This window comes from Streptomyces sp. AC555_RSS877, assembly GCF_019049245.1.
Taxonomy (GTDB): domain Bacteria; phylum Actinomycetota; class Actinomycetes; order Streptomycetales; family Streptomycetaceae; genus Streptomyces.
Genome location: NZ_JAGMUK010000183.1, coordinates 226,793 through 281,793, shown reverse-complemented (window position 1 = coordinate 281,793; position 55,001 = coordinate 226,793). Strand labels below are relative to the sequence as shown.

At 71.8% G+C, this 55,001-nt stretch carries 57 protein-coding genes, 2 pseudogenes and 1 riboswitch (1 of these 60 cut by a window edge); of the genes and pseudogenes, 36 read left to right on the top strand and 23 right to left on the bottom strand.

Annotated features, from left to right (window positions below; translation table 11 throughout):
• Positions 1–31: 31 nt before the first annotated feature.
• Both KUM49_RS41580 and KUM49_RS41575 read left to right on the top strand, forming a co-directional pair.
• On the top strand, positions 32–1,036 hold the full coding sequence (locus tag KUM49_RS41580; RefSeq protein WP_217242161.1) for a DMT family transporter: 1,005 nt from the start codon (positions 32–34) through the stop codon (positions 1,034–1,036).
• 221 nt (positions 1,037–1,257) lie between these two features.
• Positions 1,258–2,205, top strand: a complete 948-nt coding sequence (locus KUM49_RS41575; RefSeq protein ID WP_217242128.1) for a DMT family transporter — start codon at positions 1,258–1,260, stop codon at positions 2,203–2,205.
• Between the two features lie 40 nt (positions 2,206–2,245).
• Here KUM49_RS41575 and KUM49_RS41570 read toward each other — a convergent pair whose 3' ends face one another.
• Positions 2,246–2,878, bottom strand: coding sequence for an FMN-binding negative transcriptional regulator (locus KUM49_RS41570; RefSeq protein ID WP_217242127.1), 633 nt, complete (start codon positions 2,876–2,878; stop codon positions 2,246–2,248).
• Positions 2,878–3,561, bottom strand: coding sequence for a pyridoxamine 5'-phosphate oxidase family protein (locus KUM49_RS41565; RefSeq protein ID WP_217242126.1), 684 nt, complete (start codon positions 3,559–3,561; stop codon positions 2,878–2,880). Before KUM49_RS41565 ends, KUM49_RS41570 begins: the two co-directional genes overlap by 1 nt.
• 35 nt (positions 3,562–3,596) lie before the next feature.
• Between KUM49_RS41565 and KUM49_RS41560 the strand changes: the two genes are divergently transcribed.
• Positions 3,597–4,928 carry an aminotransferase class I/II-fold pyridoxal phosphate-dependent enzyme gene (locus tag KUM49_RS41560; RefSeq protein ID WP_217242125.1) on the top strand — a complete coding sequence of 444 codons (1,332 nt, stop codon included), beginning with the start codon at positions 3,597–3,599 and terminating at the stop codon, positions 4,926–4,928.
• A 595-nt stretch (positions 4,929–5,523) separates the two neighbouring features.
• Here KUM49_RS41560 and KUM49_RS41555 read toward each other — a convergent pair.
• Positions 5,524–6,445: pseudogene (locus KUM49_RS41555) on the bottom strand (DMT family transporter); the annotation flags it as partial.
• Between the two features lie 74 nt (positions 6,446–6,519).
• Between KUM49_RS41555 and KUM49_RS41550 the strand changes: the two are divergent.
• Positions 6,520–7,422, top strand: coding sequence for a LysR family transcriptional regulator (locus KUM49_RS41550; protein WP_217242124.1), 903 nt, complete (start codon positions 6,520–6,522; stop codon positions 7,420–7,422).
• 1 nt (position 7,423) lies between these two features.
• Here KUM49_RS41550 and KUM49_RS41545 read toward each other — a convergent pair whose 3' ends face one another.
• The gene (locus KUM49_RS41545; protein WP_217242123.1) at positions 7,424–7,891 is read right to left on the bottom strand and encodes a pyridoxamine 5'-phosphate oxidase family protein; all 468 of its coding nucleotides are present in this window, start codon (positions 7,889–7,891) and stop codon (positions 7,424–7,426) included.
• A 140-nt stretch (positions 7,892–8,031) separates the two neighbouring features.
• Here KUM49_RS41545 and KUM49_RS41540 point away from each other — a divergent pair, with 140 nt between their 5' ends.
• Positions 8,032–8,682 (top strand): cysteine hydrolase, encoded by a 651-nt coding sequence (locus tag KUM49_RS41540; RefSeq protein WP_217242122.1) that lies wholly within the window; start codon positions 8,032–8,034, stop codon positions 8,680–8,682.
• Between the two features lie 3 nt (positions 8,683–8,685).
• Here KUM49_RS41540 and KUM49_RS41535 read toward each other — a convergent pair whose 3' ends face one another.
• Positions 8,686–9,168, bottom strand: coding sequence for a Rieske (2Fe-2S) protein (locus KUM49_RS41535; protein WP_217242121.1), 483 nt, complete (start codon positions 9,166–9,168; stop codon positions 8,686–8,688).
• Between the two features lie 296 nt (positions 9,169–9,464).
• Between KUM49_RS41535 and KUM49_RS41530 the strand changes: the two genes are divergently transcribed.
• The 3 genes from KUM49_RS41530 to KUM49_RS41520 all read left to right on the top strand — a co-directional run bounded on the left by KUM49_RS41530 (position 9,465) and on the right by KUM49_RS41520 (position 12,110).
• On the top strand, positions 9,465–10,736 hold the full coding sequence (locus KUM49_RS41530; protein WP_217242120.1) for a hypothetical protein: 1,272 nt from the start codon (positions 9,465–9,467) through the stop codon (positions 10,734–10,736).
• 196 nt (positions 10,737–10,932) lie between these two features.
• Entirely contained in the window at positions 10,933–11,697 is a 765-nt protein-coding gene (locus KUM49_RS41525) for a HipA family kinase (RefSeq protein ID WP_217242119.1), read from the top strand.
• Positions 11,694–12,110, top strand: coding sequence for a DUF3037 domain-containing protein (locus tag KUM49_RS41520; RefSeq protein ID WP_217242118.1), 417 nt, complete (start codon positions 11,694–11,696; stop codon positions 12,108–12,110). The genes KUM49_RS41525 and KUM49_RS41520 overlap by 4 nt, the downstream gene beginning before the upstream one ends.
• 28 nt (positions 12,111–12,138) lie before the next feature.
• On the opposite strand, the gene KUM49_RS41515 is transcribed toward KUM49_RS41520, so the two are convergent.
• Positions 12,139–12,594, bottom strand: a complete 456-nt coding sequence (locus KUM49_RS41515) for an excalibur calcium-binding protein (RefSeq protein ID WP_217242117.1) — start codon at positions 12,592–12,594, stop codon at positions 12,139–12,141.
• 284 nt (positions 12,595–12,878) lie between these two features.
• On the opposite strand from KUM49_RS41515, the gene fabG reads away from it, so the two are divergent.
• The 5 genes from fabG to KUM49_RS41490 all read left to right on the top strand — a co-directional run bounded on the left by fabG (position 12,879) and on the right by KUM49_RS41490 (position 17,578).
• A complete protein-coding gene (gene fabG / locus KUM49_RS41510) occupies positions 12,879–13,640 on the top strand; it encodes a 3-oxoacyl-ACP reductase FabG (protein WP_217242116.1) in 762 nt (253 codons plus the stop codon).
• Between the two features lie 17 nt (positions 13,641–13,657).
• Entirely contained in the window at positions 13,658–14,416 is a 759-nt protein-coding gene (locus KUM49_RS41505; RefSeq protein WP_217242115.1) for an SDR family oxidoreductase, read from the top strand.
• Between the two features lie 188 nt (positions 14,417–14,604).
• The gene (locus tag KUM49_RS41500; RefSeq protein ID WP_217242114.1) at positions 14,605–16,185 is read left to right on the top strand and encodes an ABC transporter substrate-binding protein; all 1,581 of its coding nucleotides are present in this window, start codon (positions 14,605–14,607) and stop codon (positions 16,183–16,185) included.
• Between the two features lie 107 nt (positions 16,186–16,292).
• Positions 16,293–16,976: a uracil-DNA glycosylase gene (gene ung / locus KUM49_RS41495; protein WP_217242113.1), complete on the top strand. Its 684-nt coding sequence runs from the start codon at positions 16,293–16,295 to the stop codon at positions 16,974–16,976.
• Between the two features lie 110 nt (positions 16,977–17,086).
• Positions 17,087–17,578 (top strand): tetratricopeptide repeat protein, encoded by a 492-nt coding sequence (locus KUM49_RS41490; RefSeq protein WP_217242112.1) that lies wholly within the window; start codon positions 17,087–17,089, stop codon positions 17,576–17,578.
• Positions 17,579–17,657: 79 nt separating this feature from the next.
• On the opposite strand, the gene KUM49_RS50500 is transcribed toward KUM49_RS41490, so the two are convergent.
• Both KUM49_RS50500 and KUM49_RS41480 read right to left on the bottom strand, forming a co-directional pair.
• Positions 17,658–17,855, bottom strand: coding sequence for a hypothetical protein (locus KUM49_RS50500; protein WP_308406986.1), 198 nt, complete (start codon positions 17,853–17,855; stop codon positions 17,658–17,660).
• Between the two features lie 400 nt (positions 17,856–18,255).
• The gene (locus tag KUM49_RS41480; protein ID WP_217242110.1) at positions 18,256–18,768 is read right to left on the bottom strand and encodes a DinB family protein; all 513 of its coding nucleotides are present in this window, start codon (positions 18,766–18,768) and stop codon (positions 18,256–18,258) included.
• 129 nt (positions 18,769–18,897) lie between these two features.
• Here KUM49_RS41480 and KUM49_RS41475 point away from each other — a divergent pair, with 129 nt between their 5' ends.
• Positions 18,898–19,803, top strand: a complete 906-nt coding sequence (locus tag KUM49_RS41475) for a Gfo/Idh/MocA family protein (RefSeq protein WP_217242109.1) — start codon at positions 18,898–18,900, stop codon at positions 19,801–19,803.
• On the opposite strand, the gene lnt is transcribed toward KUM49_RS41475, so the two are convergent.
• A complete protein-coding gene (lnt, locus tag KUM49_RS41470) occupies positions 19,727–21,292 on the bottom strand; it encodes an apolipoprotein N-acyltransferase (protein WP_217242108.1) in 1,566 nt (521 codons plus the stop codon). The two genes, KUM49_RS41475 and lnt, sit on opposite strands and share 77 nt — an antisense overlap.
• A gap of 74 nt (positions 21,293–21,366) precedes the next feature.
• Positions 21,367–21,852 (bottom strand): nuclear transport factor 2 family protein, encoded by a 486-nt coding sequence (locus KUM49_RS41465; protein ID WP_217242107.1) that lies wholly within the window; start codon positions 21,850–21,852, stop codon positions 21,367–21,369.
• Positions 21,853–21,939: 87 nt separating this feature from the next.
• On the opposite strand from KUM49_RS41465, the gene KUM49_RS41460 reads away from it, so the two are divergent.
• Positions 21,940–23,055, top strand: coding sequence for an AI-2E family transporter (locus tag KUM49_RS41460; protein ID WP_217242106.1), 1,116 nt, complete (start codon positions 21,940–21,942; stop codon positions 23,053–23,055).
• Between the two features lie 72 nt (positions 23,056–23,127).
• Here the strand turns inward: KUM49_RS41460 and KUM49_RS41455 are convergent, their stop codons facing one another.
• The 3 genes from KUM49_RS41455 to KUM49_RS41445 form a co-directional block, all read right to left on the bottom strand.
• On the bottom strand, positions 23,128–23,307 hold the full coding sequence (locus tag KUM49_RS41455; protein ID WP_217242105.1) for a hypothetical protein: 180 nt from the start codon (positions 23,305–23,307) through the stop codon (positions 23,128–23,130).
• An 84-nt stretch (positions 23,308–23,391) separates the two neighbouring features.
• Positions 23,392–24,267, bottom strand: a complete 876-nt coding sequence (locus KUM49_RS41450; protein WP_217242104.1) for an undecaprenyl-diphosphate phosphatase — start codon at positions 24,265–24,267, stop codon at positions 23,392–23,394.
• A 370-nt stretch (positions 24,268–24,637) separates the two neighbouring features.
• The gene (locus KUM49_RS41445; protein WP_217242103.1) at positions 24,638–25,108 is read right to left on the bottom strand and encodes a helix-turn-helix domain-containing protein; all 471 of its coding nucleotides are present in this window, start codon (positions 25,106–25,108) and stop codon (positions 24,638–24,640) included.
• Positions 25,109–25,223: 115 nt separating this feature from the next.
• On the opposite strand from KUM49_RS41445, the gene KUM49_RS41440 reads away from it, so the two are divergent.
• Positions 25,224–26,393, top strand: coding sequence for a thiolase family protein (locus KUM49_RS41440; protein WP_217242102.1), 1,170 nt, complete (start codon positions 25,224–25,226; stop codon positions 26,391–26,393).
• 156 nt (positions 26,394–26,549) lie between these two features.
• Here the strand turns inward: KUM49_RS41440 and KUM49_RS41435 are convergent, their stop codons facing one another.
• Entirely contained in the window at positions 26,550–27,341 is a 792-nt protein-coding gene (locus tag KUM49_RS41435) for a TVP38/TMEM64 family protein (RefSeq protein WP_217242101.1), read from the bottom strand.
• Between the two features lie 41 nt (positions 27,342–27,382).
• On the opposite strand from KUM49_RS41435, the gene KUM49_RS41430 reads away from it, so the two are divergent.
• The 3 genes from KUM49_RS41430 (at position 27,383) to KUM49_RS41420 (ending at position 29,770) form a co-directional block, all read left to right on the top strand.
• Positions 27,383–27,559 (top strand): hypothetical protein, encoded by a 177-nt coding sequence (locus KUM49_RS41430; RefSeq protein ID WP_217242164.1) that lies wholly within the window; start codon positions 27,383–27,385, stop codon positions 27,557–27,559.
• Positions 27,560–27,654: 95 nt separating this feature from the next.
• Positions 27,655–28,824 carry an elongation factor Tu gene (gene tuf / locus KUM49_RS41425; protein WP_217242100.1) on the top strand — a complete coding sequence of 390 codons (1,170 nt, stop codon included), beginning with the start codon at positions 27,655–27,657 and terminating at the stop codon, positions 28,822–28,824.
• Positions 28,825–28,924: 100 nt separating this feature from the next.
• On the top strand, positions 28,925–29,770 hold the full coding sequence (locus KUM49_RS41420) for a spermidine synthase (protein WP_217242099.1): 846 nt from the start codon (positions 28,925–28,927) through the stop codon (positions 29,768–29,770).
• A gap of 78 nt (positions 29,771–29,848) precedes the next feature.
• Here KUM49_RS41420 and KUM49_RS41415 read toward each other — a convergent pair whose 3' ends face one another.
• Together KUM49_RS41415 and KUM49_RS41410 are read right to left on the bottom strand one after the other, a co-directional pair.
• Complete coding sequence (locus KUM49_RS41415; RefSeq protein ID WP_217242098.1) at positions 29,849–30,847, bottom strand: hypothetical protein; 999 nt, start codon at positions 30,845–30,847, stop codon at positions 29,849–29,851.
• Between the two features lie 65 nt (positions 30,848–30,912).
• Positions 30,913–31,878 carry a hypothetical protein gene (locus tag KUM49_RS41410; protein WP_217242097.1) on the bottom strand — a complete coding sequence of 322 codons (966 nt, stop codon included), beginning with the start codon at positions 31,876–31,878 and terminating at the stop codon, positions 30,913–30,915.
• Positions 31,879–31,963: 85 nt separating this feature from the next.
• Between KUM49_RS41410 and KUM49_RS41405 the strand changes: the two genes are divergently transcribed.
• Positions 31,964–32,401, top strand: a complete 438-nt coding sequence (locus KUM49_RS41405; protein ID WP_217242160.1) for a DUF4442 domain-containing protein — start codon at positions 31,964–31,966, stop codon at positions 32,399–32,401.
• Positions 32,402–32,461: 60 nt separating this feature from the next.
• Here KUM49_RS41405 and KUM49_RS50955 read toward each other — a convergent pair.
• Positions 32,462–33,197 (bottom strand): annotated as a pseudogene (locus tag KUM49_RS50955) (UTP--glucose-1-phosphate uridylyltransferase); the annotation flags it as partial.
• A gap of 206 nt (positions 33,198–33,403) precedes the next feature.
• Between KUM49_RS50955 and KUM49_RS41395 the strand changes: the two are divergent.
• Both KUM49_RS41395 and KUM49_RS41390 read left to right on the top strand, forming a co-directional pair.
• Positions 33,404–35,170 carry an RICIN domain-containing protein gene (locus tag KUM49_RS41395; protein WP_217242096.1) on the top strand — a complete coding sequence of 589 codons (1,767 nt, stop codon included), beginning with the start codon at positions 33,404–33,406 and terminating at the stop codon, positions 35,168–35,170.
• A gap of 402 nt (positions 35,171–35,572) precedes the next feature.
• Entirely contained in the window at positions 35,573–36,229 is a 657-nt protein-coding gene (locus KUM49_RS41390; protein WP_217242095.1) for a DedA family protein, read from the top strand.
• 3 nt (positions 36,230–36,232) lie between these two features.
• Here the strand turns inward: KUM49_RS41390 and KUM49_RS41385 are convergent, their stop codons facing one another.
• Complete coding sequence (locus KUM49_RS41385) at positions 36,233–36,763, bottom strand: gamma carbonic anhydrase family protein (protein WP_217242094.1); 531 nt, start codon at positions 36,761–36,763, stop codon at positions 36,233–36,235.
• A 107-nt stretch (positions 36,764–36,870) separates the two neighbouring features.
• Here KUM49_RS41385 and KUM49_RS41380 point away from each other — a divergent pair, with 107 nt between their 5' ends.
• The 3 genes from KUM49_RS41380 to KUM49_RS41370 all read left to right on the top strand — a co-directional run bounded on the left by KUM49_RS41380 (position 36,871) and on the right by KUM49_RS41370 (position 38,936).
• On the top strand, positions 36,871–37,626 hold the full coding sequence (locus KUM49_RS41380) for an acyltransferase (protein WP_217242093.1): 756 nt from the start codon (positions 36,871–36,873) through the stop codon (positions 37,624–37,626).
• 148 nt (positions 37,627–37,774) lie between these two features.
• Positions 37,775–38,347 (top strand): helix-turn-helix domain-containing protein, encoded by a 573-nt coding sequence (locus tag KUM49_RS41375; protein ID WP_217242092.1) that lies wholly within the window; start codon positions 37,775–37,777, stop codon positions 38,345–38,347.
• Positions 38,348–38,378: 31 nt separating this feature from the next.
• Positions 38,379–38,936 carry a YbaK/EbsC family protein gene (locus tag KUM49_RS41370; RefSeq protein ID WP_217242091.1) on the top strand — a complete coding sequence of 186 codons (558 nt, stop codon included), beginning with the start codon at positions 38,379–38,381 and terminating at the stop codon, positions 38,934–38,936.
• Positions 38,937–38,939: 3 nt separating this feature from the next.
• On the opposite strand, the gene KUM49_RS41365 is transcribed toward KUM49_RS41370, so the two are convergent.
• On the bottom strand, positions 38,940–40,022 hold the full coding sequence (locus tag KUM49_RS41365; RefSeq protein ID WP_217242090.1) for a cation diffusion facilitator family transporter: 1,083 nt from the start codon (positions 40,020–40,022) through the stop codon (positions 38,940–38,942).
• Between the two features lie 61 nt (positions 40,023–40,083).
• Here KUM49_RS41365 and KUM49_RS41360 point away from each other — a divergent pair, with 61 nt between their 5' ends.
• Complete coding sequence (locus tag KUM49_RS41360; protein ID WP_217242089.1) at positions 40,084–40,443, top strand: metalloregulator ArsR/SmtB family transcription factor; 360 nt, start codon at positions 40,084–40,086, stop codon at positions 40,441–40,443.
• A 19-nt stretch (positions 40,444–40,462) separates the two neighbouring features.
• Here the strand turns inward: KUM49_RS41360 and KUM49_RS41355 are convergent, their stop codons facing one another.
• The gene (locus KUM49_RS41355; RefSeq protein WP_217242088.1) at positions 40,463–41,680 is read right to left on the bottom strand and encodes a 4-hydroxybenzoate 3-monooxygenase; all 1,218 of its coding nucleotides are present in this window, start codon (positions 41,678–41,680) and stop codon (positions 40,463–40,465) included.
• Between the two features lie 81 nt (positions 41,681–41,761).
• Positions 41,762–42,169: a CoA-binding protein gene (locus tag KUM49_RS41350; protein ID WP_217242087.1), complete on the bottom strand. Its 408-nt coding sequence runs from the start codon at positions 42,167–42,169 to the stop codon at positions 41,762–41,764.
• Between the two features lie 75 nt (positions 42,170–42,244).
• Positions 42,245–42,435: riboswitch (cobalamin riboswitch) on the top strand.
• A 66-nt stretch (positions 42,436–42,501) separates the two neighbouring features.
• Here KUM49_RS41350 and KUM49_RS41345 point away from each other — a divergent pair.
• The 8 genes from KUM49_RS41345 (at position 42,502) to KUM49_RS41310 (ending at position 51,834) form a co-directional block, all read left to right on the top strand.
• A complete protein-coding gene (locus tag KUM49_RS41345; protein WP_217242086.1) occupies positions 42,502–43,518 on the top strand; it encodes an ABC transporter substrate-binding protein in 1,017 nt (338 codons plus the stop codon).
• Positions 43,515–44,528 (top strand): iron ABC transporter permease, encoded by a 1,014-nt coding sequence (locus KUM49_RS41340; protein ID WP_217242085.1) that lies wholly within the window; start codon positions 43,515–43,517, stop codon positions 44,526–44,528. Before KUM49_RS41345 ends, KUM49_RS41340 begins: the two co-directional genes overlap by 4 nt.
• A complete protein-coding gene (locus tag KUM49_RS41335; RefSeq protein ID WP_308406985.1) occupies positions 44,525–45,346 on the top strand; it encodes an ABC transporter ATP-binding protein in 822 nt (273 codons plus the stop codon). Before KUM49_RS41340 ends, KUM49_RS41335 begins: the two co-directional genes overlap by 4 nt.
• Positions 45,347–45,401: 55 nt before the next feature.
• Entirely contained in the window at positions 45,402–46,136 is a 735-nt protein-coding gene (locus tag KUM49_RS41330) for a hypothetical protein (RefSeq protein WP_217242084.1), read from the top strand.
• Positions 46,133–46,675, top strand: a complete 543-nt coding sequence (locus tag KUM49_RS41325; protein WP_217242083.1) for a histidine phosphatase family protein — start codon at positions 46,133–46,135, stop codon at positions 46,673–46,675. Before KUM49_RS41330 ends, KUM49_RS41325 begins: the two co-directional genes overlap by 4 nt.
• A gap of 52 nt (positions 46,676–46,727) precedes the next feature.
• Positions 46,728–47,354 carry a YigZ family protein gene (locus KUM49_RS41320; RefSeq protein ID WP_217242082.1) on the top strand — a complete coding sequence of 209 codons (627 nt, stop codon included), beginning with the start codon at positions 46,728–46,730 and terminating at the stop codon, positions 47,352–47,354.
• Between the two features lie 206 nt (positions 47,355–47,560).
• Positions 47,561–48,727, top strand: a complete 1,167-nt coding sequence (locus tag KUM49_RS41315) for an exonuclease SbcCD subunit D (RefSeq protein ID WP_217242081.1) — start codon at positions 47,561–47,563, stop codon at positions 48,725–48,727.
• Positions 48,724–51,834, top strand: a complete 3,111-nt coding sequence (locus KUM49_RS41310; protein WP_217242080.1) for an AAA family ATPase — start codon at positions 48,724–48,726, stop codon at positions 51,832–51,834. The genes KUM49_RS41315 and KUM49_RS41310 overlap by 4 nt, the downstream gene beginning before the upstream one ends.
• Before the next feature lie 13 nt (positions 51,835–51,847).
• On the opposite strand, the gene KUM49_RS41305 is transcribed toward KUM49_RS41310, so the two are convergent.
• The gene (locus KUM49_RS41305) at positions 51,848–52,294 is read right to left on the bottom strand and encodes an Lrp/AsnC family transcriptional regulator (RefSeq protein WP_217242079.1); all 447 of its coding nucleotides are present in this window, start codon (positions 52,292–52,294) and stop codon (positions 51,848–51,850) included.
• 124 nt (positions 52,295–52,418) lie between these two features.
• Between KUM49_RS41305 and KUM49_RS41300 the strand changes: the two genes are divergently transcribed.
• Both KUM49_RS41300 and KUM49_RS41295 read left to right on the top strand, forming a co-directional pair.
• The gene (locus KUM49_RS41300; RefSeq protein ID WP_217242078.1) at positions 52,419–52,907 is read left to right on the top strand and encodes a rhodanese-like domain-containing protein; all 489 of its coding nucleotides are present in this window, start codon (positions 52,419–52,421) and stop codon (positions 52,905–52,907) included.
• Between the two features lie 43 nt (positions 52,908–52,950).
• On the top strand, positions 52,951–53,466 hold the full coding sequence (locus KUM49_RS41295; RefSeq protein WP_217242077.1) for an immunity 21 family protein: 516 nt from the start codon (positions 52,951–52,953) through the stop codon (positions 53,464–53,466).
• Between the two features lie 144 nt (positions 53,467–53,610).
• Here the strand turns inward: KUM49_RS41295 and KUM49_RS41290 are convergent, their stop codons facing one another.
• Positions 53,611–55,001, bottom strand: the 3' portion of a protein-coding gene (locus tag KUM49_RS41290) for a DUF885 domain-containing protein (protein ID WP_217242076.1). It continues 301 nt past the right edge of the window; 1,391 of the gene's 1,692 nt are visible here — the last part of the coding sequence; the start codon falls outside the window, past its right edge; its stop codon occupies positions 53,611–53,613.

The following is a 55,001-nucleotide window of genomic DNA, read 5'->3' as shown; positions in this document are numbered from 1 at the left end:
GGATGACGCTCATGTCGTGGCCTGTCATCATGTGCCGGTGCACACGTCTGAGAGCAGTCAGGGCAATCGCGGAAGGGGCGTCGGGCTCGGCCTGGCGCTCACGTCCGCGCTCGCCTTCGGCGGATCCGGAGTCGCGGCCAAGCCGCTGATCGAAGCGGGCCTCGACCCGCTCCACGTGGTGTGGCTGCGGGTGGCGGGCGCGGCCGTGGTGATGCTGCCGGTCGCCGTACGCCACCGCGCGCTGCTGCGCCGCCGCCCCGCCCTGCTCGCCGGCTTCGGTCTGCTCGCGGTGGCCGGCGTCCAGGCCTGCTACTTCGCCGCGATCTCCCGCATACCCGTCGGGGTCGCACTGCTCGTCGAGTACCTCGCACCCGCCCTCGTGCTCGGCTGGGTGCGGTTCGTGCAGCGGCGGCCGGTGACGCGTGCCGCCGCGCTCGGCGTGGTCCTCGCGGTCGGCGGACTCGCCTGTGTCGTCGAGGTCTGGTCGGGTCTGAGCTTCGACGCCCTCGGTCTGCTGCTCGCCCTCGGTGCCGCCTGCTGCCAGGTCGGCTACTTCGTCCTGTCCGACCAGGGCAGCGACTCCGGCGCGGAGGCACCTGACCCGCTCGGGGTCATCGCGTACGGCCTCCTCGTCGGCACCGCCGTGCTGACCGTCGTAGCACGCCCCTGGAACATGGACTGGTCCTTGCTCGCCCGCAGCGCGGACATGGACGGTACGCCGGTGGCCGCCGGTCTGCTGCTCACCTGGATCGTGCTCGTCGCCACGGTGCTCGCCTACGTCACCGGGGTGGTCTCGGTGCGCCGGCTCTCGCCGCAGGTCGCTGGCGTCGTGGCCTGCCTCGAAGCGGTCATCGCCACCGTCCTGGCCTGGGTGCTGCTCGGCGAGCACCTTTCGGCACCGCAGATCATCGGTGGCGCGGTCGTCCTGACCGGAGCGTTCATCGCCCAGTCGTCGGCGCCCGCCAAGGGCTCCCCGGAGCCGGTGGCGAGCGGTGGCACGGAAAGTGAGTTGTCGGCCCGCGGAACCGCCACCTAGGCTCCCGATCATGCACCTGCACCGCATCGTTCTTCCGCCGCCGGCCACCTGAGGCGGGCCATCCGGCGAAGCGGGGTGTCCGAGACCCACTCCGAGACCCCTGAGCCCGGCAGCACACCGCCGGGCGGAACGGTGCTGCCCGCAGACGAAGTCCGCGGACCCCGCCCAGCGGGCGTCCTTTCCCGAACTTCAGCGCACCTTGCGCACTGCGGAGAGAACGCGTGTCGAATGCTGCTTCCGGCCTGCCCATCGGGCGAGGCCTTCTCTACCTGATCGTCGCCGGCGTCGCCTGGGGCACCGCCGGCGCGGTCGCTTCCCTGGCCTATGGCGCCAGTGACATCGGACCCGTCGCCCTGTCCTTCTGGCGCTGCGCGGCCGGGCTCGTCCTGCTGCTCGCCGCCCGCCGCCTGCGAACGGGCGGCGCGCGGACGGCCGTACGGGAACCGCTGCGTCACAAGGCGCGGCGGGCTGGTGTCACGGGGGTCTGTCTGGCCGTGTTCCAGACGGCCTACTTCGCGTCCGTCGAAGCCACCGGCCTCGCCGTGGCCACCGTCGTCACCCTGGGCGCCGGTCCCGTCCTCATCGCGCTCGGCGCGAGGCTGACCCTGGGGGAGCGGCTGGGACGGGGCGGGGCGCTCGCCGTCGTCGGGGCGCTCGCCGGGCTCGGGGTACTGATGCTCGGGGGCGAGGACGCGTCCGTGCGCCCCTGGGGTGTGCTGTTCGGGCTGGTGTCGGCGGCCGGGTGCTGTGTGATGACCCTGGTCACGCGGGGCCGGGGCCGGGACGGCGGTGCGGATGCCGCGAGTACGTCGGTGTGGACGCTCGCGGTCACCAGCCTGTGCCTGCTGCCGTTCGCCCTGGCCGAGGGGCTGGTGCCGCACACCGCGGAACCCGGCCTGCTCCTGTGGCTGTTGGCCTACATCGCGGCCGTCCCCACGGCCCTCGCCTACGCCCTCTACTTCGCGGCCGCCGCGGTCGTCCGGTCCACCACCGTGTCCGTGATCATGCTGCTGGAACCGGTGGGAGCCGCGGTGCTCGCCGTGGTGCTGCTCGGTGAGCGGCTCACCCCCACCACGCTGGCCGGCACCCTGCTGATGCTCGGGTCGGTCGCCGGGCTCGCGGTGGCGGAGAAGCGAGGTGACCTGGACGGGGAACCGGTGCTCGTGTGACGCGGAGTGGCCCTTCCCGTCGGGAAGGGCCACTCGTCGCTCATGTTCCGCGCCGGTTCAGCAGGTGCTCGCGCGCCGCCGCGTCCCGCGGGCCGCCGCGGTCCGCGAGGCCGGCCGCGATCCGGTCCTGGACCTCCGCGGGCCGGTGTCCCGCGTACTTGAACTTCGCCCGGACGGCGACCACGTCGAGCAGCATCCCGCGGATTCCGGCCAGCAGCCTGCCGTACGGTGCCTCGCCCACCGCCGCCCGTGCGGAGCCGCCCTCCGGCTGGAAGTGGCCGACCTGCCGGTTGAGAAGCGCGGCCTTCTCGGCCGGATCGTCCACGACATGGGCCGTGCAGCGGAGCTGGACCGCCGCGTACAGGCTTGTCGGGGTGCCGTGCTCGGAAGGGCTGTCCGGCGGCGCCTGCCAGGGGCCGGGGACGTAGACATAGTCGTCCACCACGCTCAGCACGACCTCCGGGTTCGCCTCCAGGGCCTGCCACAGGGGGTTCGGACGGGCCAGGTGCGTCAGCACCTCGCCGCGCTCGGCGTCGTAGGCGAAGTGCAGGGGCTGGACGTACGGCGGCTCGCCCGGAAGACCGTTGACGGCGAGCTGTCCGAAGTCGTGGACGGCCAGCCAGCCCTGCCATTCGGCATCGTCACGGGGCGCGTCCCAAGGGTGGATCAGCATCAGAGGGCCCGGAGGTAGTCGGGGATCGCGGTGCCGGGGGCCAGGCCGGCGTCGTCGAGAGGAGTCTCGTAGCCCTTGCGCAGCGGGACGACTCCGGCCCAGTGCGGGAGGGCGAGGTCCTCGGGCTCGTCGTTGACACCGCCGGTGCGGAGCTTGGCGGAGACCTCGTCGAGGTCGAGGCGGATCACGGCGGTGGCGGCGAACTCCTTCTTGTTGGCCGGCCGCGAGTCCCGGGACCGGCCCGGTACGACGTGGTCGACCAGCGCGTCCAGGGCCAGCCGCTTCTCCTCGGGGTCCGTCACGTCATGGGCGATGCCGTGTACGACGACCGACCGGTAGTTGATCGAGTGATGGAAGGCGGAGCGGGCCAGGATCAGCGCGTCGACGTGCGTGACCGTCAGACACACCGGGAGCCCGGGGTCGGCCTGTCCGGTCATCCGCAACGGGCGCGACCCCGTCGAGCCGTGGACGTACAGCCGCTCGCCGACCCGTCCGTACAGCGTGGGCAGCACGACCGGGGTCCCGTCACGGACGAAACCCAGGTGGCAGACGTAGGCCTCGTCGAGTATCGCGTGCACCAACTCCCTGTCGTAGGAAGCCTTGTGCGCGGCGCGGGTGGGGACGGTGCGGTCGGTCGGGGCGTAGGCGGCGGGCTGCGTCGTCGTCTGCTGGGTCCCCTGCATTGCGCTCTCCATTGCACTAGTGCATAATTAGCTTTGTGCTAGGAGATTACCGGATCACAGGCCGGCGCGCAGCAGAGATTTCGGCGAGCATCGAGCAGGCGGTGGGTGCCGGTGAGCTGTCCCCGGGCCAACTCCTGCCTCCCATGCGGGAGTTGGCTACCGAACTGGGCGTGAACCCCAACACCGTCGCGGCCGCGTACCGCACTCTGCGCGAGCGCGCGGTCATCGAGACCGCCGGGCGCCGGGGCAGCAGGGTGCGGCCCAAGCCGGCCACGACCGGGCGCGAGCACATCCGCGTGGACGTGCCCGAGGGCGTGCGGGACGTGTCGAACGGCAACCCGGATCCCGCGCTGCTGCCCTCCCTCGCGCAGGCGTTCGCGGCGGCCGCCGAGCAGAGCGACCGGCAGCCGGTCATGTACGGAGACGATCCCGTCGAGCCGGAGTTGGCGCGGCTCGCACGGGCCGGACTGGACGCCGACGGCGTGCCGGACGGGCCCCTCGCCGCCGTGTCGGGGTCGCTGGACGCCATCGAGCGGATCCTCGCCGTCCACCTCAAGCCGGGGGACGTCGTCGCGGTGGAGGATCCGGGATGGGGTGGTCTGCTCGACCTCGTCCCGGCACTCGGGCTGCGCACCGCCCCCGTGCGGGTGGACGACGAGGGGCCGCTCCCGGACGACGTGCGGCGGGCTCTGGAGTCCGGGGCGCGCGCCCTGATCGTCACCGACCGGGCGCAGAACCCGACGGGGGCGGCGGTGAGCGCCACGCGCGCGCGTGCCCTGCGGTCCGTGCTCCGGGCGCACCCGGAGACCCTGCTGATCGAGGACGACCACGGCCACGGCATCGTCGACCTACCCCTGCATCCCCTCGCGGAAGTCACCCGCAGTTGGGCCTTCGTGCGCTCGGCCGCCAAGGCGTACGGCCCCGATCTGCGGCTCGGCGTGTTCACCGGGGACGCCGTCACCGTCGACCGGGTGCGCGGACGACAGCGGCTCGGGCCCGGCTGGGTCAGCCGGATCACGCAGGAGGCCGTGAGGCGGCTGTGGGCCGAGGGCGCGCTGGACACGCCGACCGTGGCGGCCGCGTACCGGGCGCGCCGGGAACTGCTGATCGACGCGCTCGCGGCCCGCGGTGTCGAGGCCCACGGGCGCTCCGGTCTGAACGTGTGGATCCCCGTGCCCGACGAGACCGGAGCCGTCGCCCGGCTGCTGCACTCCGGCTGGGCCGTCGCGCCCGGCGCCCGCTTCCGGATGAGCGCACCGCCGGGAATCCGGATCACCGTCGCGACACTCGCCGAGCATGAGACCGGCCCGTTGGCGGACGCGGTCGCCTCCGCCGTCAGGCCGGCCCCGGTTCGCGGTTACGTCTAGGAGCTGGCCTCGGTGAGGGACTGCGCGGGGCTGTCCTGACCGTCCTGACCGTCCTGGCCGTCCTGGCCGTCCTGGCCGTCCTGGCTGTCGGCGGGGGCGCCGGGGACGGACTCGGGGGCGACCGGGGGTTCGGACTCGGTAGGGGACCCGGGCCTGGACCCTTGCGCGGACCCGGTCGCGGACTTGGACCCGGACTCGGACCCGGCGCCGGAGCCGGACCTGGACCCGGTCGCGGTCCCGGACCTGGACCCGGTCCCGGACCTGGACCCGGTCGTGGTCCCGAACCCGGTCGTGGTCCCGAACCCGGTCGTGGTCCCGGACCTGGACCCGGTCGTGGTCCCGGACCTGGACCCGGTCGTGGTCCCGAACCCGGTCGTGGTCCCGGACCTGGACCCGGTCGTGGTCCCGGACCTGGACCCGGTCGTGGTCCCGAACCCGGTCGTGGTCCCGGACCTGGACCCGGTCGTGGTCCCGGACCCGGGCGCGGGCACGGACCCGCCCCCGGCCCCGGCCCCGGGCGCAGACCTAGGCGCGGACTCGGTCGCGGCCCCGGCCCCAGCCCCGGGCTCTGAACCGGCGTGGCGGTCGTGTCCCTTCGGCCTTGCCTGCGTCAGTGCGGCCCCCGCCAGGACGATCGCCGCGCCGACCGGTGTCGACCAGCTCAGCGATTCGCCGAGGATCGCGACGCCGGCGGCCGTGGCGATGACCGGGATGAAGTAGGTGACCATCTGGGCCGTCGTCGGACCGACCTCGGCGACCAGGCCGTACTGGAGGAGGACCGCGAGCCCCGTGCCGAGGACGCCCAGAGCCGCGATCGCCAGCAGGGGAGTGATCGCGATGTGGCTCGGAAGGTTCGTGAACATCGGGGTGACGATTGCCAGTTGCAGCGTGGCCAGCAGCAACTGGGCCCCGGTCATCGACAGGTTCGAGTGGCTGGAGCCGGCCAGGGTGCGACGGACGTAGATCCAGCCGATCGGATAGCTGAGCGAGGCCAACAGGGCCATCGCCGTGCCCGTGGCGTCCAGCCCGTGGAAGCCCTGCCAGGCGCCGAGGACCGTCAGGACGCCGAGGAAGCCGAGGCCGAGACCGGCGACACGGACCCGGGTCGGCCGGTCCTCGGAGAGGGCGACCAGGGACAGGGCCATGCCCCACAGCGGCGAGGTCGCGTTGCAGATGCCCGCGAGCGTGGAGGGGATCGTCAGCTCGGAGTAGGCGAAGAGCGAGAACGGCAGCGCGTTCAGGAAGAGCGCGGCGACCGTCAGATGCGCCCAGGTGCGCGCTCCGCGCGGGAGCCGTTCCCGCCGTACGGCCATCGCGGCGGCGAGCACCGCCGTGCCGAAGACCAGGCGCCCGAGCGTGACCTGGAAGGGGGCGTAGCCCTCGGTACCCACCTTGATGAGCAGGAAGCTGAAACCCCAGATCAGCGCGAGGACGCCGAAGCGCAGGCGCCAGTCGAGGGCGGGGCGGAGGCGGGAGGCGGTCCGGACCTCTGTGCGGGTGGCGGTGACGGTGGTCATGGGGACAACGATGGCGCCGACAACCTCGTAGCACAATCGAGATTTCTCACGGGATATCTCGTAGTATTGCTTACATGTTGAACCTGGAGCGCCTACGCACCCTCGACGCCCTCGCCCGGCACGGCTCGGTGAGCGGCGCCGCCGAGGGACTGCATATCACCACGTCGGCCGTTTCCCAGCAGATGTCCAAGCTGGAGCGGGAGGTCGGCCAGCAGCTCCTCGCCAAGAACGGGCGGGGCGTGCGGCTCACGGACGCGGGCCGGCTGCTCGCCGAGCACGCGGCACGCATCCTGTCGCAGGTCGAGCTCGCCCAGTCCGACCTGGAGGCCCAGCGCGGGCAGGTCGTCGGCGAGCTCAGGCTGTCGGCGTTCCCGACGGCCGCGCGCGGCCTGTTCCCCACCGCGCTCGCCGCCCTGCGCGCCCAGCACCCGGCCCTGCGGATCCGCTCCTCCGAGCTCGAACCCGAGAGCGGCATCGCCGGGGTGATCCGCGGCGACCTCGACCTCGCGGTCGTCCTCGACTGGTACAACAAGCCGATGCCGCTGCCCGACGGCCTGGTCAAGGCGCACATCCTGGACGACCCCGCCGACGTGGCGCTGCCGGCCGGACACCGTCTCGCGGACCGTGACGAGGTGGACCTCGGCGAGTTCGCCGAGGACGAGTGGATCACCTGGGGCGAGGGCGAGTTCTGTCACGAGTGGCTGATGTTCACGCTGCGCTCCAAGGGCATCGAGCCGATCGTCGGCCACCGCGCAGCCGAGACGCACACCCAACTCGGACTGGTCGCCGCGGGATTGGGGGTGTGCATCGCCCCCCTGCTGGGGCGCCACCCGATGCCCGCTGAGGTCGTCACCGTCCCGCTGAAGCAGCGGGTGCGCCGGCATGTGTACGTCGTCTGGCGTGCGGACGCCGACCGCCGCCCGTCGATCCGGGCGGCGGTCGAGGCGCTCAAGTCGGCGGCCGAGAAGCTCGGTTGAGTCAGGCCGACCCGAGCTTGCGAAAGTCCCAGGAAACGACCTTCTCCGGGGTCAGCCGGATCCACGCGTGCCGTCCGTCGTGCGGCATTTCGTCGAGTCGGAAGTTCTTGCGGGCGAACAGGGTCTCGGGCAGGTCGAGTTCGGCGCACAGCTCCCCGGTGCGCGGTGCCTCGCCCACGAAGTCCACGGTGCCGGACAGCTCGACGCCGCGCAGTTCGTCGTACTCCTCGCCCGTGTCCACGACGATCGCGACCCGCTGATCGCGCCGCAGATCGGTCCACCGCTTGCTGCGCACCACCGAGTAGAGCCACATCGACGTGCCGTCCCAGGCGAACCAGAGCGTGCTCACGTGCGGGGCGCCGGTCGCGGACACGGTGGCGACCCGGCAGGTGCGCTGGCTGGTGAGGAACTCGTCCAGCTCGCCGGGTGTCATCATGATCTTGCGGCCTCGGCGCTGAGTGACGGTCATGCGGCCCCCTCTTTCTCTCACGTCGTGTCAGAGGAGATCCTCTGACATCACGTCAGAAAAAGCATGGGTCGTCTTCCGTCCCCGCGCAATGGTGGTTAATCTCACCCGGCCCACAGCCCGTCGGCGACCAGGGGAAAGCCATGCCGTCGTACGAACAGCTCAGTGAGCTCCTCGCCCCCGCGACCACCGTCCTCCTCACCGTCGAGTGCCAGCAGGGCGTCGTCGGACCCGACAGCGCCCTGCCCGAACTCGCCGAGGAGGCACGCTCGTCGGGTGCCCTCGCCAACGTCGCCCGTCTCGTCGCCGCCGCGCACCGGGGCGGCGTCCAGGTGATCCACGCGGTCGCCGAACGCCGCCCTGACGGCCGCGGCGCCAGCCGCAACGCCCGCCTCTTCCGCGCCGCCGAACGGCTGCCCGTCCAGCAGCTGTCCGGCACCACCGCGGTGCGCCTGGCCGTGCCCATCGAGGCCGCCGAGGAGGACCTCGTCGTACGACGGCTGCACGGGCTGTCGCCGATCCAGGGAACCGAGGTCGACGCCCTGCTGCGCAACCTGGGCTGCCGCACGCTGATCGTGACCGGGGTGTCGGCCAACGTGGCGATCCCCAACGCCGTCTTCGACGCCGTGAACCGCGGCTACACCGCCGTCGTGCCCACGGACGCCATCGCGGGGGTGCCCTCCGACTACACCCCCGCGATGATCCGCAACACCCTCGCATTGGTCGCCACGGTCGCGACCACGGACGAGGTGCTGGCCTGCGTCAGCCGGCAGCGCCGTACGGTCCGGCGCTGACGGTCACGCGAGGGTGATCGAATCCCCGCTCACGGTTATCTGCATCTCCGGCAGCGGCTTCTTCGCCGGACCGCTCTTCACGCTGCCGTCGGTGATCGAGAAGTTGCTGTTGTGACAGGGGCAGTTGATGACGCCGTCGGCGACGCTCTTCACCGCGCAGCCTTGATGGGTGCAGGTGGCCGAGAACGCCTTGAACTCGCCGGCCGTCGGCTGCACCACCACCACCTTCTGGTCGGCGAAGACCTTCCCGCCGCCCTCGGGGATGTCGGCGGTCGCCGCGAGCGCCGTGCCGCCCCCGGCGTTGCCGGCCGAGCCGTCCCCGGTGGGGCTGCTGCCGGACGAGTCGGCGGGGGCGGACGAGCTCGACGAGTCGTCGTCCGAGCCGCCGCACGCGGTCAGCGCGACGGCGAGCCCAGCCGCTCCGGCCGCCGCCACGACGGTACGACGGCCCGGCCCCGAGGTGGGCTTGAACGATGCGCTGGTCATGGTGCGATTCCCTTCGGGAGGTTGCGCGATGTGCCGACAGATACGGTCGGCACAGATCGCCTGTTCAGACAACGTCGAAATCTTGACCTGCTCACGATGGGCCGTGGGTAAAGCGGAGCTATCGGTTCGCTGTCCGGTCCTGTCGGTTTCCTGTCCGGGCCGGCGCAGGCCGTCTCCGCTGCCCGTCAACCGGGCGGCCGCCGACCGTGGTTTATGGCATCGCCCAGATGACCGGTAACCGAACACCTGTAGTTGTGCTGAGTGTTCGAATCCCTCTACTTTTGCCGGTCATGACCATGACGCGCAGATCGATCATCAAGGGCATGGCCACCGCACCGTTCATCGGTGTGGCCGGCAGGGTGCTCGCCCCCACCACCGCCCACGCGGCCACCATCAACGCCGGCCAGTTCAGCCTCACCAGCCGGTCCTCCAACAGCCATGGCCAGTTCGCCGATCTGGCGGCCGGCCTGGCGAACAGCCTCACCAAGGTCGGCGCGACCACCGTCATAGCCGACACCAACCGCAGCGCCAGAGCCCTCACCAGCGCGCCCAGTACCGCTACGGCCTTCCAGACCGGCTTCGCCTGGGACACCGACGACCAGGTGGTGGACTACTGGATACCCCAGGGCGTCACCACCAGCGCCGACGCCTATGGCAACGGCCTCTACCCGGAGGGTGGAAGCAACAAGGTCGTCCTCGTCTCCTGGTTCTTCGAGACCGATCCGGACGCCGACGGCGTCGACGAGTACCCGCTCGACAAGGGCCTGCGAGTGACCTTCGTCGACTACAGCAGCGCGTCCGCACCGACGTACCGGCATGTGCTGCTGGTCGAACCCGTCAAGACCAGCACGGGTGCGTACTCCTTCAATCCCATCCGCAAGCACGCCGGCGGCATCATGTGGTACGGCGACCTGCTCTATGTCGTCGACACCTACAAGGGGCTCCGAGTGTTCGACCTGCGCAGCCTCTTCCAGGTCGCCACCGCGGAGAAGGACGTGTGCGGACTGCACACCGACGGGCAGTACTACGGCTACGGCTACCAGTACGTCCTGCCGCAGAGTCACGCCTACGACAATGCAGGAACGTACCTGCGCTATACGGCGATCGGGCTCGACCGCGCCAGCAGCCCCGACAGCCTGGTGGTCAGCGAGTACTCGCTCTCCGGCACCGTCGACTACACGGACGGCAACTTCAACGGCACGGGCTCGGGCACCACCACACCCAAGGTGGTCCGCTGGAACCTCGACTACACCGACCGGCACCCGGCCTCCCTCACCGCGACGGAAGCCGTCACCGTCAGCCAGCAGAAGATCCAGGGCGTCGTCTCCCGCAACAGCAAGCACTACCTCTCGGCGAGCAACGGCCCCTCCGGCAAGGGCGCTCTGCGTACCTTCACCTCCGGCGGCTCCACCGCGAGCACCGTCTGCGACCTGGCCGTCGGCTGCGAGGACCTCAGCTACCACAGCAGCGGGGCGTCCGGCTGGTCGTACAGCGAGTCCGTGATCTGGAACGCCAGCGAATACACCAACAAGCGCTACGTCTACGCGGTCCGCGCGGACGGCTCCTGAAAAACTGTCCGGCGGATCATCCGGTCTCCGGCATGATCCGCCGGACCTCACCGGCGATCACCCTCGGTTACTATGCTCACTTCATGCGGGAGGCCGGGAGTACGGGGCGCACCGTCCTCGACGGACTGCTCGGGAGACGGGGAGATCTTCCTGCCGGCGGAAATCGTAAGGCTGAAGAGACAGGTGGCCTGGGAACATGCTGAGAGAGGTCACCGCGACCCGCTACATCACGCCCCTGCGTGAAGGCGGCTCGCTGCCGGGGCTCGTCGAGGCCGACGACCGCGGAACGTACGTCATGAAGTTCACCGGTGCCGGGCAGGGCCGCAAGACGCTGGTCGCCGAGGTCGTGTGCGGCGAACTCGCCCGGCGGCTCGGCTTCCGGGTGCCGCGCCTCGTGACGATCGGCCTCGACCCGGTGCTGGGGCTCGGCGAACCCGACCCGGAGGTGCAGGAACTGCTCAAATCCAGCGGCGGCACCAACCTCGGCATGGACTTCCTCTCCGGAGCCCTCGGCTTCGACCCGCTCGCCTTCGAGGTGAGCCCGGAGGAGGCCGGGCGGATCGTCTGGTTCGACGCGCTGGTGAACAACGTCGACCGCTCCTGGCGCAACCCCAACCTGCTGGTGTGGCAGGGCGACCTGTGGCTCATCGACCACGGCGCGACCATGATCTGGCACCACAACTGGCCCGGCGCCGAGGCCTCGGCGGCCCGCCCGTACGACGCCTCCGAGCACGTGCTCGCGTCCTTCGCGCCGGACGTCGCCGCGGCCGCCGCCGCGCTCGCGCCGCTGGTCACCGCGGAGCTTCTGGCCGAGGTCACCGCGAAGATCCCGGACGTGTGGCTGTCGGACGAGCCCGGTTTCGACACACCGGACGACCTCCGCCGGGCCTACGCGCGTCCGCTGGCCGCGCGCGCCGCCGTCGTCCACGACCGCATCCAGGGCATCGAGGGAAGCAAGTGAGCGAGCGCCACATCATCAGGGGGAGCGACCGCAACGAGCGGGACGTCTTCGAGTACGCGCTGCTGCGCGTCGTCCCCCGCATCGAACGAGGCGAGTGCATCAACGCCGGGGTGCTGGTCTACTGCCGGGCCAAGTCGTACGTGGGCGTGCGCACCCACCTCGACGAGGCGCGGCTCCTCGCCCTGGACCCGGAGGCGGACGTGGCCGGCGTAAGGGCCGCCCTGCGTGCCGCCGAGGGTGTCAGCACGGGCGGTGAAGCGGCGGGTCAGGCCGCTCGCGACGACGCCGGGCGGCGCTTTCGCTGGCTGATCGCGCCCCGCTCGACGGTCGTCCAGCCGGGGCCCGTGCACACCGGACTGACCACCGACCCGGCCGCGGAGACCGACCGGCTGCTCGGCCTGCTGGTGCGCTGAGGGAGGCGGCGCCGCCGCGTGCCGGCCGTCAGGTCCGACGTCGCCTCACCACATGGCCGAGGGCGACGACGCCGCCCGCGGCCAGGGCCAGGCCGATTCCGGTGGTCCAGCCGCTCGGTCCGGAGTCCGACGCCCCGCCCAGCCCGCCGCGCACCCCCTGCGTCGGGGTGACGGCCGCCGGAGTCCTGGGAGTGACGGCCGCCGGAGTTGTCGGAGTGACAGTCGTCGGAGCGACGGGAGCGGCGGTCGAGGAGATGACGGGGGCGCCGCGCCGGGGCAGTGCCTCGCAGGCGATGCCGTCGTCCGGACCCTGGTCCTCGTCGAGCCGGTTCGGATCCGTGGGGTCCGAGTCGAACACGGCCTGCGCCTCCTCCCGGTAGGTGAAGTCGGCGCAGTCCAGATCCTGGGCGTGAGCGATGTCGGCCAACGGCAGTATCGCGATGATCGCGATCAGCGTGCCGGCGGCACCGGTACGACGGCGCATCGAGCGCCTCCTTTCCGGCCACGAGTGGCCCGCGCTTCGACGCTATGGGCCAGATGGTGCAGGGGCGCGCAGCGGTGGGCCGATCGGGTGCCGCCGACGGACACCGGTGCGGGACGATGACGTGCGGGCGCGGCCTGCGGGGCAGGCCCCCGCAGGTAATGGATCACACCGGGCTCGTGTGACGTTGACACCGGGTGCCAGGGCTTCTAGCGTCACGTCTGCTGAAGGTACTAAGCGGTCGCTCACCATATGGGCGTCCTTCTCGAGGGCGAGGAGAACCAGCAATGTCCACCACTGAGCAGCGGGTCGCCGTGGTCACCGGCGGAGCGCGCGGCATCGGCGCCGCCACCGCCGTACGACTGGCCGCCGAGGGTCGCGCGGTCGCCGTGATCGACCTTGACGAGACAGCCTGCAAGGACACCGTGGAGAAGATCACCGCGGCGGGCGGCAAGGCGATCGCGGTCGGCGCGGACGTCTCCGACGAGGCCCAGGTCGAGGCGGCCGTCGCGCGCGTCGTCGCGGAGCTCGGCGCCCCGACGATCCTCGTCAACAACGCGGGCGTGCTCCGCGACAACCTGCTGTTCAAGATGAGCGTGTCCGACTGGGACACGGTCCTGAACGTGCACCTGCGGGGCTCGTTCCTGATGACCCGAGCCGTCCAGAAGTACATGGTGGACGCCAAGTTCGGCCGCGTCGTCAACCTGTCCTCGTCCTCGGCGCTCGGCAACCGCGGCCAGGTCAACTACTCCGCCGCCAAGGCCGGTCTGCAGGGCTTCACCAAGACGCTCGCGTTCGAGCTCGGCAAGTTCGGCGTCACCGCCAACGCCGTGGCGCCCGGCTTCATCGCCACCGACATGACCGCCGCCACCGCCGAGCGGGTCGGCATGGGCTTCGAGGAGTTCAAGGCCGCGGCCGCCACCCAGATCCCGGTCCAGCGCGTGGGCAACCCGGACGACATCGCCAACGCGATCGCCTTCTTCACGGGCGACGCCGCCGGATTCGTCTCCGGCCAGGTGCTGTACGTCGCCGGCGGACCGCTCAACTAGGGCTGAGGAACAGGGACATGACGACTGTGGAACTCTCGGGCAAGGTCGCCCTGGTCACCGGCGCCAGCCGCGGCATCGGTTACGGCATCGCCGAGGCTCTCGTCGCGCGCGGCGACCGCGTGTGCATCACCGGGCGCAACGAGGAGGCCCTCAAGGAGGCCGTCGAGCAGCTCGGCGCCGACCGGGTCATCGGCGTCGCGGGCAAGGCCCACGACGTGGCCCACCAGGCCGTCGCCGTCGAGCGCACGATGGAGGCCTTCGGCCGCGTCGACTACCTGGTCAACAACGCCGGCACCAACCCGGTGTTCGGGCCGATCGCCGACCTCGACCTGGACGTCGCCCGCAAGGTCTTCGAGACCAACGTGGTCTCCGCGCTCGGGTTCGCGCAGAAGACCTGGCACGCCTGGCAGAAGGACCACGGCGGCGCGATCGTCAACATCGCCTCCGTCGCGGGCGTCTCCGCCTCGCCCTTCATCGGTGCCTACGGCATCAGCAAGGCCGCCATGATCAACCTGACCCTCCAGCTGGCGCACGAGTACGCGCCCAGGGTGCGGGTCAACGCGATCGCCCCGGCCGTCGTGAAGACCCAGTTCGCGAAGGCCCTGTACGAGGGCCGGGAGGAGGAGGCCGCCGCGGGGTACCCGCTGGCCCGGCTCGGCGTGCCCTCCGACATCGGCGGCGCCACGGCCTTCCTCACCTCGGAGCAGTCCGACTGGATCACCGGCCAGACGCTCGTCGTCGACGGCGGCATCTTCCTGAACGCCGGCGTGGGCTGACCCACGTGAGTTTCGGCACGGGCGCTCCTCGAAACGGCGCCCGTGCCGACGTACCGGGGTCGCACAGGCCGATGACAACGTCGTCATCGCGAAATCGATCAAGAGAGCGATCGCCGGGGAGGTTCAGAGGGCGGAGCGCTGCGGTATGGTCTGCCGACCCTTGGTACGGCCTTTCGAGGAGCAAGCGCGTGTTCATCCGGAACCGATACCTGCCGCCGCTCGCGGCCATCGCGTCCATATCCCTGGTGGCCGGATGTGGTGTGTTCTCCTCGGACGCCTCCGGAGACGAGGCGCCGGTCGTCGTGGGAACCACCAGTTCTCCGGCCACGCTGGACCCCGCGGCTTCCTGGGACAACTCCTGGGAGCTGTTCCGCAATGTGTACCAAACCCTCCTGAACTATTCCCCCGGTACGGTCGAGCCCGAACCCGACGCCGCCGAGAGCTGTGGCTTCACGGACGGTTCGAGCACCGTGTACAGCTGCACGCTGCGCAAGGACCTGAAGTTCTCCGACGGGCACGCGCTGGACGCCAGGGCGGTCAAGCACTCGTTCGACCGGATCAAGAAGATCAACGTCAATGGCGGCCCCGCCGGTCTCCTGGGAACTCTCTCCCGGGTGCAGGTGAAGGGTGACCGCGAGGTCGTCTTCCATCTCAGCCAGCCCGACGCCACCTTCCCCCTGGTGCTGACCACGCCCGCCATGTCGATCGTGGATCCCGAGGAGTACCCCGCGGACGCGCTCCGCGAGGACGGCGACATCAGTGGCTCGGGGCCCTACAGTCTGGCTTCCTTCGAGGAGGGCGAGAAGGCCGAGCTCGTCCGCAACGACAACTACAAGGGCCTGGCGGACCGCAAGAACAGCGCCGTGACCATCCGCTACTTCCAGCAGTCGGACGAGATGGTCAAGGCCCTCAAGGACAAGGAGATCGCGGTCATCTATCGCGGTCTCGGTGCCTCGGACACCGTGAACCTCCAGGTCAACCAGAAGGCGGAGGGGCTCCAGCTCATCGAGAACCCCACCACCGAGATCAGTTACCTGGTCTTCAACCCCAGCGACCCGTGGGCCGCCAAGCCCGCGGTCCGCAAGGCGGTCGCCCAGGTCATCGACCGCCCGGCGCTCGCGCACAACATCTACAAGGACACCGTCGAGCCGCTGTACTCCATGATCCCCAGAGGGCTGGTGGGTCACACCACGGGCTTCTTCGACGACTTCGGTGCCCCCAGCGTGCGCAAGGCCGAGAAGATCCTCACGGAAGCGGGCATCACCGAGCGCGTCCCGCTGACGCTCTGGTACACGAGCGACCGCTACGGCTCGACGACCAAGCCCGCCTTCGAGGAGCTGAAGCGGCAGCTCGAGGCCTCCGACCTGTTCACGGTCACCCTCAAGAGCCGCCCCTGGAAGAGCTACGTGGAGGGATACCAGAAGGGCGAGTACCCGGTGTTCGGGCGCGGCTGGTTCCCCGACTTCAACGACGCCGACAACTTCATCGCGCCCTTCGTGGGCAAGCAGAACGCGCTCGGCACCCCGTACGAAGCACCCGAGATCACCGGCAAGCTGCTGCCGGAGTCACGCGCGGAGAGCGACCGCGGGGCCGTGGCCAAGCAGATCAAGGAAGCCCAGCAGATCCTCGTGGACGACGCGCGGCTGCTGCCCCTGTGGCAGGGCAAGCAGTACGTGGCCGCGAACGACGAGATCGCGGGGCTCGAGAAGGTCATCGACCCGGCGACGATGATGGTCATGTGGGAGCTGTACTGGAAGACGAGCTGGTAGGGGCCGTCGGCGCGGTCCGCGGAGCCGGTTGTCAGTGCCCGCCTGTAGGTTCTGTGGCCTGGACGTGACCGCACGTCCCAGTGACCGCACACCGTAAGGAAGTTGACGTGACCGACACCGCCATGCTGCCCGAGTCCTGGCGCGGGGTCCTGGGCGACGAACTGCAGCAGCCCTACTTCAAGGAGCTGACGGAGTTCGTCGAGGAGGAGCGAGCGAGGGGTCCCGTCCACCCTCCGCGCGAGGAGGTCTTCGCCGCGCTGGACGCCACGCCGTTCGAGCAGGTCAAGGTCCTCGTCCTCGGTCAGGACCCGTACCACGGCGAGGGCCAGGGCCACGGCCTGTGCTTCTCGGTCCGTCCCGGCGTGAAGACACCGCCCTCGCTGCGCAACATCTACAAGGAGATGAAGGCGGAGCTCGGGCTGGAAATCCCGGACAACGGCTATCTGATGCCGTGGGCCCGCCAGGGCGTGCTGCTCCTCAACGCGGTGCTCACGGTCCGGGGCGGCGAGGCCAACTCGCACAAGGGCAGGGGCTGGGAGAAGTTCACCGACGCGGTGATCCGCGCGGTGGCCGAGCGGCCCGACCCGGCGGTCTTCGTGCTGTGGGGCAACTACGCGCAGAAGAAGCTCCCCCTGATCGACGAGACCCGGCACGCGGTGGTCAAGGGCGCTCACCCCTCCCCACTGTCGGCCAAGAAGTTCTTCGGCTCCCGCCCGTTCACGCAGATCAACGAGGCGGTCGCCCGACAGGGGCACCAGCCCGTCGACTGGACCATCCCGAACCTGGGCTGACCGTCGCCGGGCCGGTTCCCCGCCGAACCGGCCCGGTGCCGCCTGACCGGGATTGCCGGTGGCGGCGGTTAGCGTCGGCGGGGACAGTCGGCGAGGGTGCGGAGGACGCGGTGGCGGAGCGACAGGGGCAGGCGGCCGTGGATGCCGTGATGACGCGGATCGGGCAAGCCGTGATGCTGCATCACGCCGGTGACCGTGAGGAGGCCCGGGAGCGGTTCCTGGGCCTGTGGGCGGAGATCGGTGACGACGGCGATCCCCTGCACCGCTGCACGCTGGCCCACTACATGGCCGACACCCAGGACGACCCGTTCGACGAGCTCGCCTGGGACCTGAGAGCACTGACGGCCGCGGAGGAGCTGACGGACGACCGGCTCCGCGAGCACGAGGGAGCGCTCGCCGTGCGGGCGCTGTACCCGTCCCTGCATCTGAACCTGGCCGCCGACTATGTGAAGCTCGGCCGCACGGAGGCCGCCCGCACCCATCTGCGCCGGGCGCGGGAGGCGTCCGGTGCGCTGGGCGACGACGGGTACGGGTACGGGGTACGGGGAGCGATCAACCGGCTGGAGCTGCGGATCGGCGAAGGGGGCGCTTCGCGCTGGTGAGCGTGCGGGCCGCCGCGCGGCGACCTCGCACCGATGGTCGTCCGCTCCCTGCCACCCCGCCCCTGCGTCCACCTCCTGCTCACCGCCCGTAGGTCTGGTCGCAGATCATCGACTCCGGGCTGCCCGCCTGCCAGCCCCCGTACTGCCTGCCGAGCGCGCAGACGTCCTTCGCGTCCTTCGGGACCGACCTGGCCACGTCGGGGATCTCCACGTGCGGCTTCGCGGGGTGTCCGGCCTCGGGGTGGCGGGGTTTCGGACGCGCCGGGCGGGAGCGCACAGGCGGTTCCTCGGCCCGTGGCGGGGCCGCCGGGGCGGCGCGGTGCGACGCCGGTGGTGTCGGGTCCGGGCGGCGGGACGGGCCGATCATTTCGAGGGCCTCGCGGGCCGGCGCCTGCACGATCTGCGGCTCCGACCGCTCCTCCGGCCGGGGTGCCGACGGCTGAGAGGGGGCCGGCGACGGGCCTGACACGGGTGAGTGCTGGACCGTCGCACAGCCGGAGAGGGCCGAGACAGCCACGGTGACCAGGAGCGTTGCGGTGGTTGTCGTTCGATGCACCCGCGCAACTCTGCTGGGTCGAACGGCCTTTGGACAGCGGACAAGCGGAGGATGCCCCGCACGGGTGATCTCCGGCCCCGTACGGAGGGGGCGGGTCCGCGGCGGCTGACGTCGGCCTGCCTCAGTATCCCGTCGCGCCGTCGATGCGCTCGCGGATCAGGTCGGCGTGGCCGTTGTGGCGGGCGTACTCCTCGATCATGTGCGTGTAGATCCAGCGCAGGTTGAACGGCTCATGGGTGAACCGGCTCTTGCCGCGTGAGAGGTCGTCCAGGCCGAACCCCGTGGAATTGCGCCGGGCGATCTCGATCTCGGCCTGCCAGGTGCCGTACGCCTCCTCCCAGCTGTCCGCCTCGGTGAGATGGAACTCGCCGTCCCGGTCCTCCTCGGTGGAGTAGATCGGCCCCGGATCGTCGCCCATCAGCACCTTGCGGAACCAGCCCCGCTCCACCTCCGCCATGTGCCGCACCAGACCCATCAGGGACAGCTCGGACGGCTCCGCCGAGGCGGTCCTGAGCTGGGCGTCGGTCAGACCCTCGCACTTCCACGCCAAGGTCTGCCGGTGGTACTCCAGCCAGCCCTCCAGCATGGTGCGTTCGTCGGCGTTCTGGGCGGGTTCGCTGCGCTGCGTCGTCATGAACGCATCGTCGCCCACCGTGCCCGCCCCCACCACGGGTTTTCCACGCCTTCGCCGACCGGGGGCCGCCACGGCCGCCGTATGCTTCCGGCATGACCCCGGCAGGCAACCACCGCTGAAGGAGAGCCCGTGAAGGTCGGCTGCATCGGACTCGGTGACATCGCGCGGAAGGCGTATCTGCCGGTGCTCGGCGGCCTCCCCGGGGTCGAGCTGCACGTGCAGACCCGCACCCCGGCGACGCTCGCCCGGGTCGCCGACGGCCTTCACCTCCCCGAGGAGCGGCGCCACAGCGACCTGGACTCCCTCCTCGGCCAGGACCTCGACGCCGCCTTCGTGCACGCGCCGACCACCGTGCACCCCGAGATCGTGACGCGGCTCCTCGAGGCGGGCGTACCGACGTACGTCGACAAGCCGCTGGCGTACGAACTCGCCCATTCCGCACGGCTGGTTGAGCTCGCCGAACAGCGGAACGTGAGCCTGGCCGTCGGCTTCAACCGGCGCTACGCCCCCGGGTACGCCCAGTGCGCCGATCACCCGCGCGAGCTGATCCTGATGCAGAAGAACCGGATCGGGCTTCCCGAGGAGCCCCGCACGATGATCCTCGACGACTTCATCCACGTCGTGGACACCCTGCGCTTCCTCGTCCCCGGCCCTGTGGACGACGTGACCGTGCGCGCCCGCGTGGAGGACGGCCTGCTGCAACATGTCGTGCTGCAACTGGCCGGGGACGGCTTCACCGCCCTCGGCGTGATGAACCGGCTCAGCGGCTCGGCCGAGGAGATCCTCGAGGTGTCCGGGCAGGACACCAAGCGTCAGGTGGTCAACCTCGCCGAGGTGATCGACCACAAGGGCCAGCCGACCGTGCGGCGGCGCGGCGACTGGGTGCCGGTGGCCCGGCAGCGCGGCATCGAGCAGGTGGTGGGTGCCTTCCTCGACGCCGTGCGCGCGGGCAAGGTGCTCAGCGCCAGGGACGCGCTGGCGACTCACGAACTGTGCGAGCAGGTGGTACGGGCGGTTCAGGAGCAGGCCGCCTGACCCGCAGCGTCCGTACGCCCTCGGTGACGCCCCACGCCCCGAGGATCAACAGGGCCGCCCGCACCGGCCAGTCGCCGAAGCGGACGTACGGCGTGACGCCGTCGGCCAACGGCACCTCGTACACCGCGCTCGTGCTCGCGCTGGTGCCGAGCCACGGTCCGATGCGCTGCCCGCTCGGGCCGTAGACCGCCGACACGCCCGTCAGCGTCGCGTGGACCATCGGGCGGCCGGTCTCCGCGGCGCGCAGGGCGGCCAGTGAGGCGTGCTGTTCGGGGGCCCAGCTGTGCTGGAACGTCGACGTGGAGGACTGGCCGACCAGGACGTCGGCGCCGTCCTCGGTGAGATGTCGGGTCATGTCCGGGAAGGCGGTCTCGAAGCACACCATCGGACCGATCCTGAGCCCGTTCCCGGCGTCCATCACCACCTGCCCGGAACCCTGCCTGCGGTTCTCGCCCGCCGCCTTGCCGACGGAGGTCGCCCAGCCGAGCAGTGAGCGGGCCGGGACGTACTCGCCGAAGGGGACGAGCCGCATCTTGTCGTAGCGGTCGCCGGTGAGGCCGTCGGGCCCGACCAGGATCGAACTCTTGTAGATGCCGGGCTTGTCGGAGCGCCGGGCGTCCACGTTGACCAGTATGTCGGCGTCGGTGGCGCGTGACAGCGCGGCGATCCTCCTCGCGAGGTCGGGCCGGCCCCCGAGGTCGTAGCCGACACTGCTCTCACCCCAGACGATCAGGTCGACGTCCTGTCCGACCAGCTCGCGGGTGAGCTGTTCCTCCCGGGCGAAGCGCCTGTCGGGGCCTTCGACGACCCCCGGCTGGACGACCGCGATCCTGGTCCGCCCCTCGGTATCGGGGCGCGGCGACCACACCCAGGCCGCCGAGGCGGCCGCCGCCGTGGCGACCAGCCCGGCGACGGCCGGCATCCGGGACTCACGGACCGTGACCAGCACGGCGACCGCCACGTTGACGGCCACGACAAGGAAGCTGAGCAGCCACACCCCGCCCACCGAGGCGAGCCGCAGCGCCGGTTCCACCTGCCACTGGCCCGCCCCGAGCACGCCCCAGGGGCCGCCGAGCCCCTGCCAGGAACGCACGAGTTCGACCGCCAGCCAGCCCGACGGCAGGACGAGCAGGGCGGCCCCGGTCCGGGCACGGGAGGGCGCTCCGGCGAGACAGCGGCGCACCAGCCAGGCCCACGGGCCCCACAAGGCGCCCAGCAGCGCCGCGAGGACGAACGTGAACACGTGCAGGCTCGGCAGCAGCCAGTGGTGCATCGCCAGCATGAACCCGAACCCGCCCCACCAGCCGTCGTACGCCGCCCGTTTCCCGGTCGGCGCCGAGCGGATCAGCACGATCCAGGGGACGAGGGCGACGTACGCACACCACCACAGTGACGGGGCGGGAAAGGCGAGTACAGGCAGGGCGCCCGCCGCCGCGGCGACGGTCGAGCGCCGCCACGGGGAGGTGAGCCAGTGGCCGAACGACTTCATACGGCACCTCCTACCCCGTGGGTGTCTCCAGTGTGCGTGCCGCGGACGCCCCTGGGACAGAGGACGTCGTCGGCTCAGTCGATCACGGGGGCCGGGTGCGGGTCCGGCCGGCGGCGCCACTTCTCCTGGACGAGCACCTCGCTCAGCCGCCAGCCGTCGTACGTACGCAGCAGCCCGAAGACGTACCGGCCGCCGCACACGAAGTCGGGGGCGGCCGGGCCGCCGTCGGTGTCGGCCAGCCGCATCGGATTGACGTAGTCGGCCCGGACATGGGCCGTGTCACCGGTGTCCTGCTCCAGGAGGTCGAAGCGGACCCGGCGGTTGACGATCAGATGCTGCCGCATCGCGAACAGCCGCATGCTCTCCTCGAGCCAGGCGGCGACCTTCCCGGCGTCCCCCTCGATGCCGCCGGCCGAGCGGTAGTCCGCCCGCCCGTCGGGAGTGAACAGCCCTCGGTACGCCTCCCAGTCGCCGTCGTCCACCGCCGTCGCGTAGTCGGTGATCAATTCGTCGACGGCCAGTCGGTCCATCACGGTCGCGAGCTCCACACGCTGCGTCATCGGCTCAGTGTTGGGCATGGCGTGGGCGCCGCCAAGGGGGGCGCGGAGATATTCGGTTGTTACTTGATCGCCAATAGAGTGACCCCCATGTCTGCCTCGTTGAGTTCCCCGAGAACCCGCGCCGCGCTCCGCACATCCGCGCGTATTTCCGTCGATCTGCTGCTGGTGCTCGTGATGCTCGCGGTGACCCTGTGGATGTTGGGCCGGATGTGGTCCGTGGTCTGGCCGCTCATAATCGGCCTGCTCCTCACCACACTGACCTGGCCCGTGGCTCGGTCCCTGCGGCGTCTCGGGTGGCCCGCCGCTCTGGCCGCGGCGGTGGTGACCGTGCTGTTCCTCCTGGTCGCCCTCGGTGTGGTGGCGCTGATCGCGGTACCCGTGGCGTCCCAGTCCGGGGAGCTGACCGACGGCGTGGTCGAGGGTGTGCAGAAGCTGCGCGACTGGGCAGCCGGGCCGCCGTTGAACATAGGTGACGCCCAGGTCACCAAGGCCATCGACACCGCGGTCGCCCGCGCTCAGGACGGCCTCGGCAACATGGTGTCCACGGTCGTCACGGGAGTGAGCACCGTGGTCAACGGCGTGGTCACCGCCGTCCTCGCGCTCTTCCTCATGTTCTTCTTCCTCAAGGACGGGCCGCGGTTCCTGCCGTGGCTCGCCCGTCAGCTGCCCGGCCGGCTCGCCACCGACATCCCGACCGTGGCCGCACGCAGTTGGGACACCCTGGGCTCGTTCGTGCGTTCTCAGGCGGCCGTCGGCCTGCTCGACGCCGTCCTGATCGGTCTCGGCCTGTGGATCGTGGGCGTGCCGCTGGTGCTGCCGCTGGCGGTGCTGACTTTCGTCTCCGCCTTCGTGCCGATCGTGGGCGCCCTGTTCGCCGGTTTCGTCGCGGTCCTCATCGCGCTGGTCTCGAACGGTCTGACGGACGCGCTGATCGTGCTGGCCATCATCGTCGTGGTGCAGCAACTCGAGGGCAACGTGTTCCAGCCGATGATCCAAAGCCGGGGGCTCGGCCTCCACGCAGCCGTGATCCTCCTGGCGGTGACACTGGGCGGCAGTCTGTCCGGCATCGTGGGCAGTCTGCTCGCCGTACCGGTCGCCGCGCTGATCGCGGTGGTCTGGAACTATGTGCGCGAGCAGCTCAGCGACGTGCCGCAGGAGCCGGGGACCGGCGAGCCGCCCACGGGCGACGTCGCCACGGCGTAGCGACCGGCAGGCAGGCCGCCCGCGGCTGTCGGGCGGCTGAGTGCCGTCTACCTCCCAGCGGGGCGCGGGTGTTCAGGCCGCCTCGACGACGGCGCCGCGGATCGCGGCCGCCCACTCGACGACCAACAGCTCGTACTCCGCGCGCTCCTGGGTCGAGAGGGTGCCGCCCGCGCGCAGCCACAGTGCGCGGATCTGCTCGTTCACCTCGGCGGCGGACCGCACGGAAGCAGGAGCCATGGATTCGGGGGACATGCCACAAGCCTAGGCGCAAGCACTGACAGCGCGCTACCGGACGGCTACGCAACTCCTATGCCTTTGGTCACGGGTGACTGATAGTCAGCCCGCCGACTCCGCCGCGTGCGGGCTGAGCACGCCCATCGTGACGAGGACGACGATCAGGATGCCGAGGGCGATGCGGTAGTACACGAACGGCATGAAGCTCTTGGTGGAGATGAACTTCATGAACCACGCGATCACGGCATATCCGACCGCGAACGCGATCACCGTCGCGAAGATCGTCGGCCCCCAGGAGACGTGGTCGTTCTCCATCGCGTCCTTGAGTTCGAACAGGCCGGAGGCGAGCACCGCGGGGATGGCGAGGAGGAAGGAGTACCGGGCCGCGGCCTCGCGCTGGTAGCCCATGAAGAGGCCGCCGCTGATGGTGGCGCCGGAACGGGAGACGCCCGGGATGAGGGCGCAGGCCTGGCAGAGTCCGTAGATCAGGCCGTCCTTGACGCTCAGGTCCTCAAGGGACTTGCGCTGCTTGGGCGCGCGGTGCCGTCCGCCGCTCTCGTCGCGAGCCGCCAGCCGGTCGGCGAAGCCGATGATCACGCCGACCACGATCAGCATCGTCGCGGTGATCCGCAGATCACGGAACGGCCCCTCGATCTGGTCCTTGAGCGTCACGCCGAGCACGCCGATCGGGATCGAGCCGACGATGACCAGCCAGCCCATCTTCGCGTCGTGGTCGCCGCGCATCTCCTTGTTGGTGAGCGAACGGGTCCAGGCCGAGATGATCCGCCCGATGTCCTTGCGGAAGTAGATCAGGACGGCGGCCTCGGTCCCGATCTGGGTGATCGCGGTGAAGGCCGCGCCCGGGTCCTCCCAGCCCGAGAAGGCCGCCGTCAGGCGCAGGTGCGCGCTGGAGGAGACGGGAAGGAACTCGGTCAGCCCCTGGACGAGTCCGAGGATGAGGGATTCAAACCAAGACATGAAGTTACGGAGTCCAAGCGCTGATCGTGGTGAGGAGCGACGGGCGCACCGAACCGCCGGGTGCGGTGATCGGAAGTGTCGAGGGGCAGCGTAGCGTCCTGAAGTGACGGCGTTGGCACAGGGGTTTGGTACTGGCAGTGCGGACTACTAGGGGCTGTCCGGCGGATCATGCCGCAGACGCGGGGCCTGGCCCGCCGATCTGCGGCGTTGTCGTCGGTTGCCGACTCCCCCACTCTCGACTTCGCTCGAGCGGGGGCACCCCCATCGCGTCGACGCCCTCCTCCGCCTTGCAGATCGACGCACCGGGCCCCGCTCACCTGCGTCGACGAGGCGCCGCGGATGTCCTGCGACCTGATCCGCCGGACAGGCCCTAGGCGGCCGTGGGGCCGGCCACCGTCCACCCGTCGGCCTGAGGGCGGGCCGTCAGGTCCTCGTGGCGGACCGGGTCGCCGCAGGCCCGGCAGGTGACGACCGGGGCGAGTTCGCTGCCGCAGGAGTGCTGGACCAGCATCGGGCGGTCGTGGTCCTTGCGCAGGTGGCGGTCGCCCCACGCCATCAGGGTCATGAGGACCGGCTCCAGTTCGAGTCCGGCCTGTGTCGGCCGGTACGCGAAGCGCTGTGGCCGTTCGCTGTAGGCCTCCTTCGTCAGGATTCCGGCGTCCACGAGCCGGCGCAGCCGGGTGGCGAGGATGTCGCGGGGGGCGCCGATGTTGCGTACCAGCTGGTCGAAGCGGTTGTTGCCGAGGCACACCTCGCGCAGGACGAGCAGGGAGTACTTCTCGCCGACGAGGGCGAGGGTGTCGGCGATGGAGCAGGGGCGCGGGTCCTTGGTGGCGGCCATGGTGTTCAGTCTAGGGGAGGGTTTGAATTTCCAACCTGCGGGGCTATGGTGAGTTCGGATTTCCTACTCACCGGTAGTCGCCGGTGGTCCTGGCAGTCATCCCGGAGGCCTCACCATGCGCGACGCAGTGATCGTCGAAGCCGTACGCACTCCCGTGGGCAAGGGCAAGCCGAACGGCGCCCTCGCGCACGTCCACCCCGTCGAACTCCTCGCCCACACCCTGCGCACCCTCGTCGAGCGCTCCGGCGTCGACCCCGCGCTGATCGACGACGTCATCGGCGGCACCGTCGACCAGGTCGGCGAGCAGGCCATGAACACCACCCGCTACGCCGTCCTGTCGGCGGGCTTCCCGGAGACCGTCCCCGCGACCACCGTGGACCGCCAGTGCGGCTCCTCCCAGCAGGCCGTGCACTTCGCCGCCCAGGGCGTCATCTCCGGCGCGTACGACCTCGTCGTCGCCTGCGGGGTCGAGTCCATGAGCCGGGTGCCGATGTGGTCGAACGTGCCGGCCGGCAAGGACCCCTTCGGCCCCGGAGTCGCCGAACGCTACGGGGAGGGCCTGGTCCCGCAGGGCATCAGCGCCGAGCTCATCGCCGCCAAGTGGTCGATCACCCGCGAGCAGATGGACGCCTTCGCCCTCTCCTCGCACCACAAGGCCGCCGCGGCATGGGACGCGGGACTGTTCGACGCGGAGGTCGCGCCCCTGGAGGGCCTCACCCGTGACGAGTGCGTACGGCCGGGCAGCACGGCCGAGATCCTGGCCGGTCTGCAACCCGCCTACGTCGACCCCGGCTTCGCCGAGCGCTTCCCGCAGATCGAGTGGAACGTCACGGCGGGCAACGCCAGCCCGATCAACGACGGGGCGTCCGCCGTGCTCATCACGTCCGGCGAGACCGCGGCCCGCCTGGGACTGCGCCCCCTGGCCCGGCTGCACAGCTTCGCCGTCACCGGATCCGACCCGGTCCTCATGCTCACCGGCGTCATCCCGGCGACGGAGAAGGTGCTGCGCAGGGCGGGCCTGTCCCTCGACGACATCGACCTGTTCGAGGTCAACGAGGCGTTCTCCAGTGTGGTCCTGGCCTGGCAGCAGGAGACCGGCGCCGACCTCGCCAAGGTCAACGTGCACGGCGGCGCGATCGCCCTCGGCCACCCGCTCGGCGCGAGCGGCACCCGGCTGACGACCACCCTCGTGCACGCGATGCGCGAGCGCGGTGCCCGCTACGCCCTGCAGACGATGTGCGAGGCGGGCGGACTCGCCAACGCGATGGTCCTGGAGTCCGTGTAACCGCCTCGGTGAGGACGGCGGAGGCCCAGCCGGTGCCGCCGCCGAGTCTCGCGGGCGCCTGAACCCACGGGAGCACCGCTTCGAAGGACTCGCGCCCCAGCTCGCCCTGCCCGGGCCGAGGCTGCGGCGGGCGGCCAAGTGGACCTGCCCGGAGTGCTACCGGACTGCGCGCAGTTGGTGGCGCTTGCGCCAGGCCACCAGCGCACCCACCAGAGCCGGCAGCGCGATGCAGGCCATCGCGATCAGGAAGGCCGGCGAGGTCGGCGCCGAGGCCCGGGAACCCGCGACGACGTACGCGGCGGTGTTCGGGATGGAACCGAGCGCCGTCGCCACGAGGAAGGGGACGTAGCCCATGCGGGAGACGGCGGCGCAGTAGTTCGCGGCCCAGAACGGCACGCCGGGGAACAGCCGAGCCGCCAGCATCGAACGGAAGCCGTGCCGGCTGAGCTGCCCGTCCGCGGCCTTCAGCCACCTCCCGCGCAGCAGCGGGCGCAGAGCGTCCTGCCCCAGCACCCGGCCGAGACCGAAGGCGAGCCCGGCACCGAGCACCGTGCCCGCGATGGCCGAGCCGACGCCCAGTTGGGAGCCGAAGAGCGCGCCGGCCCCCAGGTTCAGCAGCGGGCGGGGCACGAAGGCGACCGTGCACAGGCCGTACGCCGCCGCGAACACCAGCGCGGCCGCGGCTCCGCCGAGCTGCGGCGGCCAGCCGTCCGCCAGCAGCCGCTGCGGTTCGAAGAGCAGCACGGACGCCGCGGCCCCCGCGAGGAGGGCGACGAGCAGGGACAGGCGCGACCACGGAGAGAACAGCACTCTCGAGCAGCGCGCGGCGAGACCCGCCGGAGCGGGTCCGGCGAGCTCCGCAGTGGGGACGGCGACGGCGAACTCCGTGGCGGCGGCCCGGGGAGTGGCCGTGGCGGTGCCCCCAGAGCGGTTGGTGGCATCGAGCATTCGGTGACACTAACCGACATATATGTGTGATCGCCGTATGGATGCCGTCCGTTGTGCGGTTCGGCACCGCGGAAAACCATTCGACGTGGGACAACGCGTCGGCCATGATCTGCGTCATGTACCGGCTCGCCTTCCTCCTCGCAGCATCCGCGGTCGCGGATGCCCCGAAGGCTGCCGCTCTCACCTTCCTGACCGCCGTCGACGGCGCCCGAAGCTGACCCTCCCCGGATCGTCCGGCGGACCCCGCAGGGGGAGGGTCGGCGAGTCCTCGGGGTCCCCCGGATTTTCCACGAACAAGCTTCGAGGTATCGCCATGCCCAAGACGGCATACGTGCGCACCAAACCGCATCTGAACATCGGCACGATGGGCCACGTCGACCACGGCAAGACCACCCTGACCGCTGCCATCACCAAGGTGCTGGCCGAGCGCGGCTCCGGCACGTTCGTGCCCTTCGACCGCATCGACCGCGCGCCGGAGGAGGCGGCTCGGGGCATCACCATCAACATCGCGCACGTCGAGTACGAGACCGACACCCGGCACTACGCGCACGTGGACATGCCCGGCCACGCCGACTACGTCAAGAACATGGTCACCGGGGCCGCGCAGCTCGACGGGGCCATCCTCGTGGTGTCCGCGCTGGACGGGATCATGCCGCAGACCGCCGAGCACGTGCTGCTCGCCCGGCAGGTGGGCGTGGACCACGTGATCGTGGCGCTGAACAAGGCCGACATGGCCGACGAGGAGCTGGCCGACCTCGTCGAACTGGAGGTCCGCGACCTGCTCACCGCGCACGGCTACGGCGGTGACTCGGTACCCGTCGTACGGGTCTCCGGGCTCAAGGCCCTCGAAGGGGACCCGCGCTGGACCGCGTCCGTCGAGGCGCTGCTCGACGCGGTGGACACGTACGTGCCGATGCCCGAGCGCTACCTGGACGCGCCGTTCCTGATGCCGGTGGAGAACGTGCTCACCATCACCGGCCGGGGCACGGTCGTCACGGGCGCGGTCGAGCGGGGGACGCTCCGCCTGGGGGACCGGGTCGAGGTGCTCGGCGCGGGCGTGGAGAGCGTGGTGACCGGCTTGGAGACGTTCGGCAAGCCCATGGAGGAGGCCCAGGCCGGGGACAACGTCGCGATGCTGTTGCGTGGCGTGCCGCGCGACGCGGTGCGGCGTGGGCATGTGGTGGCCGCGCCCGGCAGCGTGCCGGCCCGGCGGCGGTTCACGGCACAGGTGTATCTGCTGTCCGGCCGCGACGGCGGGCGTACGACACCGGTCTCCACCGGATACCGGCCGCAGTTCTACATCCGGACCGCGGACGTGGTCGGGGACGTGGATCTGGGGGAGGCCGCTGTCGCGCGGCCCGGGGAGACGGTGACGATGACCGTCGAACTGGGGCGTGAGGTGCCTTTGGAGCCCGGGCTGGGATTCGCCATCCGCGAGGGTGGCAGGACCGTCGGGGCCGGGACCGTGACCGCCGTCGTCTGAGGGCGGCCGGTGGGCGTGGGGGACCGCGGGGCCGTTGTGACCGGTCGCGCGGTTCCCCACGCCGCTGAGGGGAACGCCGCGGCACAGGCACAATGTGAAGGTGAACGAGCCCATACCCGTCACCCGCGACGTCGATCACGGGACCGCCAAGCTGATGCCCGACGTCGACCGGGAGCGGGCCTGGCTGCTGACGGTCGACGGGGCGCCGCAGTCGTACGTCGATCTGGACGAGCCGGAGCATCTGGAGTTCGAGTACGCGCGGCGGCTCGGGCATGTTCTGGACATCGTCGCGGAGGCGAGGCGTCCGCTGGACGTGCTGCACCTCGGCGGGGGCGCGCTCACCCTGCCCCGGTACCTGGCGGCGACCCGGCCCGGCTCGCGACAGGACGTCGTGGAGGCGGACCGGGGCCTGCTGGACCTCGTCGGGGAGCATCTGCCGCTGTCCGAGGGCGCGGGGATCGCGCTGCACGCTGCCGATGCCCGCGCCTGGCTGGAATCGGCCCCCGTGCAATCCGCCGACGTCCTCGTCGCCGACGTCTTCGGCGGCTCCAGGGTGCCCGCGCATCTGACGTCCGTCACCTACGCCCGCGAGACCGCTCGCGTGCTGCGCGGCGAGGGCGTCTACCTGGCCAACCTGGCCGACGCCGCGCCCTTCGACTTCCTCCGCTCCCAACTCGCCACCTTCGCCGAGGTGTTCGAGGAGCTGATGCTGATCGCCGAGCCGGCCGTGCTGCGCGGGCGCCGCTTCGGCAACGCGGTGCTCGTCGCCGCGCACCATCCGATCGACACACCGGCCCTGGCCCGCCGCACCGCCTCCGACGCCTTCCCGGCCCGCGTCGAACACGGGCCCGCCCTGCGGAAGTTCATCGGCGGCGCCCGGCCCGTGCGGGACGAGGACGCCGTACCGTCACCCGTGCCCCCCGACGGGGCGTTCGGCATCGGCTGACCCGCTGCCGGCGCACCGGCACGGCAGCCGCCCCGCTCTGCCGGTCCTGGCCGGCCGGCCAGGACCGAGAGACCGTCCTCAGCCCGTCGGAGTCCCGTGCACCCGTACCGTGCTGAGGATCTTCATGATGGTCTCCTTGGAGACCTCTTCCTTGACGCCTTTGGCCCCGTAGAAGTTCCACGACACGAAGTCGCCGGCCGAGTTCTTGAAGCCGAAGGTGATCGCCTTGCCGTCGGTCACGCACTTGCCCGTCGCGGGTGTGTCCTTCGACGACGCCCAGGCGTAACTGCCCTTGATGCCGGACGTGGTGGTGTAGGGCGTGGCCTTCTTGTCGAGCGTGATGCTCTTCTTGTCGGGCTGCGTGTAGCCGCCGAAGACCCACCAGGCCGGGGTGTTGATCGCGATCTCGTCGGTGTTCTTGGCGCCGTTGGCACCCTTGGTGCCGGTCGCGGCCAGGGACATGGTGTCGGTGCGGCCGTCCTTGTCGTCGTCGGACTCGCACCAGTTGGACTTGAGGATCGCCGGCGCCGACATCGTGATGATCGGCTTGAGGTCGTCGGAGTTCTCCTCCTCGAAGGCGACGGCCGACGTCGGGGACTGCACCTCCCAGTCCGCCGGCACGTCGAAGGCCGTGCCCCACTTGGGGTTGACGACGATCTTCCAGCCCTCGATGGTGGCCTGCTCGGCGTCACCGCCGCGCGGGTTCTCCTCGGAGGCCGACGCGCTCGGCTCGGTGGACGTGCTCGCGGACGGCTTCGCATCCTTGCCGCCGTCCGCCTCGTCGTCCTTGTCGCCGCCCAGGACCAGGAATCCGGTCACACCGGCGGCCACGACCACGGCCAGCGCCGCCACGATCGCGACGACCTTCGTCCGGCCGCCACCGCCGCCGGGCGGCGGCGGTGCGGGCGCGCCCGCCGGCGCCGGAGCGCCCCACTGCGGCTGCTGCGCATAGGGGCTGGGCTGCTGGAACCCGGGCTGCTGATACGGATTCGGCTGCTGGTACCCCGGCTGCTGGTACGGGTTGTTCTGCTGCTGCGGGTTCTGCTCGCCCCCGGGCGGCTGCTGTCCTGGCCACATGGGCAGCCACCCTAGCCCCGCCCGGGACACGTTTTGGTCACCGGTCCTTGTCAGGGACGTAGCAATCAGCGCTCGTCCCCGGACGTGTAGAGCCGGACGGTCCTCATGATCTTCTCCACCGTGGCGTCCGGCACCTCGTCCCCGACGCCCGCGGCGCCGACGAGCGACCAGGACGCGAAGTCACCGTCCGCGTCCTGGAAGGCGAAGGTCGTCGCCTTGCCGTCGGTGTCGCACTTGCCCTTCTTGGCGACGTCGACGGACGTCGACGTGGCGGTACTGCCGGTGAGGCCGGAGGCGGTGGTGAAGGAGGTGGCCGGGCCGGTCGTGACCTTCTCGCGGTCCGGCTGGGTGTAGGCGCCGTAGACCCAGGCCGAGGAGTCGGCGCGGGCCGCCGCCTCCGTGCTCCTGGCCCCGTTGTTGTTTCTGGTGCCGACGCTCGCCAGCGCCGTGTAGTCCGTCCTGCCGTCCTTGTCGTCGTCCGACCCGCACCACTGCTCCTTGAGGAAGGCGGGAGCCTTCATCGCGACGAGGGGCTTGTCCTCCGGGTCGTCGTCCTCCGAGACCCAGGAGACCCAACCCGTCGACCGCAGCGCCCAGTTCGACGGCACGTCGAACGCGACACCCAGGTCAGGGTTCACCACGGTCTTCCAACCGGCCACGGTGGGCGACGTGCCGTCGGCGGCGCGAGGGTTCCCCGACACGGAGGGCGACACCGAGGCCGCCGAAGTCGTCGGACCGGGGCCGGCCTCGTCGTCCGTGCCGCCGCTGCCCAGAAGGACGGCCCCGGTCACGGCGGAGCCCACGACCACGGCCGCCGCGACGGTGATCGCGATCACCTTCGTACGACGCCCGTCGCCCGGCGGCCCGGGAACAGGTACGCCGCCGGGCGCGGTGGGCGCCTCCCACGGGGGCGGCTGCTGTGGGGCGTACGGATTCGCCTGCTGGTAACCGGACTGCCGGTAGGGGTTTTCCTCGGCCGGGCGCTGCTGCGGACTCTGCCCGCCTCCCGGCGGCTGCTCTCCTGGCCACATGGGCCGTAACGATACGGCGATCATTCCGCGGCTCTGGCCCCGCAGGGCTACTCGCGGGTAACATGTCGGCATGAACGCAGATCAGATGTCCATCGGCGAATTGCTCGCCGCCACGGTGCCGATGGTTCGCACGCTGAACCTGGAGTACCTGGAGACCACTCCGGAGAAGGCCGTCCTGGCCCTTCCGGACCAGAGCGAGTACCGCAACCACGTCGGCGGGCCGCACGCCGGCGCGATGTTCACGCTGGGGGAGTCGGCCAGCGGTGCGATCGTCCTGGCCGCCTTCGGGGACCAGCTCTCCCGCGCCGTGCCGCTTCCGGTCACCGCCGAGATCGCGTTCAGGAAGATCGCCCTGGGTCCCGTCACCGCCACCGCCACGCTCGGCCGCCCTGCCGCCGACGTCGTGGCCGAACTCGACGAGGGCAAGCGCCCGGAGTTCCCGGTGACCGTCGCCATCCAGCGCGCGGACGGAACGGTCACCACCGAGATGACCGTCATCTGGACGCTGCGGCCCAACGGCTGAGCGACGGCACCCCTCGAGTACGACCCGACCGGCGACCTCCCGCCTTGGATCAGGCCGCGACCGCTCGCGCCCGGTCGCCGCTGAGCTCTCCAGCCCCGCGACGAACTCCTTGAGCCAGGCCGTGAACTCGGGCCCGAGGTCGGGCCGGTCGCAGGCCGGCCGGGCCATCGTGCGCAGATGGTCGGCCTTGTCGCCGGCGTCGTGGCGCAGGCCGTCGAAGACGACTCCGTGCATGATGCCGCCCGCGGCGAAGCCTGGAGGGGGTCGGTCAGCTGGATCTCACCGCCGCGCCCGGGCGTCTCCCTCGCCGGTCGGCTCCACGGCCGCGCAGCCGTAGAGCTGGACCGGTCGGCTGAGCAGGGTCTCGCGCGGGTCGATGGGATCGTCGCCGAGCAGGACGGTGAAGGGCTGCTCGCCGACGTGGCGGCGGGCGCAGAGCACCGCGTGGCCGAGGCCGAGGATCTCGCGCTGGCGGATGTGGTGGATGACGGCCGGGCGGACCGGGGCGCGCACCGCGTCCAGCCGCACCGCGTCACCCTGGGCGGCGGGCGCCTGCTCCGGCTCGAAGGCGCTGCCGAAGTGGCAGCCCGCTGTGGGGGTGGGACGGGAACTTGGAGATTGCGTGTGCCAGCGGGCGTTAGTCGCACACAACTTGACGGGCCGACTCCGCTGTTTTTTCGAATGCGGGTACGGATACCGCCGGTAACTTTTCTGAAGTCGCCGCTTTTTGAACCTGGGTCACTCGAACTTCTTGTTTCCTGTGAGTCGTTTGTGCGAAAGTGAGCGCCCCCTTGATCGACCGCTCATAATCACGCCCCGTAACGCCCGCACCTGACGCGGCATAGGTATGCACCAATCAGGCACCTGCTTTCCTACGGACGCGCATTTCGCATGCCGTCCTGCGGCTTGGAAGGAATTGGTCCAGTGCAATCCCCCCACCCCCCACGTCCCCCGTACCCGCCACGGCCCGGATCCAGCCCCGGGGAATCCGACCGTGATCTCATGGCCTGGCTCGACGCGGCCGGCACGGACGCCCACGCCGTCGCGCTCCTGATGGCCCGGCACTGGCGGGCGACCTACGACTACGCGGCCATCTGTCTGGTCTCCTCGGAGGGTTCCGCGTCCATGGCGGCCGCCGCCGCGTTCCACCGCGTACTGGGACCGCGGGGCGGCGGTGCGGTACGGCCCCGGCTCCTGCGGGCCGTTCGGGAGACCGTCAAGGAGTGGGCCGCGGACGACGGCATTTCGGCCGTACTGCCGGAACTCCGCAAACCGACCGGCGGCCGTGGTCTGCGCGCCGCGAGGTCGGTCACCCCCGAAAGGCGACAGCTCGCCGAGCGCGCATTCCAGGCTCTTCCGGGAGCCTCCCAATGCCTGCTGTGGCACACGGAGGTCGAGGCCGAGCCCATATCCGTACCGGCCGGTCTGCTGGGAGTGGACACGGCCAGGGCGTCGGCCGCCCTGGAGCAGGCACGCGAGCAATTCCGCACGGGCTGCGTACGGGCCCACCGGGAACTGGCACCCACCACGGAATGCCGTTTCTACAACCGCCTCCTCGACGTCCCCATTCGCCGGGGCGGAGGCCTGCTGCCCGATGTCCAACAGCATCTGATGGCGTGCCGGTACTGCCGGCACGCGGCCGAGCAGCTCAGCCATTTCGACGGCGGACTGGAAGACCTGCTCGCCGAGACGGTGCTCGGCTGGGGCGCCCGCCGCTATCTCGACTCGCGGCCCGGCCGGGGGAACGACCGGACCGCGTCGACAGCGGCTCCCGTCCTGCGTCCCGGTCACGGCGGACGCCACCGCCCTGCTCGGACCGGGCGCCTCGCCGCGCCGCGCCGGCATCGGAAGGCCATGCTCGTGGGCGCCGGTCTGACGTCCTTCGCCCTGCTCGTGACCGTGCTGGTCGCCAAGGGCTGGTCCGACGAGGGCGGTGTTCCCGGACCACGCGCCACCTGGGGCGCGGCCAGCGGCATCTCCGTCTCCCCGGGTGCCGCCGACGAGGCACCGTCCGCCGGTTCCCCGTCCGCCGCGTCCGTGGGCAACCGCGTGGAGGTCGGGCACGGCAGGCTCCGCAACGTCGTCGCCGGACTCTGCCTCGACGTACACGGGGGCAGGACCGAGAACGGCGCCGGGACCGTCCTGACGGCGTGTTCGACAGCCGGGTCCCAGCAGTGGTCGTACCAGGACGACGGTCTGCTGCGCAGCGCCCTCGCTCCCACCCTCTGCCTGGACGCCGACGCCGACGAGGGCTCGGTCGTCCTGGCCGACTGCCTGGTGCACGCCGGTGAGGTCTGCTACGACCTCACCGTCCGCGGCGAACTGCTGCTGCGCCGGGGAGGAGGCCTGCTCGTCGCGCCCGGCCCCGGGAAGGCGCTGGTCGTCGCCGAGCGGGACGGATCGGCGGAACAGCAGTGGGTGCTGGAACCGGCGAGCGGTGACACCGCCGGCGCGGAAGAGCGGGGCGAGAGGCGGGACGGCGGCCCCGGGACCCCGGGCTCACCGCCGACCGCCGCGGCTCCGACGCCCGACGCCGATGCACCTCCCGAGGAAGCCGAGGAGCCACAGGGCGACCAGCCGCTCGCGCCGCCGCATTTCGAGAGGCGGATGGCCCAGGTCGACACCCACACCTCCGGCGACGACCGCGAGCCGGCCGCACCCGTGGAGGAGGTGGCGGCCATCCCGGGCGCCGTACGGGACACGGCGGGCTCGGTCGCCGACACCGTCACCACCACCGTCACCACCACCGCCGACACGGTCCTCGGCTAGGGCCTGTCCGGCGGATCATGCCGCAGACGCGGGGCCTGGCGCGCCGATCTGCGGCGTTGTCGTCGGTTGCCGACTCCCGCACTCTCGACCTCGCTCGAGCGGGGGGACCCCCATCGCGTCGACGCCCTCCTCCGCCTTGCAGCTCGACGCACCAGGCCCCGCTCACCAGCGTCGACGAGGCGCCGCGGATGTCCTGCGACCTGATCCGCCGGACAGGCCCTAGTCAGTCAGCCAAAGGGGTCACCCCCTCAAAGGGGTCACCGTCCTCGTACCGTGAGCCGGGAACACCAGTGCGACCTGTGGGGCGCGGAGGCGTCCCGGTGACCCGGTAGGCTTCCCGGGCGTGCGCCTGTTCAGCGGGGCACGCGGGGAATGCAGGGACGCGAATCGGAGGAACCGGCGTTGCACGTCCAGGACTGGCTCGACACGGTGCCCGCGGTCGCCGTCTACGCCCTCGTGGGAATCGTCATCGGTCTGGAGAGCCTGGGCATCCCGCTGCCCGGCGAGATCATCCTGGTGTCGGCCGCATTGCTGTCCTCGCAGCACGCGGGCATCGACCCGGTGATCCTCGGGGTGTGTGCCACCGTCGGTGCCATCGTCGGCGACTCCATCGGCTACGCCATCGGCCGCAAGGGCGGACGCCCGCTGCTCGCCTGGCTCGGGAAGAAGTTCCCCAGGCACTTCAGCGAGGGACACATCGCCACGGCCGAGCGGTCCTTCGAGAAGTGGGGCATGTGGGCCGTCTTCTTCGGCCGCTTCGTCGCCCTGCTGCGGATCTTCGCCGGGCCGCTCGCGGGTGTGCTGCGGATGCCGTACTGGAAGTTCCTGATCGCCAACGTGCTCGGCGGGATCCTGTGGGCGGGCGGCACGACGGCCGTCATCTACTACGTCGGGATCGTCGCCGAGTCGTGGCTGAAGCGGTTCTCGTGGCTGGGACTGGTGGCGGCGGTGCTGGTGGGGCTCACGTCGATGCTGGTGCTGAAGCGCAAGGCGAAGAACGTGACGGCTCAGAAGCAGGCGGCCGAGCCCGAGCCGGTACCCGTCCCGGCCGCCGACTGACACTCAGTCCTGATGCACTTCGCTGTGCGCCTTCGCCAGGTCCGCGTACAGCGTCCCGTTCAGCGTGACCCCCTGACGCTCCTCCTCCGTCAGCTCCCGCCTCACCTTCGCGGGGACGCCCGCGACGAGTGAGCCGGGGGGCACCTGCATGCCCTGCGGCACCAACGCCTGCGCGGCGACCAGGGAACCTGCCCCGATCACCGCGCCGTTGAGGATCGTCGCCCCCATGCCGATCAGGCAGTCGTTCCAGACGCTCGCTCCATGGACGACGGCGTTGTGACCGACGGACACCCGCTCGCCGATCGTGACGGGGAAGCCGGGGTCGGCGTGGAGCGTGCAGTTGTCCTGGATGTTGCTCTGCGCTCCGACGGAGATCCGCTCGACGTCGCCGCGCAGCACCGCGCCGTACCAGACACTCGCCCCGGCCTCCAGCGTCACGTCCCCGATCACCGAGGCGGTGGGCGCCACGAACGCCTCCTCGTGGATGTTCGGTTCCCTGCCGCCGATGCCCGTGATCAACGCCTTCTGCCCCATCGCCCTCTCCCGTCGCCGACAACACCGGCACCGTACGCCACCGGGTGGGGCGAAGATCACAGCCCCTCGATCTCATCGGGTCACGTCACGCTGAGTACGGTGAGCGCGTGTCGAAGCGCAAGAACACGTTCTCATCCTGGCCGCGCGGCCTCGCGCAGCGGGCCGTGCACGCGGGCTGGGCCTGGGTGCAGCGCACCGGCTCCGTCACCGCCGAACACCCGGGACGGTTCCGCTTCGGCGCGCTGGGCACGGGCACCAGGCTGGCCTTCCCGCTCGGCACGGTCTTCGGCGAACCCTGGATCCACCTCGGGTCGCACTGCATCGTCGGCGAACAGGTCACCCTGACCGCCGGTCTGATGCCCGACCTCGACCTCGGCCCGGACGCCATCCTGCGCATCGGCGACGGAGTCGTCCTCGGCCGGGGCAGCCATGTCATCGCCGACACGACGGTCACCATCGGCAGCGACTGCTACTTCGGGCCGTACGTGTACGTCACGTCCACCAACCACTCGTACGACGACCCGCACGAGCCGATCGGCAGGCAGTGGCCCCGGATGGAGCCGGTGGAGATCGGGCCGGGTTGCTGGATCGGGACGGGGGCGGTGATCCTGCCCGGCGCGCGGATCGGGCGGAACGTGGTCGTCGCCGCCGGAGCGGTGGTCCGCGGTGTGGTGCCCGACCACGCCGTCGTGGCGGGGGCGCCCGCCCGGGTCGTGCGGCGCTGGACTCCCGGCGACGGCTGGCAGCCGCCGCTCCGGACGCCCGCACCGGTGCCGATTCCCGAGGGAGTCACCCCGGAACAGCTGCGCAGGCTGGCGGGCCTGGACGACGAGACCGCGGCGAAGCTCGCCGAGCTGGACTGACTCAGCCCGTCGCCACAAGCTCCCGCCCCCACCGACGGGTGGCCCCGCAGTACAGTGCGGTGAACGATGGGGTGCACCCACCGCAGTTCAGAGAACTGAACTCTCTCCCCTCTCTCATCCAAGACGGTGACTAGACGTTGGACGGAATGTGTCGGACCTCGACCTGCTGACCCAGTCCCTGGCACGCAACGTCAAGCACTGGCGCGCGGTGCGCGGCTTCACCCTCGACGTGCTCGCCGCCCGGGCCGGAGTCAGCCGCGGCATGCTCATCCAGATCGAGCAGTCCCGCACCAACCCCAGCCTCGGCACGGTCGTCAAGATCGGCGACGCGCTGGGGATCAGCATCACCACCCTGCTCGACTACGAACAGGGGCCGAAGGTCCGGGTCGTCCCCCCCGAGCAGGCCGTACGGCTGTGGCACACGGACGCAGGCAGCTACAACCTCCTCCTCGCCGGCACCGAGGCCCCCGGCCCGCTGGAGATGTGGGAGTGGCGGCTGATGCCGGGCGAGAACAGTTCCTCCGACCCGCACCCCGCCGGCACCGCCGAACTGCTCCACGTCACCGAAGGTGAACTGACGCTCACCGTGGACGGCGTGGAGTACCGCGTCCCGGCGGGCGCGACCGCCTCCTTCGAGGCCAACACCCCGCACACGTACGGCAATCAGGGCGACGTTCCGATGCGGATGCTGATGGCCGTCTCCGTCCCGCCCGTGCACTGAGACGGCCGTACGGCTTTGTTAGCGTGCGGTCATGGACGCACCCATCGGTCACTTCGACCGCGCCACTCCCGCCCCCGACTGCCTCGACGAGCTGACCGGCCCGGTCGCCGACGCCGTACGCCGCTGGAGCGGCAGCGTCCCCGCCGAGCAGATCGTCTACGTCGACACCGACCCGCAGTGGGCCGACACCGCCGTCTTCGTGGAGCACTACGGGCGCGAACTGCTGGAGCAGTCGGCGAACTGCGTGGTCGTCGCGGGCAAGCGCGGCGGCGAGAGCACCCTGGCCGCGTGCGTCGTGCTCTCCACCACCCGGGTCGACGTCAACGGCGTCGTCCGCCGACAGCTCGGCGCCCGCAAGGCCTCCTTCGCCTCGATGGACACGGCGACGGGTCGAACCGGCATGGAGTACGGCGGCGTCACCCCGATCGGACTGCCCGAGGGCTGGCCCGTGCTGGTGGACTCCGCCGTCGTCGACCTGCCGTACGTCCTGGTGGGCAGCGGACGGCGGCGCGGCAAGCTGCTGGTGCCGGGGAAGGCGTTCGAGGAGCTGCCGGGTGCGGTGGTGCTGGAAGGGCTGGGGCTCGCCTGACGCTCAGGCCGACCCGTGGTGGGCGAGGGCGTGGTGCGGGTCCGCCTCGCCCGGCACCGGTGCCGGGTCCGCGTGCACCAGGGCCGCGGTGAGGCGCGGGACGGCGTGCAGCAGGGCGTGTTCGGCGTCCACGGCGATGCCGTGCGCCTGGCGTACCGTCGCCTCGCCGTCCACCACGACCGCGACCTCGGCGCGCAGCCGGTGCCCGATCCAGCGCAGCCGCAGCTCGCCCACCTCCCGGACCCCTTCGACCTCCCGCAGGGCCTGCTCGGCGCGGTCCACCAGAGCCGGGTCGACGGCGTCCATCACCCGCCGGAACACCTCGCGTGCCGCGTCCCGGAGTACCAGGGTGATGGCGGCGGTGATCGCCAAGCCGACTATGGGGTCGGCCAGTTGCCACCCGAGGGCCGAGCCGCCCGCGCCCAACAGCACGGCCAGGGACGTGAATCCGTCCGTACGGGCGTGCAGACCGTCCGCGACCAGCGCGGCCGAGCCGATGTCACGGCCGACCCGGATCCGGTAACGGGCCACCCACTCGTTGCCCGCGAAACCGACCAGCGCGGCCACCGCGACCGCCGGCACGTGCTCGACGGGCCGCGGATCGAGCAGCCGGTCCATCGCCACCCAGCCCGCGAAGGCCGCCGACGCGGCGATCGTCAGCACGATCACGATGCCCGCAAGGTCCTCGGCGCGGCCGTAGCCGTAGGTGAAGCGGCGGGTCGCCGCGCGCCGGCCGAGCACGAACGCGATCCCGAGCGGTACGGCGGTCAGCGCGTCCGCGGTGTTGTGCACCGTGTCGCCGAGCAGCGCGACCGACCCGGAGACGGCCACCACGAACGCCTGCGCCAGGGCCGTCGCGCCCAGCACCGCCAGCGAGATCCACAGGGCCCGCATGCCGCGGGCAGAGGACTCCAGGGCGGAGTCGAGCTTGTCGGCGGTCTCGTGGGAGTGAGGGGTGAGGAGGTGGGTGAGGCGGCGGCGCAGGCCGGACGGCGGGTGGTGATGAGGGGCGTCGTGGTGATGGCCGTGGCCGTGGTCCTGGTGGTGTCGGTCGTGCCCGTGGTCGTGGTGGTGTCGGTCGTTCACGTGAGTCCCCTTCCGGCGTAAGGAGTGGACGCGCGACGCCCACGACCGCCATTATGTGCGTATGAGCGCACGCATGCACCTATCACCTGCGAACGATGCGCACCCGCGCACCCCGGGCGAGGAGCAGTTCGCGCTCGCCGCCGAACTGCTCGCCCTGCTCGGCGACCGGACCCGCCTCACCCTGCTGCACGCGCTGGCCGCGGGGGAGGCCGACGTCACGACGCTCACCAAGGCGTGCGGGGCGGCCCGGCCGGCCGTCAGCCAGCACCTGGCCAGGCTGCGGCTGGCCGGCCTGGTGAACACCCGCAAGGAAGGCCGCCGGGTGGTCTACTCCCTGCCCGACGGCCATCTCCGCCGGCTGGTGGACGAGGCGCTGAACGTGGCGGACCACCGGCTGACCGACCGGCCGCCGCACGACTGACGCACCAGGCCCGGCCGGGTCAGTACGCGGTGGCCGTGCCCAGGTACTGCTCGGCGAAGGCCGCCCCGGCGGCGGGCGAGGTGAACAGGCGGCGGAGTCGGGCGAAGGTGGTGCCCGCGCGGTAGGGGTCGCCCGACGAGGTGCCGTGGTAGACCTCGGAGAGCCACTGCGAGAACTCCTGGTAGTCCCACACCCGTCGCAGGCACGCCTCCGAATAGCCGTCCAGGCCGGACTCTTCGCCGTTGGTGAGGTACCCGGCAAGGGCGTCGCCGAGGAGGAAGGCGTCGTGCAGGGCGAGGTTCATGCCCTTCGCCGCGATGGGGGCGGTCAGGTGGGCGGCGTCCCCGGCCAGGAAGAGCCGGCCGAACACCATGGGTTCGACGACGTAGCCGTGCATGTCCAGGACGCGCTTCTCGATCAGCCGCCCCTCGGTGAGCGGACCGAGGCCCGTGGCCGCGAGCCGCTCCTGGAGCTCGGACCAGACGCGTTCGTGCGACCAGTTCTCCGGGTCGTCGCCGGGCGGGCACTCCAGGTAGTACCGGGTCACCTCGGGGCTGCGGGCCATGTGCCCGGCGAAGCCGTTCGGGTGGATGCCGAAGACGACACAGTCGTTGGACGGAGGAGCCTCGGCGAGCAGCGCCAGCCAGCCGATGCCGTAGTCGTGCCGGGAGACGTGCGCCTGCTCGGGCAGGGCGCCACTGGTCACCCCGCGCCCCCCGTCGCACCCCGCGACGAAGTCGCACGCGACGACCTCCCGCTCGCCCGACTCCGCCGGGACGTAGGACACCGAGGGATGGTCGGTGTCCAGGTCGTGCAGCCGGACGTCCCGCACACCGAACCGCACCTGCCCGCCCCGCACGTCCGCGTACTCGCGCACCAGGTCCGTCACCAGCAACGGCTGCGGATAGACGAAGTGGTGAGTCCCCGTCAGCTCGACGTACGAGAAGCGGAAGCGCTCACCGCCGAAGCGGAACTCGCACTCGGTGTGGAGCTGCGCGCGCTGCAGCAGGGTGTCCGCGAGACCGCGCTGCTGGAGCCCGCGCACGGCCCACTCCTCGATGACGCCCGCCCGCGGCCGCTGCTCGATGAACTCGCGCGTCTCCGTCTCCAGGACCAGGCAGTCGACGCCGGCGGCCCGCAGGATGTTGCCGACGGTGAGCCCGGCGGGCCCGGCGCCCACGACGACGACCGGAAAGCGTTGCGGAGCACCGGAGTTGGCGGAAGGGGTGGAGGTCACCCGAACATTATGTCGGTGCGTCCCGGAGCGATTCGCCGATCGTGGACGGACGCCGCGGGCAGGCGGCGGCGAGAGCGTCCGTCAGCCCAGGCGGGGGATCTCGATCGCCGGGCAGCGGTCCATCACCATCTCCAGCCCCGCGGCCCGGGTGCGGTCGTACGCGTCCTCGTCGACGACCCCGAGCTGGAACCAGACCGCCTGCGCACCCCTCGCCACCGCCTCGTCGGCGACCGCCCCGGCGAGGTCGCTGTTCACGAACACGTCCACGACGTCCACGTCGAAGGGGATGTCCGCGAGCGAGGCGTACCCGCGCTCCCCGTGGACGGTCTCCGCCTTGGGGTGCACCGGGACGACCCGCTTGCCGTAGCGCTGGAGCACCTCGGCCACGCCGTACGCGGCGCGCTGCCGGTTCGACGACAGGCCGACCACGGCCCAGGTGTCGCCGAGCCCGGTGAGGATCTTGCGGACCGTTGCCTCGTCGCCGTACACCGTGGGTCTCCCTGGGGCTCGTGAACGCTCTGACCTCCGGCACAACAGCGCGCCGCGACCGGTGATTCCCCTCCGTGATAGCTTGCCGGGGCCAGTCGAACCCATGACACGTGGGTCAGGGAATCCGGTGCGAATCCGGAACTGACGCGCAGCGGTGAGGGTGACGGGCGGGGCCTCGGCCACTGGACGACGCGTATGTCGTCTGGGAAGGCGCCCCGACCGGATGATCCCGAGTCCGAAGACCTGCTGGCGGCCCTCGCGGTGACGTACGGCGGGGGAGCACCGTACGACCGGGCTCCGCGTTCGAGCCCTCGACGATCGAGGACCACTCCGTGCAGACAGCACGTCTTGCCCTTCCCTCCGCCCTGCTCGCGGCCGGATCCCTGCTCCTGACCGGCTGCGGCGACGCCGCCACCACCGATGCCAAGGCCGCCGTCAGCCTCGACAACTGCGGCCGTACGGTGCGGGTCGAGGCCCCGCCCGAGCGGGCCGTCTCCCTCAACCAGGGCACCACCGAGATCATGCTCTCCCTCGGGCTCGCCGACCGCATGGCGGGCACGGCGACCTGGACCGACCCCGTGATGAACGGCCTGGAGAAGGCGAACGCGAACGTGGAGCGGATCGCCGACAACAACCCCTCCTTCGAGCGTGTCCTGGACGCCGAGCCGGACTTCGTCGCCGCCTCCTTCGTCTCCACGCTGGGGAAGGGGGGAGTGGCCTCGCGCGAGCAGTTCGAGAGGTTGGGCGTGCCCACCTACGTCTCCCCGTCCGACTGCGCCGGCAAGGACAACTCCGGCGACGGGGACGGCGCACGCTCCGAGCCCCTGACCGCCGAGGCCGTCTACGGCGAAATACGCGACCTGGCCGCCGTCTTCGGGGTGAGGGAGCGGGGCGAGAAGCTCGTCGGGCAGCTCGAGACGCGGATGACCAAGGCGACTGCCGGCATCGACGCCTCCGACGTGACCCTCCTGTACTGGTTCGCCAACTCCGAGTCGCCCTACATGGCGGGCTGCTGCGGCGCTCCCGGTGTCATCACCCGCTCCCTGGGTGCCAGGAACGTCTTCGACGACACGCACGACGAATGGCCGCAGATCAACTGGGAGACGGTCGCCGACCGCGACCCCGACGTCCTCGTCATCGGCGACCTGACCCGCAAGTCGCAGACCGCCGAGTCGGCCCGGAAGAAGATCGCCTTCCTGGAGTCCAACCCGGTCACCAGGAACATGACCGCTGTCCGGCACCAGCGGTACGTCCTGCTCAGCGGGCAGGCCATGAACCCGACCATCCGCACGATCGAGGGCGTGGAGAAGGTCGCGGCGGGCCTGCGCGAGTTCGGGCTCGTGAAGTGACCGCCCGGGCGGTCCTGCTCGGTGCGGCCGGGACGGTCCTGCTGTGCTGCTCCCTCGCCGTCGCCATCACCATCGGCCCGGCCGATATCCGGGTCGCCGACGTGTGGTCCGTCGTCGCGGCCCATCTGGGCCTCGGAACCTCGGAGTTGACGCCGATCCGGGACGGCATCGTGTGGCAGCTCAGGCTGCCGCGCACGCTCCTCGCGGCCGTGTGCGGCGCCGGACTCGCCGTGTGCGGGGCGGTGATGCAGTCGCTGCTGCGCAACCCGCTCGCCGACCCCTTCGTCCTCGGGGTGTCCTCGGGCGCGTCGACCGGGGCCGTGCTGGTGGTCGTGCTGGGCGTCGGCGGGGGCGCGGTGTCCGTCCCGGCGGGCGCGTTCCTGGGCGCCCTGGTGTCCTTCGCGCTCGTGCTGTTCCTCAGCCACACGCTCGGCGGCAGCACCGACCTGGTCGTCCTCGCCGGCGTCGCCGCCATGCAGCTCTTCTCCGCTCTGACCTCGTTCATCGTGATGACCGCCGCCGACGCCGAGACCACCCGGGGCGTCCTCTTCTGGCTCCTCGGCTCGCTCGGCGGGGCGGGCTGGACCGACGTGTGGGTGTGCTTCGCCGTCCTGGCCGTGGCCCTGGTGGTCTGCCTGTCGTACGCCCGCACCCTCGACGCCTTCGCCTTCGGGCAGGACGCGGCGGCCGCCCTCGGGGTGTCGGTGGCCCGCACCCGTCTGGTGCTGCTGTGCGTCACGGCCCTGCTCACGGCCGCGCTGGTCAGCTCGGCCGGCGCCATCGGCTTCGTCGGCCTGGTGCTGCCGCACGCCGCCCGCGCCCTGGTCGGCCCGGGCCACGCCCGGCTGCTGCCGGTCACCGCGCTGGCCGGGGCGGTCTTCCTGGTGTGGGTCGACACGCTGGCCCGCACGGTCCTCGACCCGCAGGAGGTGCCGGTGGGTGTGGTGACGTCCCTGATCGGAGTACCGGCCTTCGTGGCGGTGCTGTACCGGACGAGGAGAGTGCGGTGAAGGAGACCGTGCGCACGGCATCCGACGTGCCCGTCGCCACAGCCACGGGCGGCCTGCGCGCCGACCGCGTGAGCCGCCGAGCCGACGGTCGCCTCATCCTCGACGGCGTCACCCTCGCGCCCCACCAGGGCTCCACCGTCGGCCTCCTCGGCCCCAACGGCTCCGGCAAGTCCACACTGCTGCGCGTGCTGGCCGGCCTGCTCGGTCCGAGCGCCGGCGTCGTCACGCTCGACGGCACGCCCCTGGCCGGCCTGCCCCGCCGCGAGGTCGCCCGGCGCCTCGCCATGGTCGAGCAACAGGCCGACACCCAGGTCGAGTTGACGGTCCTGGACGTCGTACGACTCGGCCGCGTCCCGCATCGCCGCGCCTGGACGCCCGCCGCCGCACACGACGAGCGGGCCGTGCGGTCGGCCCTGGACCGTGCCGGGCTCGGCGACCGCGCCGACCAGCCCTGGCACACCCTGTCGGGCGGTGAGCGCCAGCGGGTCCAGATCGCCCGCGCGCTCGCCCAGGAGCCCCGCGAACTCCTCCTCGACGAACCCACCAACCACCTCGACATCCACCACCAGCTCGACCTGCTGTCCCTGGTCACCGCACTCCCGGTCACCACCGTCGTCGCCCTGCACGACCTCAACCTCGCCGCGATGTACTGCGACCGGGTGGTCGTCCTGCACACCGGCCGGGTCGTGGCGAGCGGCACCCCGGGCGACGTCCTGACCGAGCGGCTCATCGCCGAGGTGTACGGAGTGCGGTCCGCCGTGACCCGGCAGGGGCCCGAGGAGCGGCCCCATGTGCGGTTTCTGGGCACACTGACCTGAACGCGTGTTCGGTCAGGCGGTGGCGCGGTGCTGTCCGCCCGCCTACGCTCACTTCGTGCTGCGCATCATCGACGCCCGAACCGGCGAGCCCGTCGACCCCGCCCCCGCCCGCCGGGGTCTGACCCGTGTCCAGGCCCATGTGGCGGGCGACGACACCACCGCGCTGCGGGTGCTGCTCGTCGCCGACGTCCTGTTCCGGGCCCTCGAAATCGGCGGCACGCCCGTCTGGGCGCTGCTGACGGGGGAGCCGCAGCAGGCGGAACTGCGGGCGGCCGCGGCGGCCCTCGGCATCCGGCCGTTCGAGGACAGCCGGGAGGCGGAGGTCTCGTCGGGGCCGGGGCAGGCCCAGGTCATCCACGTGGTGGCGGAGAACGGGCCCGCCCCCGACGGCGTCCGCGTCACCGTCGGCGCCGTGGACCAGGCATCCCCCGCGATCCCGATCCCGGAGGGCGCCGACCCCGCCGACGTACGCCTCGCGCTGCTCTCCCGGCACCGGAGCGAGCCCGTGCGGCTCGACGCGGACACGCTGGGTGAGGCCCGCGAGACCCTCGCACGGTGGCGGCGCGCGGTCGCCGACTGGGCGCGCAAGCCGTCGCGGGCGATTCCCGAGGAGGTGCGCGGAGAGCTCCGTACCGCCTGGGAGGACGACCTGGACGTGTGCGCGGTGCTCCGGGTCCTCGGGTCGGTGGAGACCTCGGACCTGCCGGAAGGCGCCCGCTTCGAGACGTACGCCTACGCCGACCGGCTGCTGGGTCTCGAGCTCACCCGCGACGTGGGATCGGCGGCGTGATCGCCCGGGCGGGAGCGGGCCCGCTGCGTCACCTGCTCGTCCTGCGGCACGCCAAGTCCGCCTGGCCGGAGGGCGTCCCCGACCACGAACGCCCCCTCGCCCCGCGCGGCCGCCGGGACGCACCGGCCGCGGGCCGGGCCCTCGCCGAGGCGGACCTGTTGCCGGACCTCGCCGTGTGCTCCACCGCCGTACGCGCCCGGCAGACCTGGGAGCTGGCCTCCGCGCAGTGGGGCACACCGCCGCCGGTGCGGTTCGAGAGGCGGGTGTACGCGGCGGACGTGTCCGATCTGCTGGCCGTCGTGCACGAGACGCCCGCACAGGTCGACACGCTGCTGCTGGCAGGGCACAACCCCGGCCTGGAGGAACTGGTCCTCGACCTCGCGGGGGACGGCCTCGACGACGCGCTGGACGAGGTCCGCCTGAAGTTCCCGACCTCGGCGATCGCGGTCCTCGCCTGGCGCGGAACCGTCTGGTCGGACCTCGCCTCGGGCACGGCCCTGCTGACGGACGTGATCGTCGCGCGCGGCGGGAAGAAGTGACCGCGAGCCGGCCGAGGACGGGGAGGCGGACCAGCCCGCATAGGGTGGCCCGATGCAGGACGAGTACCGCACAGTGGCCCGGGCGGGCGTGCACGAGACCGAGGTCAACCGCTCCCGCTTCCTGTGCGCCCTCGCCCCGGCGGCCACCGAGCAGGAGGCCCAGGACTTCGTCGCGGGCATCCGGAAGCGGCACGCGGACGCCACGCACAACTGCTTCGCGTACGTCATCGGCGCCGACGCCGCGATCCAGAAGGCGAGCGACGACGGCGAACCCGGCGGTACCGCGGGTGTCCCCATGCTGCAGATGCTGCTGCGCCGCGACATGCGGTACGTCGTCGCCGTCGTCACCCGCTACTACGGCGGCGTCAAACTCGGCGCGGGCGGGCTCATCCGGGCCTACGGCGGAGCGGTCGGCGAGGCCCTGGACACCCTCGGCACCCTCACCCGCCGCCGCTTCCGGCTGGCCACGGTGACGGTCGACCACCAGCGCGCCGGCAAGGTCCACAACGACCTGCGGGCGACGGGCCGCCAGGTACGGGACGTGCGCTACGGCGAGGCGGTCACGATCGAGATCGGCCTGCCGGACGCCGACGTCGAGGCCTTCCGGGCATGGCTCGCGGACACGACCGCGGGAACGGCCGGGTTCGCACTGGGCGGGGAGGCGTACGGGGACGCCTGACCCCACAGCCGGCCCGGCCACGTCGCACATCGGCGCATCAAGGACATTCCCCTTCATCTGCTGCCGGATGGGCGTGACGGTCTGAGGTTCGTGGTGGATCAGATGCCGACAGGCGTTAGCGTGGTGGATGCTGACGGCGCGCTTGTGTCGGTTCGTGCTGGTTCCAGGGGAGTTGTAGGGGGAGATATGCGGGTCGGAGTGGATTTGTGAGATTGCTGCACACTTCCGACTGGCATCTCGGCCGGGCGTTTCACCGGGTGAACATGCTCGGAGCCCAGGCGGAGTTCATCGGCCACCTCGTCACGACCGTGCGCGAGCGCGGCGTGGACGCGGTCGTCGTGTCGGGGGACGTGTACGACCGCGCGGTGCCGCCGCTCGCCGCGGTCGAGCTGTTCGACGACGCCCTGCACCGCCTCGCCGACCTCGGCGTCCCCACCGTGATGATCTCCGGCAACCACGACTCGGCCCGCCGGCTGGGCGTGGGCGCGGGCCTCATCGACCGCGCGGGCATCCACCTGCGGACCGATCCCTCGGCGTGCGGCACGCCGGTGGTGCTGTCCGACGCCCATGGTGACGTGGCCTTCTACGGCCTGCCGTACCTCGAACCCGCCCTGGTGAAGGACGAGTTCGGCGTGGACAGGGGGGCCGGGCACGAGGCCGTGCTCGCGGCCGCCATGGACCGTGTCCGCGCGGACCTCGGCAGGCGCGCGCCCGGCACCCGTTCCGTCGTCCTCGCGCACGCCTTCGTCACCGGTGGCGAGGCCAGCGACAGCGAGCGGGACATCACGGTCGGGGGAGTGGCCGCCGTGCCCGCCGGCGTCTTCGACGGCGTCGACTACGCGGCACTCGGGCACCTGCACGGCTGCCAGACCATCACCGGGCGCGTGCGCTACTCCGGCTCCCCGCTGCCGTACTCCTTCTCGGAGGCCGAGCACCGCAAGACCATGTGGCTCGTCGACCTGGACGCCGATGGTTCCGTCACCGCCGAGCGTGTCGACTGCCCGGTCCCGCGCGCGCTGGCCCGTATCCGGGGACACCTGGAGGACCTGCTCGTCGACCCGGACCTCGGCCGGCACGAGGAGGCCTGGGTCGAGGCGACCCTCACCGACCCGGTCCGCCCCGCCGACCCCATGGCCCGGCTCAGCGAGCGCTTCCCGCACACGCTCAGCCTCGTCTTCGACCCCGAACGGGCGGCGGACGACCCCGCCGTGTCGTACGCCAGGCGGCTCGCCGGGCGCACCGACCAGCAGATCGCGGAGGACTTCGTGGCCCACGTGCGGGGCGCCGGACCCGACGAACGCGAACAGGTGGTACTGCGGGACGCGTTCGACGCGGCGCGTGCGGACGACGCCGTGCGGGAGGTGGCGCGGTGAGGCTGCACCAGCTCGAGATCACCGCGTTCGGGCCCTTCGGCGGGTCCCAGACGGTCGACTTCGACGACCTGTCGGCCGCAGGGATCTTCCTGCTGCACGGGCCGACCGGCGCCGGGAAGACCTCCGTCCTGGACGCCGTGTGCTACGCCCTTTACGGCTCCGTGCCGGGCGCCCGGCAGTCCGGACAGGGACTGTCGCTGCGCAGCGACCACGCCGCGGCCGGTACAAGGACCGCGGTCCGCCTCGAACTCACCGTCGCCGGACGCCGGTTGGAGGTCACCCGGCAGCCGCCCTGGGCGCGGCCGAAGAAGCGCGGCTCGGGCACGACGCTCGACAAGGCCCAGAGCTGGCTGCGCGAGTACGACGCGGCGGCCGGCGCCTGGAAGGACCTGAGCCGCTCCCATCAGGAGATCGGCGAGGAGATCACCCAGCTGCTCGGCATGAGCCGCGAGCAGTTCTGCCAGGTCGTCCTGTTGCCCCAGGGCGACTTCGCGCGGTTCCTGCGCGCCGACGCCGAGGCGCGCGGCAGGCTGCTCGGGCGCCTCTTCGACACCCACCGCTTCGCCGAGGTCGAGAAGCGGCTCGCCGAACGCCGCCGCGCCACCGAGACCCAGGTGCGTGACGGGGACTCCGAGCTGCTGGCCGACGCGCACCGCATGCAGCAGGCCGCCGGTGCCGCCATGGAGCTGCCGGAGCTGACGCCGGGCGAGCCCGGCCTGGCCGACGCCGTCCTCGGCGCGGCCGCGATCGCCCGCAGCACCGTCCGCGAACAGCTGACCATCGCCCACGGCCGACTCACGGCCGCCGAGTCCGCCCAGGCCGCGGCCGACCGGGCGCTGGCCGACGTACGCGAACTGGCCCGCCTGCAGCGGCGGTTCGCCGACGCGCGGGACCGGGCCGCCCTGCTGGAGGAGCGCGCCGACGGCTACCGCCAGGCGCAGCAGCGCATGGAACGGGCCCGCAAGGCGGAGGCCGTGGCGCCCGCGCTGGACCTGCGGGAGGCGGCGGACACGGAACACCGGCGGGCCGCGGCGGCGGAGGCACGCGCGCGTGCCCTGCTGCTGGACGCCCTCGAAGACGGCGAGGCGGATTTCCCGCCCGGCGCCGTTCTCCGCGAAGGGCAGGCGCCTGCCGGACCGGAGGACGCCGGTGCCGACCCGCACACGCCTGCCCGGCCGCCGGCCGCTTTCGCCGACGCCGGTGCCGCCGGACTCGCCGCCGCCGCGCGGCGGGCCGCCGAGGAGCTGGGCGGGCTGGAGTCCGCCCGTCGCGGCGAGCGTCGGCTGGCGGAACTCGTCGCGGAGCGGGCCGCGTTGGAGCGCCAGGAGCGGGACGACGAGGACGTCCGGCAGGAGGCCGAGGCCTGGCTCGCCGGGTGGGAGACGACCCGGGCCGGACTGCAGAGCCGTATCGAGTCCGCGCAGGAGGCCGCCGCCAGGGCCGAACAGCTCGCCGTCCAGCGCGAACCCGCCCAGCGGCGGCTCCGGGCGGCCCGGCAGCGCGACCAGTTCGCAATCGACACGGACGCCGCGCAGCGCCAGGCACTCGCCTCGGCCGAACGGGCCGTACAAGCCCGCACCCGCTGGCTCGACCTCAAGGAGCAGCGCCTGAACGGCATCGCCGCCGAACTGGCCGCGAATCTCGCCGACGGCGAGCCGTGCGCCGTCTGCGGAGCCACCGAACACCCCGCCCCCGCCCGCAAGATCGCCGGGCACGTCGGCCGCGAGGCGGAGGAGAACGCCCTCGCCGCCTACCAGAGCGCCGACGAACAGCGCGCCGAGGACGAACGGCGCCTGGGCGTCGCACGAGAGGCACTGGCCGCCGCCACCGCGGAGGCCGGCGACTCGCCCACAAACCAACTCGCGCGAGAAGCCGACGAGTTGGAACGGCTCTACGCGCAGGCACGCCGGGACGCCTCCGTGCTGCACCCCGCGCACGAGGAGCTGCGCCGGGCCCAGGCCGAACACGAGCAGCGGACCGCCGCCCAGCAGCAGGCGGCGGTCCGAACCGCCTCCCGGGTCGGCCATCGCGAGCGGCTCGACCGCGAAAGGACCGGCCTGGAAGAGGAGTTGGCGCAGGCCCGCGGCGCCGCCGACAGCGTGGCCGCACGGGCGGCGCAGCTGGAGCGGCGGGTCACGCTGCTCACCGACGCCGCCGACACCGCACGCGCCGCCGACGACACCGCCCAGCGCCTCAAGGACGCCGACGCCCGCCTCGCGGACGCCGCTTTCCGCGCCGGGTTCGACACCCCGCAGGCCGCGGCCGCCGCCCTCCTCGACGAGGCGGCCCACCGCGAGCTACAACGACGGCTGGACGCCTGGCAGTCCGAGGAGGCCGCCGTACGCGCCGTCCTCGCCGAGGCCGACAGCGCGGCCGCCGCCCAGCAGCCCGCGGCCGACCTCACCGCGGCGGAACAGGCCGCGGCCGCCGCGGCCCGGCGGCTGCGCGAGTCCGCCTCCGCGCGCGACGCGGCGGCCCGCCGCTGCACCGAACTCGACCGCCTGTCCGCGCGGGCGGCCGCGGGAGTACGACGCCTTGCGCCCCTGCGCGAGGAGTACGACCGCGTGGCCCGCCTGGCGGGCCTGGCCGCCGGCACCTCGGCGGACAACGAACGCAGGATGCGGCTGGAGTCGTACGTGCTGGCGGCCCGGCTGGAACAGGTGGCCGCCGCCGCGACCGTACGACTCCAGCGCATGTCGTCCGGCCGTTACACCCTCGTCCACTCCGACGACCGCAGCGGACGCGGACGCAGCGGCCTCGGACTGCACGTCGTCGACGCCTGGACCGGCCGGGAGCGGGACACGGCGACGCTGTCCGGTGGCGAGACCTTCTTCGCCTCGCTCGCCCTCGCCCTCGGCCTCGCGGACGTCGTCACCGACGAGGCGGGCGGGGTCCGCCTGGACACCCTCTTCATCGACGAGGGCTTCGGCAGCCTCGACGACCAGACCCTCGACGAGGTCCTCGACGTCCTCGACTCGCTGCGCGAACGCGACCGCAGCGTGGGCATCGTCAGCCATGTCGCCGACCTGCGACGGCGCATCCACGCGCAGCTGGAGGTCGTGAAGGGGCGCTCGGGGTCGGTGCTGCGGCAGCGGGGCGTCGGATAGCGCTGCGCCGACGTCAGCGGCCCAGGGGCCGCCGGGGCAGCGGCGAGGAGTAGACGACGCTCGTGGTCACCGAGCCCAGCGCGCCGATCCTGCCCGCCACCTCTTCCAGATGGCGCATCGAACTCGCCGTGACCTTGATGACGAAGCAGTCGTCGCCCGTCACGTGGTGCGCCTCCAGGATCTCCGGCGTCACCGCGACCAGGTCGTGGAAGGGCTTGTAGTTGCCGTTCGGATAGCGCAGCCGGACGAAGGCCAGGATCGGCAGGCCGAGCCGCTCGGGGTCCACGACGGCCGCGTATCCCTGGATGACACCGGCCTCCTCCAGCCGCCGTACCCGCTCGGTCACCGCGCTCGGCGACATGGACACGGCGCGGGCCAGCTCGGCGAAACTTGCCCGGCCCTCCCGCTGGAGGACATCGAGGATGCGCCAGTCGGTGGCGTCCGGGGAATACACGGTCATGTCCGAGGGATAGCAGGGGAATCCCCGGCCCGGCAAGGCCTACGCCGGGGAATGCCACTTCAGGTTGCCGGTCACCGGCCGTAGATTTCCGGTCACGGAGAACGACCACGGAAAGGGCCTCGACATGACCACCACCCCCACGACGACCACCGCCGACCCCGTCCTGCGCGTCGCCCCCGCCGCGCCGGCCGAGGCCGCCGCCTACTTCCGGGCGAGCCTCGTCTTCCACGCCGACGTGTCCGACGTCGCCGCCGCGCTCGCGGCCGACGGCGAGTCCGGCTTCGTCGTCCTCGACTCCCGTTCCACCGAGTCCTGGGACCAGGGCCATGTGCCGGGCGCGGTCCATCTGCCGACCGCGCTCATCCCCGAGCAGGCCGAGCAGCTTCTCGACAAGTCCGTGCCGGTGGTGACGTATTGCTGGGGTCCCGGCTGCAACGGCGCCACCCGGGCCGCCCTCGCCCTCGCCGAACTCGGCTACCGGGTCAAGGAGATGCTCGGCGGCTTCGAGTACTGGGCGCGTGAGGGCTTCGAGTTCGAGACCGGGCAGGGCCGCGAGCGGCGCGAGGCCGATCCGCTGACCGCGCCGGCGGACGCGGAGAACTGCGGCTGCTGAGGCCGCAGTCCGGTGGACTTTGCGGGAGTGTAGGTTCTGGCGCATGGTGCGATACGCGGAGCCGGGCACGGTGGACTGGGTGGAGTCGGGCGGCGGTCCGCTCATAGCGGTGCCGGAGACGGTCCTGCCGTTCTGGGCGGGAGCCGACGGGGACGAGACGGCGTCCGACTACGACCGGGCGTGCGAGGTGGACGGCTTCATCGGCCTGCTGCCCGTCGGGGACAGCGCCGCGCTGGTGTTCGGCGACGATCCCGCCTCCACCGCCTACCTGCCGGACCACCAGACCTTCGTACGGTGGTCCGCGGCCGACTCCGAGGCCGCGCTCCTCGCGGAGGTGCCGGCGGCGCTCGACGCGGCGGCATGGGAGCCGGAGGTGTACTGGAAAGTGCCCGGCGCGGTCCTGCTGTTCGACGCGGCCTGGCCCGGCGCCGCCTCCGCACGCACCGACCACGTGCGGGTCGTCCTCGATCCCGGCCGCTACGCCGTCCGCGCGGCGCAGGTGCGGCCCGGCCCCGAGACGTGGCTGGGACTTGTCCAGCTGCGGCGGCTGCCGGACTGACCGCGGGTGTGGTCCGGCCCCCTCGCCGACCGGCCCGGCGCCCCCGCCCGCCTCATCGCGCGGCTTGCGACGGACGAGGCGGGCCGGGGCACCGGTGACGTGATCGGCTCGGCGGGTGGATCGCGGCGCTGACCCTGCGAAGGGCTACAGCTGGGACAGCTCGTCCACCAGGTCGTCAAGGCCCAGCGAGCCCTGCGAAAGGGCCGCCATGTGCCAGGCCTTGAGGTCGAAGGCGTCGCCGTGCCGCGCTCGGGCGTTCTCCCGGCCGAGCAGCCAGGCCCGCTCGCCGAGCTTGTAGCCGATGGCCTGCCCCGGGATCGTCAGATAGCGGGTCAGCTCGCTCTCCACGTAGTCCGCCGGACGGCTGCTGTGCGCTCCGAAGAACTCCTGCGCCAGCTCGGGCGTCCAGCGCTCGCCAGGGTGGAAGGGAGACTCCGCGGGGATCTCCAGCTCCAGGTGCATGCCGATGTCGACGATGACCCGGGCGGCCCGCATCATCTGCGCGTCGAGGTAGCCGAGCCGCTGCTCCGCGTCCGTGAGGAAGCCGAGCTCGTCCATCAGGCGCTCCGCGTACAGCGCCCAGCCCTCCGCGTTGGCGCTGACCATGCCGATGGACGCCTGGTAGCGGGAGAGGTCCTTCGCCACGTGCGTCCACTGCGCGAGCTGGAGGTGGTGACCCGGGACGCCCTCGTGGTACCAGGTCGAGACGAGGTCGTAGACCGGGAACCGGGTCAGGCCCATCGTCGGCAGCCAGGTGCGGCCCGGGCGGGAGAAGTCCTCCGACGGGGGCGTGTAGTACGGGGCCGCCGCGCCGCCGGGCGGGGCGATCCGGGACTCCACCTTCCGGACCCGCTCGGCCAGTTCGAAGTGCGTGCCGTCGAGCGTCTCGATGGCCTGGTCCATCAGGCCCTGCAACCAGTCGCGGACCTCGTCGACGCCCTCGATGTGCTTGCCGTGCTCGTCGAGGTGGGCGAGCGCCACCCACGGCGTCTCGGCGCCGGGCAGGATCTTCTCGGCCTCCTGCTTCATCTCGGCGAGCAGCCGGTGGTACTCGGCCCAGCCGTACGCGTACGCCTCGTCCAGGTCTAGGTCGGTGCCGTTGAAGTAGCGGGACCAGCGGGCGTAGCGCTCCCGGCCCACCGTGTTCGGGGCGCCCTCGACGGCCGGCGCGTACACCTCGCGCATCCAGTCGCGGAGCTCGGCCACGGCCGCGGTCGCCGTGCGGGCGGCCTCGTCGAGTTCGGTGCGCAGCGCGTCGGGGCCGGCCGCCGCGAAGTCCTCGAACCAGCCGCGGCCCTTGCCGTCCGTGTCGGACCACTCGGCGAGCTGCTCGACGAAGGTGGCCGTCGGACGCGGGCTCGCGTACAGCTTGCGCTCCAGGCCCAACGTGAGGGATTCGCGGTACCCCGCCAGGGCGGTGGGCACCGCGCGCAGCCGCTCGGCGACGGCCGTCCAGTCCTCGTCGGTCTCCGTCGGCGTGACCGTGAAGACCTCGCGTACGGAGTGCGCGGGTGTGGCCATGTTGCCGACCGTGC

Excerpts from the sequence above, each read along its gene's own strand:
- KUM49_RS41570 (WP_217242127.1), bottom strand. The coding sequence starts at position 2,878 with ATGCTGATCCACCCTTGGGACGCGCCCCGTGACGATGCCGAATGGCAG.
- KUM49_RS41565 (WP_217242126.1), bottom strand. The coding sequence starts at position 3,561 with ATGCAGGGGACCCAGCAGACGACGACGCAGCCCGCCGCCTACGCCCCG.
- KUM49_RS41550 (WP_217242124.1), top strand. The coding sequence starts at position 6,520 with ATGTTGAACCTGGAGCGCCTACGCACCCTCGACGCCCTCGCCCGGCAC.
- KUM49_RS41545 (WP_217242123.1), bottom strand. The coding sequence starts at position 7,891 with ATGACCGTCACTCAGCGCCGAGGCCGCAAGATCATGATGACACCCGGC.
- KUM49_RS41540 (WP_217242122.1), top strand. The coding sequence starts at position 8,032 with ATGCCGTCGTACGAACAGCTCAGTGAGCTCCTCGCCCCCGCGACCACC.
- KUM49_RS41535 (WP_217242121.1), bottom strand. The coding sequence starts at position 9,168 with ATGACCAGCGCATCGTTCAAGCCCACCTCGGGGCCGGGCCGTCGTACC.
- KUM49_RS41530 (WP_217242120.1), top strand. The coding sequence starts at position 9,465 with ATGACGCGCAGATCGATCATCAAGGGCATGGCCACCGCACCGTTCATC.
- KUM49_RS41525 (WP_217242119.1), top strand. The coding sequence starts at position 10,933 with ATGCTGAGAGAGGTCACCGCGACCCGCTACATCACGCCCCTGCGTGAA.
- KUM49_RS41515 (WP_217242117.1), bottom strand. The coding sequence starts at position 12,594 with ATGCGCCGTCGTACCGGTGCCGCCGGCACGCTGATCGCGATCATCGCG.
- fabG (WP_217242116.1), top strand. The coding sequence starts at position 12,879 with ATGTCCACCACTGAGCAGCGGGTCGCCGTGGTCACCGGCGGAGCGCGC.
- KUM49_RS41505 (WP_217242115.1), top strand. The coding sequence starts at position 13,658 with ATGACGACTGTGGAACTCTCGGGCAAGGTCGCCCTGGTCACCGGCGCC.
- KUM49_RS41480 (WP_217242110.1), bottom strand. The coding sequence starts at position 18,768 with ATGACGACGCAGCGCAGCGAACCCGCCCAGAACGCCGACGAACGCACC.
- lnt (WP_217242108.1), bottom strand. The coding sequence starts at position 21,292 with ATGAAGTCGTTCGGCCACTGGCTCACCTCCCCGTGGCGGCGCTCGACC.
- KUM49_RS41465 (WP_217242107.1), bottom strand. The coding sequence starts at position 21,852 with ATGACGCAGCGTGTGGAGCTCGCGACCGTGATGGACCGACTGGCCGTC.
- KUM49_RS41460 (WP_217242106.1), top strand. The coding sequence starts at position 21,940 with ATGTCTGCCTCGTTGAGTTCCCCGAGAACCCGCGCCGCGCTCCGCACA.
- KUM49_RS41455 (WP_217242105.1), bottom strand. The coding sequence starts at position 23,307 with ATGTCCCCCGAATCCATGGCTCCTGCTTCCGTGCGGTCCGCCGCCGAG.
- KUM49_RS41450 (WP_217242104.1), bottom strand. The coding sequence starts at position 24,267 with ATGTCTTGGTTTGAATCCCTCATCCTCGGACTCGTCCAGGGGCTGACC.
- KUM49_RS41445 (WP_217242103.1), bottom strand. The coding sequence starts at position 25,108 with ATGGCCGCCACCAAGGACCCGCGCCCCTGCTCCATCGCCGACACCCTC.
- KUM49_RS41440 (WP_217242102.1), top strand. The coding sequence starts at position 25,224 with ATGCGCGACGCAGTGATCGTCGAAGCCGTACGCACTCCCGTGGGCAAG.
- KUM49_RS41435 (WP_217242101.1), bottom strand. The coding sequence starts at position 27,341 with ATGCTCGATGCCACCAACCGCTCTGGGGGCACCGCCACGGCCACTCCC.
- KUM49_RS41430 (WP_217242164.1), top strand. The coding sequence starts at position 27,383 with ATGCCGTCCGTTGTGCGGTTCGGCACCGCGGAAAACCATTCGACGTGG.
- tuf (WP_217242100.1), top strand. The coding sequence starts at position 27,655 with ATGCCCAAGACGGCATACGTGCGCACCAAACCGCATCTGAACATCGGC.
- KUM49_RS41415 (WP_217242098.1), bottom strand. The coding sequence starts at position 30,847 with ATGTGGCCAGGACAGCAGCCGCCCGGGGGCGAGCAGAACCCGCAGCAG.
- KUM49_RS41410 (WP_217242097.1), bottom strand. The coding sequence starts at position 31,878 with ATGTGGCCAGGAGAGCAGCCGCCGGGAGGCGGGCAGAGTCCGCAGCAG.
- KUM49_RS41405 (WP_217242160.1), top strand. The coding sequence starts at position 31,964 with ATGTCCATCGGCGAATTGCTCGCCGCCACGGTGCCGATGGTTCGCACG.
- KUM49_RS41395 (WP_217242096.1), top strand. The coding sequence starts at position 33,404 with ATGGCCTGGCTCGACGCGGCCGGCACGGACGCCCACGCCGTCGCGCTC.
- KUM49_RS41385 (WP_217242094.1), bottom strand. The coding sequence starts at position 36,763 with ATGGGGCAGAAGGCGTTGATCACGGGCATCGGCGGCAGGGAACCGAAC.
- KUM49_RS41370 (WP_217242091.1), top strand. The coding sequence starts at position 38,379 with ATGGACGCACCCATCGGTCACTTCGACCGCGCCACTCCCGCCCCCGAC.
- KUM49_RS41360 (WP_217242089.1), top strand. The coding sequence starts at position 40,084 with ATGAGCGCACGCATGCACCTATCACCTGCGAACGATGCGCACCCGCGC.
- KUM49_RS41320 (WP_217242082.1), top strand. The coding sequence starts at position 46,728 with ATGCAGGACGAGTACCGCACAGTGGCCCGGGCGGGCGTGCACGAGACC.
- KUM49_RS41305 (WP_217242079.1), bottom strand. The coding sequence starts at position 52,294 with ATGACCGTGTATTCCCCGGACGCCACCGACTGGCGCATCCTCGATGTC.
- KUM49_RS41300 (WP_217242078.1), top strand. The coding sequence starts at position 52,419 with ATGACCACCACCCCCACGACGACCACCGCCGACCCCGTCCTGCGCGTC.
- KUM49_RS41295 (WP_217242077.1), top strand. The coding sequence starts at position 52,951 with ATGGTGCGATACGCGGAGCCGGGCACGGTGGACTGGGTGGAGTCGGGC.